At 53.9% G+C, this 57,469-nt stretch carries 49 protein-coding genes, 1 tRNA gene and 7 pseudogenes (2 of these 57 only partly in view); 30 read left to right on the top strand and 27 right to left on the bottom strand.

The window, feature by feature from the left end:
* The 6 genes and pseudogenes from BLU75_RS15300 to BLU75_RS15275 form a co-directional block, all read left to right on the top strand.
* Positions 1-426, top strand: the 3' portion of a protein-coding gene (locus BLU75_RS15300) for a translation initiation factor 2 (protein ID WP_084378981.1). 48 nt of this gene lie to the left of the window's left edge; the window shows 426 of its 474 coding nt (coding positions 49-474); the start codon falls outside the window, past its left edge; the stop codon is at positions 424-426.
* Positions 427-587: 161 nt separating this feature from the next.
* Positions 588-842, top strand: coding sequence for a YkgJ family cysteine cluster protein (locus BLU75_RS15295; protein ID WP_084378980.1), 255 nt, complete (start codon positions 588-590; stop codon positions 840-842).
* A 42-nt stretch (positions 843-884) separates the two neighbouring features.
* The gene (locus BLU75_RS15290) at positions 885-1,490 is read left to right on the top strand and encodes an START domain-containing protein (RefSeq protein ID WP_084378979.1); all 606 of its coding nucleotides are present in this window, start codon (positions 885-887) and stop codon (positions 1,488-1,490) included.
* Positions 1,491-1,593: 103 nt separating this feature from the next.
* Positions 1,594-1,830 (top strand): hypothetical protein, encoded by a 237-nt coding sequence (locus BLU75_RS15285; RefSeq protein WP_231982568.1) that lies wholly within the window; start codon positions 1,594-1,596, stop codon positions 1,828-1,830.
* Between the two features lie 212 nt (positions 1,831-2,042).
* Positions 2,043-2,384: a ribonuclease E inhibitor RraB gene (locus BLU75_RS15280; protein ID WP_084378977.1), complete on the top strand. Its 342-nt coding sequence runs from the start codon at positions 2,043-2,045 to the stop codon at positions 2,382-2,384.
* A 460-nt stretch (positions 2,385-2,844) separates the two neighbouring features.
* Positions 2,845-3,042 (top strand): annotated as a pseudogene (locus BLU75_RS15275) (circularly permuted type 2 ATP-grasp protein); the annotation flags it as partial.
* A 90-nt stretch (positions 3,043-3,132) separates the two neighbouring features.
* Here BLU75_RS15275 and BLU75_RS15270 read toward each other — a convergent pair.
* A complete protein-coding gene (locus BLU75_RS15270; RefSeq protein WP_084378995.1) occupies positions 3,133-3,936 on the bottom strand; it encodes a c-type cytochrome in 804 nt (267 codons plus the stop codon).
* A gap of 699 nt (positions 3,937-4,635) precedes the next feature.
* Here BLU75_RS15270 and BLU75_RS15265 point away from each other — a divergent pair.
* From BLU75_RS15265 to BLU75_RS15255, 3 genes are all read left to right on the top strand, one after another.
* Positions 4,636-5,841: an acetyl-CoA C-acetyltransferase gene (locus BLU75_RS15265; RefSeq protein ID WP_084378976.1), complete on the top strand. Its 1,206-nt coding sequence runs from the start codon at positions 4,636-4,638 to the stop codon at positions 5,839-5,841.
* Positions 5,842-5,857: 16 nt separating this feature from the next.
* Positions 5,858-8,002: a 3-hydroxyacyl-CoA dehydrogenase NAD-binding domain-containing protein gene (locus BLU75_RS15260; protein WP_084378975.1), complete on the top strand. Its 2,145-nt coding sequence runs from the start codon at positions 5,858-5,860 to the stop codon at positions 8,000-8,002.
* A gap of 94 nt (positions 8,003-8,096) precedes the next feature.
* On the top strand, positions 8,097-8,819 hold the full coding sequence (locus BLU75_RS15255; protein ID WP_084378974.1) for an amidotransferase: 723 nt from the start codon (positions 8,097-8,099) through the stop codon (positions 8,817-8,819).
* Positions 8,820-8,840: 21 nt separating this feature from the next.
* On the opposite strand, the gene BLU75_RS15250 is transcribed toward BLU75_RS15255, so the two are convergent.
* The 3 genes from BLU75_RS15250 to BLU75_RS15240 all read right to left on the bottom strand — a co-directional run bounded on the left by BLU75_RS15250 (position 8,841) and on the right by BLU75_RS15240 (position 11,804).
* Positions 8,841-9,812 carry a magnesium and cobalt transport protein CorA gene (locus tag BLU75_RS15250; RefSeq protein WP_084378973.1) on the bottom strand — a complete coding sequence of 324 codons (972 nt, stop codon included), beginning with the start codon at positions 9,810-9,812 and terminating at the stop codon, positions 8,841-8,843.
* A gap of 132 nt (positions 9,813-9,944) precedes the next feature.
* Positions 9,945-10,667, bottom strand: coding sequence for a lysophospholipid acyltransferase family protein (locus tag BLU75_RS15245; protein WP_084378972.1), 723 nt, complete (start codon positions 10,665-10,667; stop codon positions 9,945-9,947).
* A gap of 447 nt (positions 10,668-11,114) precedes the next feature.
* The gene (locus BLU75_RS15240; protein ID WP_084378971.1) at positions 11,115-11,804 is read right to left on the bottom strand and encodes a crotonase/enoyl-CoA hydratase family protein; all 690 of its coding nucleotides are present in this window, start codon (positions 11,802-11,804) and stop codon (positions 11,115-11,117) included.
* A gap of 334 nt (positions 11,805-12,138) precedes the next feature.
* Between BLU75_RS15240 and BLU75_RS15235 the strand changes: the two genes are divergently transcribed.
* Positions 12,139-12,228: transfer RNA gene (locus BLU75_RS15235), tRNA-Ser, on the top strand.
* Positions 12,229-12,487: 259 nt separating this feature from the next.
* Here BLU75_RS15235 and BLU75_RS15230 read toward each other — a convergent pair.
* Entirely contained in the window at positions 12,488-13,159 is a 672-nt protein-coding gene (locus BLU75_RS15230; protein WP_084378970.1) for a hypothetical protein, read from the bottom strand.
* Between the two features lie 161 nt (positions 13,160-13,320).
* On the opposite strand from BLU75_RS15230, the gene BLU75_RS15225 reads away from it, so the two are divergent.
* The 3 genes from BLU75_RS15225 to BLU75_RS15215 all read left to right on the top strand — a co-directional run bounded on the left by BLU75_RS15225 (position 13,321) and on the right by BLU75_RS15215 (position 16,133).
* Positions 13,321-14,718, top strand: coding sequence for a hypothetical protein (locus tag BLU75_RS15225; RefSeq protein ID WP_084378969.1), 1,398 nt, complete (start codon positions 13,321-13,323; stop codon positions 14,716-14,718).
* Positions 14,719-14,771: 53 nt separating this feature from the next.
* The gene (locus BLU75_RS15220) at positions 14,772-14,960 is read left to right on the top strand and encodes a helix-turn-helix transcriptional regulator (protein WP_084378968.1); all 189 of its coding nucleotides are present in this window, start codon (positions 14,772-14,774) and stop codon (positions 14,958-14,960) included.
* A gap of 498 nt (positions 14,961-15,458) precedes the next feature.
* Positions 15,459-16,133: an inovirus Gp2 family protein gene (locus BLU75_RS15215; RefSeq protein WP_084378967.1), complete on the top strand. Its 675-nt coding sequence runs from the start codon at positions 15,459-15,461 to the stop codon at positions 16,131-16,133.
* Positions 16,134-16,602: 469 nt separating this feature from the next.
* Here the strand turns inward: BLU75_RS15215 and BLU75_RS15210 are convergent, their stop codons facing one another.
* The 5 genes from BLU75_RS15210 to BLU75_RS15190 all read right to left on the bottom strand — a co-directional run bounded on the left by BLU75_RS15210 (position 16,603) and on the right by BLU75_RS15190 (position 22,604).
* On the bottom strand, positions 16,603-17,319 hold the full coding sequence (locus tag BLU75_RS15210; protein WP_084378966.1) for a fimbrial biogenesis chaperone: 717 nt from the start codon (positions 17,317-17,319) through the stop codon (positions 16,603-16,605).
* Entirely contained in the window at positions 17,309-18,652 is a 1,344-nt protein-coding gene (locus BLU75_RS15205) for a fimbrial protein (RefSeq protein WP_084378965.1), read from the bottom strand. Before BLU75_RS15205 ends, BLU75_RS15210 begins: the two co-directional genes overlap by 11 nt.
* Entirely contained in the window at positions 18,649-21,240 is a 2,592-nt protein-coding gene (locus BLU75_RS15200; protein WP_084378964.1) for a fimbria/pilus outer membrane usher protein, read from the bottom strand. Before BLU75_RS15200 ends, BLU75_RS15205 begins: the two co-directional genes overlap by 4 nt.
* A complete protein-coding gene (locus BLU75_RS15195; RefSeq protein ID WP_231982677.1) occupies positions 21,224-21,928 on the bottom strand; it encodes a fimbrial biogenesis chaperone in 705 nt (234 codons plus the stop codon). The genes BLU75_RS15200 and BLU75_RS15195 overlap by 17 nt, the downstream gene beginning before the upstream one ends.
* Positions 21,929-22,058: 130 nt before the next feature.
* Positions 22,059-22,604 (bottom strand): fimbrial protein, encoded by a 546-nt coding sequence (locus BLU75_RS15190; protein ID WP_084378962.1) that lies wholly within the window; start codon positions 22,602-22,604, stop codon positions 22,059-22,061.
* A gap of 176 nt (positions 22,605-22,780) precedes the next feature.
* Here BLU75_RS15190 and BLU75_RS15185 point away from each other — a divergent pair.
* From BLU75_RS15185 to BLU75_RS15120, 13 genes and pseudogenes are all read left to right on the top strand, one after another.
* Positions 22,781-22,979, top strand: a pseudogene (locus BLU75_RS15185) (IS3 family transposase); the annotation flags it as partial.
* Positions 22,980-23,069: 90 nt separating this feature from the next.
* On the top strand, positions 23,070-25,898 hold the full coding sequence (locus BLU75_RS15180) for an ATP-binding protein (protein WP_084378961.1): 2,829 nt from the start codon (positions 23,070-23,072) through the stop codon (positions 25,896-25,898).
* Entirely contained in the window at positions 25,895-27,094 is a 1,200-nt protein-coding gene (pvrR, locus tag BLU75_RS15175) for a response regulator cyclic di-GMP phosphodiesterase PvrR (protein WP_084378960.1), read from the top strand. The genes BLU75_RS15180 and pvrR overlap by 4 nt, the downstream gene beginning before the upstream one ends.
* A gap of 125 nt (positions 27,095-27,219) precedes the next feature.
* Positions 27,220-30,141: an ATP-binding protein gene (locus tag BLU75_RS15170; protein WP_084378994.1), complete on the top strand. Its 2,922-nt coding sequence runs from the start codon at positions 27,220-27,222 to the stop codon at positions 30,139-30,141.
* Entirely contained in the window at positions 30,141-30,782 is a 642-nt protein-coding gene (locus BLU75_RS15165) for a response regulator (protein WP_084378959.1), read from the top strand. The genes BLU75_RS15170 and BLU75_RS15165 overlap by 1 nt, the downstream gene beginning before the upstream one ends.
* An 815-nt stretch (positions 30,783-31,597) precedes the next feature.
* The gene (locus BLU75_RS15155; RefSeq protein WP_130909421.1) at positions 31,598-31,993 is read left to right on the top strand and encodes a hypothetical protein; all 396 of its coding nucleotides are present in this window, start codon (positions 31,598-31,600) and stop codon (positions 31,991-31,993) included.
* A gap of 685 nt (positions 31,994-32,678) precedes the next feature.
* Positions 32,679-33,188 (top strand): annotated as a pseudogene (locus tag BLU75_RS28335) (fimbrial protein).
* A 22-nt stretch (positions 33,189-33,210) separates the two neighbouring features.
* Positions 33,211-33,696, top strand: a complete 486-nt coding sequence (locus BLU75_RS15145) for a fimbrial biogenesis chaperone (RefSeq protein WP_084378957.1) — start codon at positions 33,211-33,213, stop codon at positions 33,694-33,696.
* Between the two features lie 241 nt (positions 33,697-33,937).
* Entirely contained in the window at positions 33,938-34,459 is a 522-nt protein-coding gene (locus tag BLU75_RS15140) for a fimbrial protein (RefSeq protein WP_090221494.1), read from the top strand.
* A 47-nt stretch (positions 34,460-34,506) separates the two neighbouring features.
* Entirely contained in the window at positions 34,507-35,250 is a 744-nt protein-coding gene (locus BLU75_RS15135) for a fimbrial biogenesis chaperone (RefSeq protein WP_084378955.1), read from the top strand.
* 118 nt (positions 35,251-35,368) lie between these two features.
* Positions 35,369-37,927: a fimbria/pilus outer membrane usher protein gene (locus BLU75_RS15130; protein ID WP_084378954.1), complete on the top strand. Its 2,559-nt coding sequence runs from the start codon at positions 35,369-35,371 to the stop codon at positions 37,925-37,927.
* Between the two features lie 59 nt (positions 37,928-37,986).
* A complete protein-coding gene (locus tag BLU75_RS15125) occupies positions 37,987-38,922 on the top strand; it encodes a fimbrial protein (RefSeq protein ID WP_157720777.1) in 936 nt (311 codons plus the stop codon).
* Between the two features lie 305 nt (positions 38,923-39,227).
* Positions 39,228-39,569, top strand: a complete 342-nt coding sequence (locus BLU75_RS15120) for a hypothetical protein (protein WP_084378952.1) — start codon at positions 39,228-39,230, stop codon at positions 39,567-39,569.
* A 619-nt stretch (positions 39,570-40,188) separates the two neighbouring features.
* On the opposite strand, the gene BLU75_RS28330 is transcribed toward BLU75_RS15120, so the two are convergent.
* Entirely contained in the window at positions 40,189-40,329 is a 141-nt protein-coding gene (locus BLU75_RS28330) for a hypothetical protein (RefSeq protein WP_408634496.1), read from the bottom strand.
* 1,119 nt (positions 40,330-41,448) lie between these two features.
* Complete coding sequence (locus tag BLU75_RS15105) at positions 41,449-41,730, bottom strand: hypothetical protein (protein ID WP_084378950.1); 282 nt, start codon at positions 41,728-41,730, stop codon at positions 41,449-41,451.
* 820 nt (positions 41,731-42,550) lie between these two features.
* Between BLU75_RS15105 and BLU75_RS15100 the strand changes: the two genes are divergently transcribed.
* Positions 42,551-44,032 (top strand): hypothetical protein, encoded by a 1,482-nt coding sequence (locus BLU75_RS15100; protein WP_084378949.1) that lies wholly within the window; start codon positions 42,551-42,553, stop codon positions 44,030-44,032.
* A 52-nt stretch (positions 44,033-44,084) separates the two neighbouring features.
* Here the strand turns inward: BLU75_RS15100 and BLU75_RS27505 are convergent, their stop codons facing one another.
* Positions 44,085-44,483: a hypothetical protein gene (locus BLU75_RS27505; protein ID WP_084378948.1), complete on the bottom strand. Its 399-nt coding sequence runs from the start codon at positions 44,481-44,483 to the stop codon at positions 44,085-44,087.
* Between the two features lie 478 nt (positions 44,484-44,961).
* Here BLU75_RS27505 and BLU75_RS27905 point away from each other — a divergent pair.
* Positions 44,962-45,134: pseudogene (locus tag BLU75_RS27905) on the top strand (transposase domain-containing protein); the annotation flags it as partial.
* 539 nt (positions 45,135-45,673) lie between these two features.
* On the opposite strand, the gene BLU75_RS27305 reads toward BLU75_RS27905, so the two are convergent.
* The 5 genes from BLU75_RS27305 to BLU75_RS15075 all read right to left on the bottom strand — a co-directional run bounded on the left by BLU75_RS27305 (position 45,674) and on the right by BLU75_RS15075 (position 50,082).
* Positions 45,674-45,982: a hypothetical protein gene (locus BLU75_RS27305; protein ID WP_130909370.1), complete on the bottom strand. Its 309-nt coding sequence runs from the start codon at positions 45,980-45,982 to the stop codon at positions 45,674-45,676.
* A gap of 249 nt (positions 45,983-46,231) precedes the next feature.
* Positions 46,232-46,573: a DUF4354 family protein gene (locus tag BLU75_RS15090; protein WP_130909371.1), complete on the bottom strand. Its 342-nt coding sequence runs from the start codon at positions 46,571-46,573 to the stop codon at positions 46,232-46,234.
* A gap of 1,555 nt (positions 46,574-48,128) precedes the next feature.
* Positions 48,129-48,947: a hypothetical protein gene (locus tag BLU75_RS15085; protein WP_231982567.1), complete on the bottom strand. Its 819-nt coding sequence runs from the start codon at positions 48,945-48,947 to the stop codon at positions 48,129-48,131.
* Positions 48,948-49,022: 75 nt separating this feature from the next.
* On the bottom strand, positions 49,023-49,652 hold the full coding sequence (gene pmrG, locus BLU75_RS15080) for a lipopolysaccharide core heptose(II)-phosphate phosphatase PmrG (RefSeq protein ID WP_084378945.1): 630 nt from the start codon (positions 49,650-49,652) through the stop codon (positions 49,023-49,025).
* A 70-nt stretch (positions 49,653-49,722) separates the two neighbouring features.
* On the bottom strand, positions 49,723-50,082 hold the full coding sequence (locus BLU75_RS15075; RefSeq protein ID WP_084378944.1) for a hypothetical protein: 360 nt from the start codon (positions 50,080-50,082) through the stop codon (positions 49,723-49,725).
* A 126-nt stretch (positions 50,083-50,208) separates the two neighbouring features.
* Between BLU75_RS15075 and BLU75_RS15070 the strand changes: the two genes are divergently transcribed.
* Entirely contained in the window at positions 50,209-50,454 is a 246-nt protein-coding gene (locus BLU75_RS15070; RefSeq protein WP_084378943.1) for a helix-turn-helix domain-containing protein, read from the top strand.
* Between the two features lie 51 nt (positions 50,455-50,505).
* On the opposite strand, the gene BLU75_RS15065 is transcribed toward BLU75_RS15070, so the two are convergent.
* The 9 genes and pseudogenes from BLU75_RS15065 to BLU75_RS15030 form a co-directional block, all read right to left on the bottom strand.
* On the bottom strand, positions 50,506-51,228 hold the full coding sequence (locus tag BLU75_RS15065) for a DUF5983 family protein (RefSeq protein ID WP_084378942.1): 723 nt from the start codon (positions 51,226-51,228) through the stop codon (positions 50,506-50,508).
* A 136-nt stretch (positions 51,229-51,364) separates the two neighbouring features.
* The gene (locus BLU75_RS15060; RefSeq protein WP_084378941.1) at positions 51,365-51,553 is read right to left on the bottom strand and encodes a hypothetical protein; all 189 of its coding nucleotides are present in this window, start codon (positions 51,551-51,553) and stop codon (positions 51,365-51,367) included.
* Between the two features lie 79 nt (positions 51,554-51,632).
* On the bottom strand, positions 51,633-52,601 hold the full coding sequence (locus tag BLU75_RS15055) for a DUF932 domain-containing protein (protein WP_084378940.1): 969 nt from the start codon (positions 52,599-52,601) through the stop codon (positions 51,633-51,635).
* Positions 52,602-52,694: 93 nt separating this feature from the next.
* Positions 52,695-52,967, bottom strand: coding sequence for a hypothetical protein (locus BLU75_RS15050; RefSeq protein ID WP_172832077.1), 273 nt, complete (start codon positions 52,965-52,967; stop codon positions 52,695-52,697).
* 186 nt (positions 52,968-53,153) lie between these two features.
* Positions 53,154-54,398 (bottom strand): tyrosine-type recombinase/integrase, encoded by a 1,245-nt coding sequence (locus BLU75_RS15045; RefSeq protein ID WP_084378938.1) that lies wholly within the window; start codon positions 54,396-54,398, stop codon positions 53,154-53,156.
* Between the two features lie 382 nt (positions 54,399-54,780).
* Positions 54,781-55,298: pseudogene (locus tag BLU75_RS28455) on the bottom strand (IS110 family transposase); the annotation flags it as partial.
* Positions 55,288-55,442 (bottom strand): annotated as a pseudogene (locus BLU75_RS28320) (transposase); the annotation flags it as partial. The pseudogenes BLU75_RS28455 and BLU75_RS28320, both read right to left, overlap by 11 nt.
* 112 nt (positions 55,443-55,554) lie before the next feature.
* The gene (locus BLU75_RS15035; protein ID WP_084378937.1) at positions 55,555-56,847 is read right to left on the bottom strand and encodes a PQQ-dependent sugar dehydrogenase; all 1,293 of its coding nucleotides are present in this window, start codon (positions 56,845-56,847) and stop codon (positions 55,555-55,557) included.
* The gene (locus BLU75_RS15030; RefSeq protein ID WP_084378936.1) at positions 56,844-57,272 is read right to left on the bottom strand and encodes a DUF2231 domain-containing protein; all 429 of its coding nucleotides are present in this window, start codon (positions 57,270-57,272) and stop codon (positions 56,844-56,846) included. Before BLU75_RS15030 ends, BLU75_RS15035 begins: the two co-directional genes overlap by 4 nt.
* 163 nt (positions 57,273-57,435) lie before the next feature.
* On the opposite strand from BLU75_RS15030, the pseudogene BLU75_RS15025 reads away from it, so the two are divergent.
* Positions 57,436-57,469: pseudogene (locus BLU75_RS15025) on the top strand (lipase family protein); its annotated part runs 670 nt beyond the window's last position; the annotation flags it as partial.

Below are 57,469 nucleotides of genomic sequence, written 5' to 3'. Positions count from 1 at the left end.
TGCAATGTCGCCCCTGCGGCGCAGCTGTTGCTGGCGGCGAATGCCGAGCAACAGTCGGCACCCGCGAAAAAAACGGTTCAGGCAAAAAAGAAAACGCCGGTAAGAAAGAAAGCAGCAGTGAAAAAGCGAGCACCCATCGCCAGCAAATCCAAGTCTGCCCGTGAAGTGGCCCGGACCAAGCTTGCACCCGTACAGTTGGACCTCCGCCTGCCTCAGGAAATGGTCAGGCATTTGCAGCCCCTCGGCACGCTGCCGCAACCTAAGAACACGCCGTTGTTGCCGCCGATGTTCAGTGAGAAACCGCTGGATAACAGCGCCTTCGAGATCAATGGGCGTCTGCTCAGCAACGAAATGCAGTTGCAAATGCGCAACGACGAGCGCCGGGACGTCGAGGGCGCGGCGCTGGATTTTCAGTTCAGGAACTAATTTTCACTGCTCAAGTGACGCGAGCCGTCGACCATCTGTCGCAGACTGGTCGGTCACTTTTGTTTTATGCGAAAAACCCCTGTTAGGCCAATTTTAAACAGATGTTTAAGGGCGTACTCTAGCCTGGCCATCAATACTTTGTCGTCGAGGACCTGCCGGTCATGAAATGCCGTGAAGGCTGTGGCGCATGCTGCATTGCCCCCTCCATCAGCTCGCCGTTGCCTGGTATGCCCAATGGCAAACCGGCGGGCGAACGCTGCCTGCATCTGTCTGTCGAACAGCTGTGCCAATTGTTTGGCCGGCCGGAGCGGCCTGCGGTGTGCGGGGCTTTCGCGGCGGATCTCGAGGTCTGTGGCACCAGCCAGGAAGAAGCGATCAAATTGATCGGCTGGTGGGAGCAGATGACGGCGGCTTAGAGGGCTTTAAGGTCAGAACTTCAACAATAAAGGAAGACAACAATGGGTTCGCTGAAACGAATGGCTGTGTTGTGCGGTTTGACTGTTTTGTTTACGGCCGCGGCGCAGGCTGAAGATTGGCAAGTTGCCAAGGATGAAGAGGGTATCAAGGTTTCGTTGAGTGAAGTGGCGGGTTCCAAATACAAGGCTTATCGCGGCGTGACGCTGATCAAGGCGCCATTGGCCAAGATCCAGGCCTTGCAGGAAGACGTCTCCGGTGCTTGCGCCTGGATCCATGAATGCAAAGCCCAGACACTGGTCGATCATAAGGGCGGCGAGAGTTGGACCTACACCCAATTCAATGCACCGTTCCCGGTAACCGATCGTGACTCCTACATACATGTCACGACCACCCAGGGCGCCGATGGCAGCCTGACCCGTCAGTTGAAAGGGGTGCCCAGCTATAAGCCGCCAGCAAAAGGTTATGTACGTGTGTCCCAGGTCGAAGGCTTCTGGAAACTGCTGCCTAAAGGCGCCGACCAGACCGAAGTGATCTATCAGGTTCACACCGAGCCAGGCGGCAGCGTGCCATCCTGGTTGGCCAACAAGTTCGTGGTCGAGGCGCCTTTCAATACGTTGAAAGCCCTTAAGGAACGCGCCGAAAAGTAAGCCCGGCCGATGCGGTGCCTCCAGCCCTGAGTGGAACGATTTCCCACCCCTCGGGGTCAAGATATCGGTAGGCCCATCCATGGGTTTTATCGAGGAGGCACTGATGCAAAAGTGGCAAGTCACCTTCGTTGATGATCATGGCGATCAGTCCGTGGAGCAGTTCACCTGCAAACAACAGCCCAGCCTCGAAGAAGCTGCGCAGATGATTCGCGCCAAGTTGCTGCCGATAGCCGCCAAATTGGACCTCAATGACCTTGAAGGCCGTACCGACGAGCCCACGGTCAAGAACCTGAAAAACCAAAACAGCATTCAAATTCTCGACATCACGCCTGTCTCCTGAACATTCCCTGTACGTCGTTAGTGCGCCTCTGGTGGAGGTGATAGCTTCGCGCTACTCTGCAGGAGAGATCAGCGAATGAATCGCTAAGGTCTGGTCTTGTCAGCTACATGCTTGTTTTCCTGCGGCGATCTCATTGCCGTTATTCCGCGCCGTTCACGTGCGGGTACTGGGAAGCACGGAAAGTCTATCCATCGGTTTTAGGAGGACGTTTCATGAGCACAGCCTATCAAGAAGACATCAGCACCAACGTGTTGCGCCGCATGAAAGAGGGCGGCTTTGATTTCTCACGTTTCCACCCTATCGAGTTCTACGCCATTTTTCCGGATGAGGAACGGGCGCGCAGGGCAGCGGGTCGATTTCGTGGGGAATCACTCAATGCCCAGGTCAGCGCGCGGGATGACGGCGCCTGGTTTCTGGAGTTGAGCAAAGTGATGTTCGCGACCTACGACGGCATAGGAGACTTTGAGCAAGACTTTGAGGCGGTGGTCGAGCCTTTGGGTGGGATCATTGAGGGATGGGGCGTGAAGCAGGAGGTGCGTGGCTTGCCCATGTAATCGTGCAGTGAAAAACACAGCGTATCGGCTGACCTTCGGGTTGGCCGTTTTTGTTTCTGGCCTGGGGAGACGCGCGATACCGATAATTCCAGGTGAAAAATCCCGCATAAAAAAAGGCCACCCGAACAGGGTGGCCCAAAGGGAAGAATGGAGGTAATCAGTACAACGCAACCAAGCTACCGACAGATCAATCAGTTTGGCTGTAGAACGAATTCGATTCAGCGTATGGGGATAATTATCCGCGGTTGCTGGCGCGCAGTAAAATCAACTCTGGCTATACCGGTGATAGACAAAGCCTGCGTCTGTTTGAAGCTTGGAGGACGGCGCTGAAGCGTTTGCTGCACCAGGCGGTGCAACAGTATTGCTGGTTAACGCTAACTGATTGATATCTGGTCATATCCCGCTGGAACGGGCCTTGCTATGGAAGTCAGGGACAGGCCCTTGTGACAAGAAGTACCGTATGACCCGCGCTTATTACGATGAAATGTACGATGAGGCCGGTCAGGTTCGCCCCCATTATCGCGAGTTTGCCCGTTGGTTGGCCCAAACCCCTGCCGAGCTGCTGGCTCAGCGCCGGCGCAAAGCCGATTTGCTGTTTCTCCGCGCCGGTATCACCTTCACCCTGTACGGTGACGAGCAGGACACGGAGCCGGTGATTTTGGTGCAGCAGCAATAGTGAGAAGCACCTCGCAAGCGCAAGGTGAGCCTCTACGTAATACTCGACCGCGGAATCTACGCGCGCACGCTTTCAGGGTTGTTTGCGGCCGGCCATATGCTTCAAGTATCCCAGCAGCCGCTCCAGATCGGCATCTGGCAACACACTGGTCGTGAAGGCTGGCATCTTGGCCTGCGGCCAATGCCTCAGGCTTTGCGGATCGCGAATATACCGCTTGAGGAAATCGCCGCCGAAATATTCGGTCGGACTGTAGGGAATGTTCAGGTCCGGCCCCATCTGAGCATCACCCGCGCCGTTCAGCCGATGGCATGCCAGGCAGTTCTTCTGAAACAGCGCAAACCCCAGGTTGACAGGGTCATCGGCTGCGAGCGTCGGGTCCGGCAATAACGCTGGGAACCGCTCGGCAACGGTCTTCAACTGTTTGATTGTCGATAGCTGGAACGGCCATTGCTCGGGGCTGATATGACCCGCTTGCGGATCGGTCCAGACCAGGTAGAAGGGGCCCGCGCTGTGCTGACCGTTCCCCAGCAGCGGCCACGGGTGGGCCGGATCTTCTACCGCCAGCCAGGCACGGGCGCCGTTTTTCTGCAGCAGCGGCGCGGCCGCCAGCTCGGCGGCAAAGCCATCGAGAGCGACCGCCTGCAGGTGATTTTGCGCCGTGATGCCCGGCAATAATTCCGCCAGAGGAACCGCGCGATACCTCATCTCACGTTTGTAGGAAACATCTTTAGCGATGTGCACGGTTTGCGCGCTCGAGTGTTTCAGCAGCTCGGCTGTTTGCCAGGTTTTCTGGGTGTGGTCCAGCTCGATGGTCAACTGCGCGGCACCGGCCGGCAAGGCCAGAATCAACGCCACGAGCACAATGATCGGTTTCAAGGGGAAGCCCATGTCAAGGGGGGAGGCGGCTTAACCATACCGCAAAGCCACGCAAAAACGGCACGCAAAAAGACAGCGCCTGCGACGGGAGTGCTCTAAGCATATCCCGGCAGGTGCTGCCAAAGGTTGCAAGGCTGATGCGGCATGCGCACCGGCACAGAATGGATGAGTTACCCGATGATCTTGGTCAGATTGGGCAAAATCAGAATCAGGGTGGTGGCGAAGAGAATGAGCCCCGCCTGGCGTACTTTCGATTGTTTGAACATGGCTGACTGCCTTTTGTTGTTATTCCTGAGCGTCAAATGCGCCGGTGCGTCTCCATCAAGTAGCCACGTTAGAGAGAATACATGGCACTTTTCTTACAGCTGCTCCAGCAAGAACCGGCACCAGCCTCTTACGGCTCTTACAAACTCAACCTTAGAGTCCTTGTGCTTCGTGGCTTAGATCCCTTTCATATCAACCAAGATTGAAATCCTCTTAAAACGGAATGAGGCACATAGCCATCCATGCGGCAGCCCCTTCGCTAGACAGCTAAAACGTTTAATCAGCGGTTTACGATAGGACCCTACCGTTCGTCTGAGCGTGGTCGTCAAGGGCAATGAGCGCTTCGGTCATTGAATCTGGCTTTCGGGCGCTTAAGGTAAGAGCACGGTCGGCTCTCCTCTTGAGGGCTCCATTGCACAGTGGTTCGAGGACGTCATGACTCAAGCTTTGATCTTTGATGCGATACGCACGCCCAGGGGCAAAGGCAAGGCCGATGGTGCCTTGCATAGCGTCAAACCGGTGAATCTGGTGGCTGGCTTGCTGAACGCGCTGCAACAGCGCAGTGGCCTGGACACCCGGCAGGTGGATGACATTGTGCTTGGCTGCGTCACGCCAGTCGGGGACCAGGGCGCCGATATCGCCAAGACAGCTGCGTTGGTGGCCAATTGGGACGTCAGCGTCGCCGGTGTGCAAATCAACCGCTTCTGCGCCTCGGGCCTGGAGGCGGTCAATCTCGGGGCAATGAAAGTACGCTCCGGTTTTGAAGAGCTGGTGGTGGTCGGTGGCGTCGAGTCCATGTCTCGTGTTCCCATGGGCAGCGACGGCGGCGCCTGGGTGCTGGACCCGCAAACCAATATGCATAGTCACTTCACGCCCCAAGGCATAGGCGCCGACCTGATCGCCACCCTCGAAGGTTTCACTCGTGAGGATGTTGACGCCTTTGCCCTGCACTCACAGCAGAAAGCGGCGAGGGCAAGATCGGACGGTTCCTTCAATAAATCGCTGATCCCGGTGCAGGATCAGAACGCTATCGTGTTGCTGGCTCAAGACGAGTTCATTCGTGGCGATTCCACCCTCGAAGGCCTGGGCAAGCTCAAGCCCAGCTTCGAAATGATCGGCCAGATGGGCTTTGATGCGACGGCGTTACGGGTCTACAGCCATGTCGAGCGCATCCACCATGTCCATACACCGGGCAACAGTTCCGGGATTGTCGATGGTGCGGCACTCATGTTGATTGGCTCCGAGGCCAAGGGCCGAGAGCTGGGCCTGCAGCCACGGGCGCGGATCGTCGCCACGGCGGTGACCAGCACCGATCCGACCATCATGCTCACCGGTCCGGCACCCGCCACCCGCAAAGCCCTGGCGAAGGCCGGTTTGCGGGTCGAGGACATCGATTTGTTCGAAGTCAACGAAGCCTTTGCCTCGGTGGTGCTCAAGTTCATCAAGGACATGGGCATCGACGCTGCCAGGGTCAACGTCAACGGTGGCTCGATAGCGCTTGGCCATCCCCTGGGGGCAACGGGTTGCGCGATCCTTGGCACACTGCTCGACGAGCTGGAGGCCCGCCGCCAGCGTTACGGCCTGGCCACCTTGTGCGTGGGCGGTGGCATGGGCATCGCTACGATTATCGAACGCCTCTGAGCCTAAGGAATTTGTCATGAACGACGCCATTCGTTACGAAAAAGACCAGGACCAGATTGTGGTGCTGACCCTCGACATGCCCGGCCAGAGCGCCAACACCATGAACGCGGTGTACCGCGACGCGATGGCGGCCACCATCGCCCGCCTGGAGGCGGAAAACGACTCGATTGCCGGGGTTATCATCACGTCGGCGAAAAAGACCTTCTTCGCCGGTGGCGACCTGAATGAACTGATCAGCGTCGACAAACCTCACGCCAAGGCCTTCTACGACATGGTTCTGGGTCTGAAGGCGCAGTTGCGCAGCCTGGAAACTCTCGGCAAACCGGTGGTGGCGGCGATCAATGGCGCGGCCCTGGGCGGAGGTTGGGAAATATGCCTGGCGTGTCAGCACCGGGTGGCACTGGACCATGCATCCGTCCAGATCGGCTTGCCGGAAGTCACTCTTGGCCTGTTGCCGGGCGGCGGCGGAGTGGTGCGGATGGTGCGTCTGCTGGGCCTGGAGAAGGCCTTGCCCTACTTGCTCGAAGGTAAGAAAGTCTCGGCGCAGAAGGCCTTGCAAGCGGGCTTGGTCGACGAATTGGCGGGGGATCGCGATGAGCTGCTGGCCAAGTCCCGGGCCTGGATCCTGGCCAATCCAGCGGCCCAGCAACCCTGGGATGTCAAAGGCTATCAGATCCCTGGCGGCACGCCGTCGAACCCTAAAGTGGCACAGATGCTCGCCATCGCACCGTCAATCCTGCGAGCGAAAACCCACGGCTGTTTTCCGGCCCCGGAGAAAATCCTGTGTGCCGCGGTGGAAGGCGCACAGGTGGGTTTCGACACCGCGCAGCTGATCGAAACCCGCTACTTCACCGAACTGACCACCGGCCAGGTCGCGAAGAACATGATCGGCACCTTCTGGTTCCAGCTCAATGAAATCAATGTGGGGGGGTCACGTCCCCAAGGTGTTGCGCCGTATGTGACCCGCAAGGTGGGCATCCTCGGTGCCGGGATGATGGGCGCGGGGATTGCCTACGCCAGTGCGTCGGCGGGCATCGATGTGGTGCTCAAGGACATCACGTTGGCGGCGGCGGAGAAGGGCAAGGTGCATTCGGCGATGTTACTGGAGAAGAAGGTCGGTCGTGGGCAATTGACTGCCGAACAGCGGGACAACATCCTGGCGCGGATTCATCCGACAGACGCCGACGCTGAGCTGGCCGGTTGCGATTTGATTATCGAGGCGGTGTTTGAAGACCGTGAACTCAAGGCCCGGGTCTCGGCGGCCGCGCAACGCGCAGTGGGCGTTGATGCGGTGATCGCCTCCAATACCTCGACCTTGCCCATCAGCGGCCTGGCCACGGCTGTGCCTGACCCGGGCAAATTCATCGGCCTGCATTTCTTCAGTCCGGTGGACAAAATGCCGCTGGTGGAAATCATCAAGGGCGCCCGCACCAGTGACGAAACCCTAGCTCGAGGTTTCGATTTCGTACTGCAAATCAAGAAAACCCCGATTGTGGTGAATGACAGTCGAGGTTTCTTCACCTCACGGGTGTTTGGCACGTTCACCCATGAAGGCATCGCGATGCTGGGCGAAGGCGTGGCCGCACCTTTGATCGAGACCGAGGCGCGCAAGGCGGGTATGCCTGTCGGTCCGCTGGCGGTGTCCGACGAAGTGTCGCTCAGCTTGATGAGTCATATCCGTCAACAGACGGCCAAGGATCTGCAGGCGGAGGGTAAGCCATCGCCCGAGCATCCGGCATTTGCGGTGATCGAGCTGTTGCTCAATGAATACAAGCGCCCGGGCAAGGCCGCAGGTGGCGGTTTCTACGAGTACCCAGTCGGTGCGCAGAAACATTTGTGGCCGCAGCTCAAAAGTCGATTTGAAAAACCCGATCAACGCATTTCGCCGCAGGATGTACGCGACCGTTTGTTGTTTATTCAGGCCATTGAGACAGTGCGCTGCGTGGAGGAGGGAGTATTGATGTCCACCGCCGATGCCAATGTCGGGTCGATTTTCGGTATCGGTTTCGCGGCGTGGAGCGGCGGGGCGCTACAATTTATCAATCAATACGGCCTGAACGACTTTGTTGCCCGGGCGCGCTATCTGGCCGAGCAGTACGGTGCGCGATTCACCCCACCGGCCTTGTTGTTGGAGAAAGCTGCGCAGAACACGACCTTCTGACGTTTTTGGACATGTGCGGGGCTTGCCTTGTAGGGGTATTTCAAGGCAGGCTCTGGGGTGTTCATTATTCCCATCGCCGTGTCAGGTATTTTTTATGTCGCTACGCGTCTGCATTCTGGAAACCGATATCCTGCGTCCCGGACTGATCGATCAGTACCAGGGTTACGGGCAGATGTTCAAGCAGCTGTTCTCCAAGCAGCCGATTGCAGCCGAGTTCGTCGTCTACAACGTGGTGCAGGGCGAATATCCGTCAGACGACGAAGTGTTCGACGCGTATCTGGTGACGGGCAGCAAGGCCGATTCCTTCGGCACCGATCCGTGGATCCAGACCCTCAAGACCTTTCTGCTGCAGCGCTACGAGCGCGGCGATAAATTGCTTGGCATCTGCTTCGGTCACCAGTTGTTGGCACTGCTGCTGGGCGGCAAGGCCGAGCGCGCAAGCAAGGGCTGGGGCATCGGCACCCATGACTACAAGCTCAATGCCAAAGCGCCTTGGATGAGTCCGGTGGTGGAAGAGCTGACGCTGTTGATCAGCCACCAGGACCAGGTCACCCGTTTGCCGGTAAATGCCACGGTGATTGCTTCCAGTGATTTTTGTCCGTTTGCTGCGTACCACATCGAAGACCAGGTGCTGTGCTTCCAGGGCCATCCGGAATTTATCCACGATTATTCCCGTGAGCTGCTGGAGATTCTTCAGACAAACCTGGGCGAAAAGGTTTACACCAACGGTGTCGCCAGCCTGGAGCGTGAACACCACGGCGCCACCGTGGCGGAGTGGATGATGCGTTTTGTGGCGAATAAGCCTGAGCAGGCCTGATCCGCCCCGACGGGGGTCGACTTATAGCCACCCCGAACGCTTGAAGCTGACCCACAGTCCCGTACATCCCACGGCAATGAACCCCAGCACCGCAAAATAACCGTAATGCCATTGCAGCTCAGGCATGTTCTGGAAGTTCATCCCGTAGATCCCGGCCACCGCCGTGGGAAACGCCAGGATTGCTGCCCAGGCCGCAAACTTGCGCTGCACCACGCTCTGGCGTGAGGCTTCCAGCAGTACGCCAATCTCGATGGTCTGGCTGGCGATGTCGCGCAGGGTGGAGAGGTCTTCCATCTGACGCGTGACATGGATCTCCACATCGCGAAAGTACGGGCGCATCTTTTTATCGATAAACGGAAACTTCAGTTTCTGCAACTCTTCGCTGATCTCTACCATCGGTGCCACATGACGCCGCAACCGCAGCACGTCGCGTCGCAGGCTGTGAAGGTGGTGGACGTCCCGTTCATTAAGGGAATTGCACAGCACATTGCGCTCCAGTGCGTCGATCTCGGCATGAATCGCCTCGCTCACCGGCTGGTAGTTCTCGGTGACGAAATCCAGCAGTGCATAGAGCACGAAGTCTTCGCCGTGCTCCAGCAACAGTGGCCGCGCCTCACAACGCTGGCGGACATAGCCGTAGGAAGCCGAGTGACCGTTGCGCGCCGTGATGACGTAGCCATTGCCGGCGAAGATATGGGTCTCGATAAACTCCAGCTTGCCTTCCTCTCGAACCGGTGAATAGGTCACGATAAATAACGCGTCACCAAACGTTTCGAGCTTCGGTCTGCTGTGTTTTTCCAGAGCATCTTCGATGGCCAGTTCATGCAGGTTGAACTGGCGTTGGAGGTCGGACAGTTCCTCGGCATCCGGTTCTTCAAGGCCGATCCACACAAAATGGCCAGGTTTGGCCGCCCAGGCGGCGCCTTCCTCGAGGGTGATATCAGTGATTTTTTTCCCGGCGCTGTAAACGGCTGCGGCAACAACTCTACCCATAATGCTGATCGCTTCTTTTTTGAATGACGGATAAACCTGGCAGGTTGCTTAGCTTGCTCTGGATTATCAGAGTCAGCAATGTCCACGAGGGTTCACCGACAATAAAAAGCCCGCGCTGTGCGCGGGTTTCGATCAAAGGGTTTGCAGTTGCCGATCCATATCCTCAATGCACACGACCATCTGCTCGCGGCAGGTTTCCATCAACCGAGGCATGTCATCCAGCGTCAATCCGGCCGTAGGAATCGCCGGCAGTGAACGAATCAGAATGTCGCCGCTGTTCCAGCGATTGAGCTTCATTTGCTTCACATAAGTGCTGACGCAGACCGGCACAATCGGTACCCCGGCGGCGATCGCCATCTGGAACGCGCCTTTCTTGAAGGGCAGCAAGGTATCACCCAAATTGCGCGTACCTTCCGGGAACACCCAGATCGACGTGTCTTCGTGCTGCAACGTGTGAGTGGTGGTCAACATCGAACGCCGGGCTTTCTGCGCATTGCCGCGATCGATCAGTACATTACCCGCCAACCAGAACAACTGCCCGAACAGCGGCACCCATCTCAGACTCTTCTTGCCGATACAGACCGTGCGGTAAGGCACCACGGTGCCAAACACGAACAAATCATAATTGGACTGATGATTGGCAATGATCACGCAGCTGTTGGGTTTGTCCCGCAACGAGTCCACGTGTGGCTTCACCCGCAAGCGCAGTATCCACATGGCGGGCAGGGCGTAGAGCCGTGCGCAGAGACGGCTATTGTCCGGGTTGAACGGTCGGCAGATTCCAAGCAGCACGCCGAGTCCGCCCGCCACTAGAAAATGCAGACTCATCAATAACATGCGTAAACAGTAGAGCATCGACACAGACCATCGGGACAAAAGGTGGCGCAGTGTACGGATGTGCACTGTTTTCGGCAATTACCCCGGTAGAGGTAGGAGATGGCCGATGTTTAAGCGCATGTTTCAACATATACCGATAAATGCGATCTAGCGGGGATGTAAGAGGTTCGGGCGGGAGGGTAGGAAAAAGCTCGACATCAGCGTCTAGAGTGGCCGATTGCTCGTTTGGCGAAGCGACAAGCCCTAATGCCGTTCAGTTAAGCCAATATCGATCATTGTAGGAGCGAGCTTGCTCGCGAAAAACCTCAACGATAACGCGTTTTTCCTGGATAAACGCGGCGCCTATGAGTTCTTCGCGAGCAAGGGCTAGGCGCCCCCCTCGCTCCTGCAAAAGCCTTAACGGAACGGCATTAGGACAAGCCCGCTCGCCACAGGAGGCGTGCAGCTACTCACGGTGAGGCTACATCAGCCCAAGTGTTCCTGGTCCTGGATGATCGCGTTATCCAACAGCTCCAACAGTGCTTTACGCACCTTCAATTTAGTGTGCTTGTGGGCGCTCATATTGATCTTCTTCAACTGTCGCGCCGCTTCCAAAGCAGCTGCCTGCAGTTCCTCCGGCGCCACCAGCTTGTCGAGGAAGCCCGCGTTCACCGCGTCTTGCGGGTTAAACATCTCGGCATTGATCACTGAACGATGAAACGCCGACTTACGCAGGCGATCCCGCGCCAGTTCGATCCCTGCGTGGTGCATGGTCATGCCAATCATCACTTCATTCAGGCCAATGCTGAACGGCCCGTCGACGCCGATTCGGTAATCCCCCGACAACAACAGGAAAGCGCCCTTGGCCACTGCGTGGCCAGGGCACGCAACGATCACTGGGAACGGGTGCGATAATAAGCGCCGCGCCAGCGTGGAGCCGGAAGTCACCAGGCTGACAGCTTCTTTCGGGCCCGCCGTCATCACCTTCAAATCATAACCGCCCGACAAAATCCCCGGCTGACCGGTAATGATCACCACCGCGCGATCTTTCTCGGCCTGATCCAGCGCTTCATTAAACGCACTGACCACCGCAGGGGAAATGGCATTGACCTTGCCGTTGTTCAAGGTCAGGGTCGCGATACCGTCTTCGAGGTGGTAGGCAATCAACTCACTCATGACGCGATTCCTTGTAATCCGTGTAATAGAAGTGCAGGCAACAGACGTTACCCAGCATGCCCGTCCTGGTAAAGCGCCATGACTGACTGCTCAGTCAGGCTTTTGCCCTTGCATCCTGCTCGGAACAGGCCATGGCGGGGCAAAGCAGCCGCAATAGACGCGTAGCACCGGGCCTTGAGAATGGCAGAATCGCCGTACTTCCTGGCGCGCCAGAAGCGCTGCGTCCGTGATAGCGGTCTAAGCGCATGAAAATTCTGAAAAAAACCTTTGCCATCAGAAAAGCTTTCGACTACATTAGCGCGCCTCGACAGACTGAATCAGTTTGACGAGATACGGTGAAGTGTCCGAGTGGCTTAAGGAGCACGCCTGGAAAGTGTGTATACAAGAAATTGTATCGAGAGTTCGAATCTCTCCTTCACCGCCATATTCTACTGAAAAGCCCCGTTTTTACGGGGCTTTTTTGTGTTTGGTTGTTTTGTTCCCCCATTTGTTCCCCCATGTGGATTTTCCAGTAATGTCCGGGTCTTGGGGGCTCACAGCTAGCCCTTCTTTCTACTCTCCAGCTTAACCATATTCGTCTGCCAACCTCTGCAAGTCGAAGGGAGGCATCGGCATGCCGATCCTTCGATGTGAGAATAAGCCCGGTGCATGCGCTCACCGGCTCCGATGCTGGTGATGGCTGCTTAATTTTCGTTGGGCAACGCATAGCTCAAGGCAATGATGGCGTTCATCGTCTTCACTTTCTTTAGGCGCTTTTCCACCTCTTGCCTGATCTTTTCCTGGTCGCCATTAAACGGTGGGTGTTCGCTCTCCATGGCTAGCTCCCACATGACGAGCTGCTCTGTGGCGCGCTCCAGGTGCTTCATCGTTTGTTCTAGCTGAGCGTTGGCTGCTTCCAAAGCGAGTTCTGAGCGTTTGCGTTCCAGCGTCAGACTGGTCTTGAAGCTCTTCTCGCGCTCGGTGTGTTTTCTGGCGGCCCACTCAGCGTCGTCAATGAGCGTGGTGATGACTGCTGTCTCCGTGACCCAATTGGCCTTGGACAGGCGAGAGAGATTCGCTCTAGTCGAGTTTGGGAGCGAAAAGGTGCACGGCTTTCTGCTGTTGCTGGCTGAGCGATATCGGTGTTGTCTCAGCGCATTTTTCAAGCGTGTTACAAACTTTAAACCCTCGGTTGTCTGCTCAAAGTCGGCGATATCCACTACTACTTGGTCGTAACCCTCCACCTTTCGGCGAGCAAAACGCTCTGTGTTGCCGCGCATTCTCGCGTCGGCATGCCTGCTGATGTACTGCTGCACCCATCGCCATTCGTCACCACTTCTGCGTAACCATTTCAGTTCATTCCTATCTTTGATCATTGCTTCAGTCCACCAGCGTTGTGCGGTTTTTGCGGGTGCGCGTTTTTCGAGTGTATCAGTTATGGTAATGTTACTGTCGCGTTATGAGTAACGTTATTGTACAAATACAATATTTTATATAGGGTATAAAAACTGTTAATTAATGATGTGTGTTCCAGCCTATGAAGCTTCTTTCTCAGCTATTTACTGCGTCGCTCGAAGGTGCGGGTCCAGAAATTCGGTTTGTTTTTGAGCTGCTCGCGGCTGACGCTGCACGCACGGCGGGCGATGCTGAGGGCTACAGAGCTGAGGCGCTTGCTAAGCAGTTTCGGTTGTCTCAAAAGCTGGTAAGCGACGCCTTGGGGGATTTAGTGCGTTTAGGTCTGGTAGTGCGAGAGCGCTCACTGTCGGAGGGTAAAGGTCGACCTGCGATCACCTACGCGCTCTCTCCGATGGTGGTGCAGACGCTGAAGGCCAGCGGACCGGTGTATGGGATCCACACCGAATTGCTCGAATGCCTATTGTCTGGCGCACCCATCGAGACGGAAGTGCCCGGCCTTCAGTCGCGCCCTGCAAAACAGCGGATAACTGTGACCAAGGCGGGGAGGCCGGCCCCACCGGGGGCGAGCAAACAGCTGAGTGTGTGCAATCGGTTGTTGTTCGCCACATTGCTGGCGCGTGCGGATCACTGTGGTGTGGTCAGCGGGGCCGGAGGGCCGGAGTTGCGGAAATTGACGGGCTTCGACGAGGCCAGTTTGAAGCACCGCCTGCGGCGCTTGATGGACCTGGGGTTGATCCGTCGTTGTGTGCCAGGGGTCTCAAGCTCGATTTTCGCCAGGGCTAGAGTCAGCAGTACCTATTTTTTGAATCTGAACCCCGGCTTCGGGTGCCCTAGTCACTGCACGGTCATGGTGCATCTGGCGTGGGACGGGGAGGCCAAGCGATTTTCCCACACCGATAATCTGCGGGATGACGTCGTCGCGTATTCAAGTGGTAGGAGCGATTGGGAGTTATCGACGCCGCTGTGCGTTATTCGCTTTCTGGTGGGGCAGCGATCACGTGTTTACCCCGTCCTCCAGAGCATGCTGTATCGATATGCCTCCTTTTTACTGTCCCGACACTGGTCTGCTCTTTTTCCGGGTGCTTACCTATGGGACGACGAGCTCTACGCAATGATCAGATCTGATTTTCGCCAGCCTGTCATGAAAGTGGCCGGTCAAGACACTACAACTGATCCAGATGGTCGGGAGGCCGAATGGGTGGAGATCATCGAGCATTTCTACAGGCTGACCCATGAGATCGCCCATGAGTTTCGCAGTCGCTTCGGTCAGGCCGGTTCTCTGCCGCTGGATGGGGTTCAGATGAGCGTACTCCCCGTAGCCGACGACCTTGGCTATAAGGCCATCACTCTGGTGGTCAATTCGCCCCCGGCTAGCGCAAAGACGTTTGTCTGGCTAGAGGAGGAGCTGCGTGGCGTGGTCAAGCTTCGAACTCCGACCACGGAGTCTGAAGTTTACTTACAAAATCGCTATGACTTTGGGTTGCTCATGCCGCCCAAGTGCAGGGCTGGGAAGCCATAAGTCATTTTTTACCGAACCTCCCCATCCTCTGAACGAACAGAGGAGCCCCGTTCATGAGGATCATCCGCCTGAAAGACGTCATCGATTCGACCGGCCTGGGTCGGTCAACCATCTATAAGTACATCGCCGAAGGTGCCTTCCCGAAGCCAGTCTCTCTGGGAGAACGCAGCGTTGGCTGGGTTGAGGGAGAGGTGCACGACTGGATTCTGGCCAGGATCGAGGAGCGCGATCTGGCTGAATGAGTTGTGGCACGGAGGGGCAGGCCACCCAGTATAAACGCCATGATCGGATCAGCTCCGATCATGGCGTTTATGCTGGGTGGCAGTTGGAAGTTCCCCTGTGGGGCTGGTAACGATCCCTGTTCAATTCGTCGTGCTGCGTGAGCCGAGGTCCTGTGCTGATCTGATTGGCAACCGGGATGATGATATTTTCCCAGAGTAGACCGTCCCTTGAAAGCATCTGAAAACGCTTGTGCGTGTGGGCGATTCTATTCCGTCAGCCCTGTGAGTGCCGGATGGATGGTCCTCGGGAAACAGTACTACGCTTATAGCCTCTATAACCATTACGCCTATAGTGTCTATATCTCTACTGCCACAGGTTCTTGTAACTCGATCATCCAAACGATCTGCATCCATCAATCTACAGGTACTAGCCTACTGAGAACGGGCGGCCTGGTATCTCCCCAGTTAAAAACAACACAACCGGCTTCAGGTATGACCTAACAATCAGGACATACCGCAATGACCCATTCATTCAAACCCAAACGCATCCCTGGTAACACGAACCTGCGCTATTGGCACGAAGATACCTACGATGGCTACCCGCTCATGATTGAAAAAGGACCCTTCGTTGAGCAGTACTTGGAAAAGCTGTACCAGACTCTGCAATACGCCCTGTCTGATTACGCTCGTGTATTTGCTTTCAGATTTGACTTGAGACTGCCCTGTGGGAAGCCGCTGCCTGATGACGCGATGACCAATCAGGTAATACAGCGCTTTAAGGCGTCACTGGAAGCGCAGATCAGTCATGATCGTGAGCGGGCACGGATGCGCAATGGATCATCACATGACACGTGCGTGAGGCTCTTCTGGGTGAGAGAGGTGGGTCAGGCTGGAAGGCCCCATTACCACTGCATAGTGTTTATCAACCGTGATGCTTACCGCTCGCTGGGCCATATCAAGTCTGAGGGAGTGAATATGTACAAACGGCTCGAGTTGGCCTGGGCAAGCGCGCTTCGTCTACCGATGTCCGGCGTGCAAGGGACAGTGCATATCCCCAAGGAGTCCACATTTCACTTAACTCGGCATGGATATCTTGAGCTCGATGAGTTCTTTCGCCGGTCGAGCTACCTGTGTAAGTCCGCCACGAAGGTCTTTGGTGATGGTCAGCATGGATGTGGAGGGAGTCGGTGCTAAGGGGCGTTGATATGTAAGCGGCTGGCTTGGGTTCAATTGCAGCCGCTGGTCGATGCGTTGCGCGAAGTGGTACTCGGGCAGCAGGTTAAGGGCTAGAAGGTAAGCTGGATGTTGGGTGCGGATTTACCGCCGCCGACTTGTACAGAGAAATTCACTCCTGTGCGTTCACGAGCCTCATGGACAGTGCGTTGTTCGACGCGCATCTGGATTTCTGCGTCAGTAATGACATCCCACTCGGGGCGATTCAATTTGATTGACGGCATGTGCAGTATTTTTTACAAACCATCTGTGGTTTTTCAAACAGTCCATGTTTGCCACGTACTGCATGGTTTAACTGCGCGATTAATACGGCACTGATTAAGCATGAAAATTGGTTGATTGAGCGTCGGTGCTGGTTCTTCGTTTGCAAGGGTGGGGGTGGGGTAGATGACCGTGCGATAATGTTGCAAGAATATGTTTTTCTGAGAAGTCATAGCATCAATACTTCGCCTGTCTGAAAATTTCCGTCGTCATCCACCCACATGAACTGCACTTTGTCTCCGACTTCTACCACTCGGCCGGTTTGAATTACCTGTTTTGTGAACGGCGCCAAGAGGTCAACGTTCAGTGGCATAGTGGTACTACCATGATGAACTTCAGCCCCAGCCAACGTTATGAAGTAAGGCGTCGGGTTTTCGATTTCAACTGCTGTACCATCGGCATTAAATTTAAGGCGACGGGGAGCTTCCTCGGCCCCTTCGGCCAGTGCTCGAGGACGATATATCACTTTCATTTGCGTGCGCATCGTGATTGTCAATCGCGTGTTATCCACAGGCACTGGTTCAATGGGCTTTGGTGGGATTTCGTAAAGATTCAACCAATACAGCGACTCCTGCTTACTCGGCAAAACCTCACCCGTGTAGAGTAAACGCAGGCTGCGCTGCTGCCCCGGCTCCAGTCGGAATATGGGGGGTAATGGCATGATCGGAGCTGAGGCATTTTCAGGGGTAGACTCTAGCGCACCATCATCGACCCACGCCTGCAGGATGACCGGGTAATCATTTCGGTTGATCAGCGCAAGGGATGCTTCTCGATGATCTCCCTGGAAGATGACCCGTGTACGCTCCGCGGTTACGCCAGCAACGGCGTGACCACAGGTAACGGCTATTAGCGTCACAAGAATGATGCTTAGTCTGCTACTGGACACGTATCACCACTTGCGCAGTCGCTTCAATTCGTCCCGCAGTTACAGTGGGACGAACGCCTAGAGTCAGTTTTTCCAAACGGGCTTTGAACGTCTCTCTGAACCAACCATTGCCGTTAACTATGGTTAGCAAATTGGTCGCGCTGCCTATCACCGGATACCAACCGTAGACCCCAGGGCTGCTGCCTTGAGCTGAATTCTCATTAACCAGCAGATTGATCGGGGATCCATCACGTAGCAAACGGATACCTACACCACCTGCGATGCCTGGCTGACCGTAATTGTCAGAAACCAGATAGCGTACGCCCCCATTGATCAACCCTAATCTTGCAGCTGCGACGAATGATCCGGATGAGACCTTAAAGCCTAACGCGGTACCATTGACACCGTCGGTAAAATTGGCGTTCATTTGGCACTTGAAATAAACCTCAAAGGGCACTTCCCGGCTGCCACCGGCATTGAGTTCGCTGATGGAAATTGTTGGGAATGTAACATTCGGCGTAGCGGTAATTACGGCGCAAGTAGGGTACCTCTTGAGAGTCACTTTGCCGTAGAGGCCCACGGCGCCTGGCCAGTTTCCTGGCCATCCAGCATAGTTACCATAGTGAGTCTGACCTACAGTGGGATAGGCTAAACCCGGTCCTTTGATTGCAATGTATCCGTTGGGCTGGGAATAGGAATATAGCTGCGAAGCAGTGTTGGTGGAGTAGTAGTTGTAAGTGGGATCCTTCGGTGCACTGAATAACTCAGCGCGCACCGCACTGAGATTCTTCGCCTTGACCAACTGGAACCCTCGCGAATCAACGTCTAGTCCACTTAAAAGACGTTCCTTCCAAACATCGGTGAAATACTGACCTGTCGCCACGTGAGTAAGGCGCAAAAGGACATTTGGCCATGCTGTACGGTACGCAGAATGGAGCCCGATGGAGCTTCCAACGCTGTCCCCCCCTTGGTACCAACCGCTGTAGACATTGTCTGCATTCGTTGAGAACATTTCATAGACAGCATCTTGCTGACTACACCGATAGAACACACGTTCAGGATCGTAACCGGCGTTTGACCCATACTGAGTAAACGGCGCTACCGAGCTCGCAATCAGAGATGGGTAAGGCTCAAACTCCGGATCACTGACGTTGATGACGCTAGGTAGTCCTAGCGAACCGTTTGAGACGTCGCCTGCACCGGCCCAAGCACCCGCGGTGCCTTCTCCCGGACGAATTTGTGCAGTGGCGGAAGTTGTAGTACTGCCGACCGCGGTGACTTTGTAACAGACCGCTCCGGCCAAAGGTGTATTTAAAAGGATTACTAGGGATATCAGTCGCTTTATGAACGTCATTGCCTTTCCTGATTAGTCATGCAAACACCTACCAAGTGAATCAACGCCTGGTTGGCGCCAGCCGGACTTTCACTGAGGTCATACGGTAATTGACAGCTTTCTTCTGGGCGATCGCCCCATTTCACGCGAAGCTGCCCTTTCTCATCACTTGCGCGAGCGTAGACGTTGCCGCCTTGACCCACCATGCCGAGGTTGACCCCATGCTCGTTGACAACGTCGGCGCCTAGAGGTAGTGACGACCCATCAGCTAATTTGGCGCGGATCAATAACGCATGCCCGGTAAGGGTTTTGAAAGTGACGAGGACGGCTGCCCCCGAGTAGGGTGCCACCTTCCGCTCGGTCTCCAACAGCTCTGCATCCTCGCCTATGCCTCTAGGGTCCAGACCTACAGAGTTATAACGATAAGGTGAAAGCGAAGGCATCACTGCGTAGCCGTTTCTGTCTACGCGTGCGCCCTGGCCACCCCGTATTGCTGAACCGCTCGCTCCCTTGGCTTGTACCAATGCAAACGTATCGCCTACATATGGGCCAAGGGTCACGCCACCACCGTGAAGAACCGCCGCCCCCCGCATGCCGCCGTTGAACTGTTGGTAATTTGAACTCTCCGAGTACCCACCGTTGAAGGTGCCTACAGAAGTCTGATTCTGCAGGGTACCGCTCCAATCCATACCTCTGCGGTCGCTATCACGTCCGGCGGCAAGCGCGTAGCTAAGTGTACGGCCTTCACCAAAAGTGCCGCTTAGCCCGGTCTGAAAGCTGCTTCCTTTTGTGTCCCCGGAGCGACGTGCCACCATAGAGCTCAGGCTCGACGAGTTGTTAGAGCCTCCTAACGGCATCGAAATGCTGAAAGTTAGGCTGTTGTTTTGGCTACGACCTTGCTGTAGATAACCGTCCTCCGGCATCCCCAAATCTCGGCTATCAGTGTTGTTACGGTACCAAGTCGTGCGTTGACGTGAGTAAGCCAGGTTGTAGCTAAGTCGCCCCCATGAATTTGAATAACCAAACTGCGCTTGAATATCGCGACTTTTGCCGTCGTAGTAGTCACTTTTTGAACCCGATAGGTAAACGCTACCGTAGCTGCCCAATGCTTGGTTTACCATTAAGGTCAGTTGGTTGCGTTGCTTGAAGCTGCTCGAATCCCAGCTTTCACCTCGCACGTTCGCGTTACGCGTTCCAACGGCATCGCTCAGATCTCGGTATCCCTCAGTGGAGTATCGATAGCCAGCAAGAGTTAACGTTGTATTGGTCGGCTGGAAAGTGCGACTGTAATTCAGCCCCAGACGCCAACCCTTTGTACGCTGGTTATTCTCGATCGTTGCACTTGAAAAGATGCTGTTAACCCCAAAAGCCCCAAAAGGCGTGGCTAGTACACCGCCACCCAGCAATGCAACATAATCCTGAGCCACGCGAGAGCCTAAGTTAGCGGATAAAGCGTTAGTCAATCCGCGCTGATATGTCAGCTCTAAAAACTTCTCCGTCCCACTGCCGTTTAGCATTAATTCGCCGAAGGTGGCACTGTAGCGCGATAGGCCTGGACGGATGGAATCAGGTACAGCTGCATAGGGTACAGTGAAGCGCGATACACTTCCGTCAGCTTCGACAACTTGTACATCGAGGTCACCGTTGTAGGCCGTTCCGTAGAGGTCGTCGATCATGAACGGGCCCGGGGGAACGCTGACTTCATGAATCTTTCGCCCATCCTGACTGATAATGATCCGCGCGTTGCTGTTCGCCGTGCCACGTACCTGGGGCGCATACTGGCGCTGCGAGTCGGGTAACATGCGGTCATCGGTGGCCAGTCGAGCTCCACGGTAGCCTACACTGCCAAATAGATTGCCCTCGGTGTACGTTTCCCCGATGGTCAACTCGCTACCCCACTCAGGCACGGCCCGCTGTACATAAGTTCGGATACTGTTCCATTGGCCTGGACTGCTACCCTTACTAGCCGAATAGCTATAGCTAGACTGATGCCGAAAGCGCCACAGCCCAACGTTGGCGCCACTGTGGAGCCCTAAATAACCGAAGTTTGAATTGCCGCCCCCCGACGCTTGATAGCTGGAGCGATAAACGTTGGCGTCATAATTCAGAAAAGCCATGCTATTGCCCGGATCCCACTCTTGTGGGCTGATGTATCCGCGCGGCTTAATATCAAGCAAAACCTGAGGGGCGGTGAGCTCCAACCGCAAGCGCGCAGTATCCAGCTTGAAGGAAGCGCCAGGTAAACGGTCGCTCAAGCCTATACAGTCGACCGTCGCGGCGGAGCCTTGTTCACGAGTGCCCCGCGCACTCAAACTTTGACGAAAAAAACTCTCGCTGAAACAAGGCTCCACTGAATCCCCACGCGATCGGAACATCACTTGGCTTCGATTCACAAAGTCATTATTCAGGTACAGATCGACCATGTAACTGCCAGGGTCAATTTGATTGACACGATTGAACCGCTCAATTTTGCCTCCCGCCAGACCAGAGCCAAGTAGCAAATTGTCGTCAAAACTGTAGCTGGCTTCACCATGGGCGAGCCTGGCTATGATGAATACGATGTTACCGAGCGTGACAGGGAAGAGACGATAGCTAACGCAACACTTCATGACTGATTTCTATCCGTGCGCCGTAATCGTTAATCAATTGGGCGCGTAACATATGCGCACCGCCTCCAAGCACCACGGCTTTTTCAGGGCGCCATTCAACCTGACTATAGGGAGCCACCATGCCAGCCTGGAGACGCAGTTCGCGAGCACCAGCGCTGATCGTCGCAGCGCTAAAGGACGCGTAGAAACCGGTGGGGTTATCCACCCGGACACGCCAATCACCATCTGCACTGACAAGACTGAAGCGCAGCTTTTCGGATAACTGATCTGAACTTCCTGGGATATCGGCCGGGCGATAGAACAACTTCAAGCGATTGCGCAACATCAGTAACATCTGATTGCTGTTTGAGTTAGTCAAATTGCGCGGAGGTATTTGAAGTATGTTGAGATGAAATAGCGATTCGCGATCCTTTGGCAGACCCGTGCCTGTGTAGATTATCCGCAGCGTCTGGCCGCTACCGGGAGCTAAGCGTGAGACAGTCGGGTTTATTACGAAAGGCCCTTTCGCCGTGTCGGGCGTAGATGCGGGTTCATCAACATCAACCCAAGCCTGAACGACATTCGGAAAAGTATCTTGGTTGGTCAACTGCACCGTTTTATCCCTATCCTGCCCGCCATATATAACCCGGGTGCCGGTAATTACGACACTCGCCTGTACGAAGGCCGAGAAAACAAATCCTAAAAACATGGAAAGTATTAGTGCTATCACCGAAAGCGAGCACACTGGGTGCGTTTTCATAATTGCCGCTCCTTTAGTGTGCCCGCGCGGCGCGAGCAAGTTCAGCAAGGCTCGATAGATGGGTCAATATGCTAGAGGGTTATTCGTAGCGCACGGTGTACATCAAGGAGCCAAGAACCGGCCCTGGCGTGACGCTGGCAGCCTCAGAAACATATTGCACGGCGTAATCATAGGTGGCCGAGGTCTGACCACTAGCCAGGACGATATCGCCCGCTTTTACCGTAGAGTTGCCGGTTAATTGGACCGGCGTACCGCCCGGGGCATCAAGCAACTGCAAGGCAACACCGCCAGCTCCACCGCTAGCCGTATTCGTTAAGTTGCCAGCGGCCGTGGGATTGGTAGCCTGAAACTCCGCAGTGAATTTATCCTGGCCCGTACTCGGCGCCGCACATCCGGTCAGACGCAGCGTGAAACTTGTCTCTCCAGTGGCTTTACCCACCCCCCCATTTAGCTCACTGACCGGGACGCTCTTGAGGATTACTGTCGGATCGGTGCTTCCGTCCACTACTGCTGAACAGGTCTGGTCGGTAACCTCGCCACTAAAGTTGATGGTGTTGGCGGCATAGGCAAAACCTGGCGCAATAGTAACTAGAGCTGAAGCAATAAAAAACTTACGCAGGAACATAGGTGTTCTTCCCGTTTGACATGAATAGTAGACGTCAAATCTACGTTATGTCACAGCATTCGTTAATAAGACGACTCTTAAAAGTATCTGAGCGCACGTAGCATTCGGCCGGCCTTCAGGTCGGTAATGCTCAACTATTTTGACTGTAAGCGGTCCATAACTCCGGCCATCCGGAGCCGAGTATGAGCCGCCGAGGAAATTGTTGGGACAATGCCGTGGCGAGACTTTTTCAGTAGCCTGAAAAAAGAACATATCCGCAATAGGATCTATAAAGCATGGATCATGATCCATGCCGACTTGTTCGATTATATTGAAGCGTTTTACAGCCGAACGCGTCGTCATAGTCTCCTTCGCGGCGTCAGCCCAGAGCAGTAGGAAAGCGCTTTTCTAAACGTGTTAACTGGCTAGTAACTTTTAAGATCCGTCTTATTCAACCAATGTCTTGCGTTCTTTACTCTTGCAGTGATGAAACTCAAACATTTCCTGCAACCCCTCGATTCGTCCTTTTCGACGCCCAAGGCTGCCCGCAAGCTGCTGCACCTGTTCGCGCTGGCGCTGGTGCTGGGCGTGTATGCCGGTGCCTACAGTTACCTGCGCGCGGCGTTTAGCGAGGAGATCTCGTTGCGACGCAGTTATATGAATGAGGCGATTTCCGATGCGCAGTGTTTTTTTGTCAGCCGCCAGACGCTGCTTAAAACCCTTGGCCTGTCGACGGTGCGCCACACCTCGCCACCGGTCGGCAACCTCAATCAGGTGCCTAACGAAGAAGTGCATATCACCCTCGGCGAGGTGGGCAATATCTGGAGCCTGTGGCTGACCAAGCGCACGCTCGACTACCTGGAGGCCAACCAGGTCAACCTGATCTACGTAGCCCAGAGCGCCCAGCCGGCGGTGGAGCGCTTGTACACCGTGAGGACTGCGCCGGCGGCCGTGCCGACGTCGGTATTGCACCGGCTGATGGCGGTGGACACGGGCAATGTCTCGGTCAGCGATGAACTGTGGCTGACCGAACAGAACCGCCTGGATTCGCCGCTGTATATTTTCACCCTGCTCGATGAGCGTAGTCCTACGTCGGGTTGGCTTGGCCTGGAAGTGGACGGGCCGGACCTGATCGATGCCTTGCAGCACGAAAAAGCTGGCGACTTCATGCTGCTCGACAGCGCCGGTCAGTTGATTTTCAGCAGCGCGCCGCATCAGCCGGCCGCCGCGCAGGCGCTGCGCCAGTATCACTCCACGGCCAGTTTCGGCTGGGAGGGCAGCCGCTGGTTGCCTGACCGCCTGGCCATCCGCAAGCACCTGGGGTATTCCCAGTGGCAGATCGTCTACAGCCTGGAGCTGCGCTCGCTGTTGCCCAGCCTGGCGCTGCCGTTGCTGGTGTGCCTGCTGTTGTGTGCGCTGGCCAGCGTGTTGATGCTGCGGTTGGTGCGGCGCATCGATCAGCGCCTGATTATTCCGGCCGCGCTGCGTATCGAAGCGCTGGTGGAAAGCGAGGCGTTCAGCAGCGCGGTCATCCGTATCGCGCCGGTCGCCCTGTGCGTGTTGCGCCGCAGTGACGGCGCGGTGGTGCTGGAAAACCCCTTGTCGCGCCAGTGGCTGGGCAACGGGCGTGAGCGCGAGCAGCTCTGCCACGACTGGATTCGCCGGGCGTTTGATGACGCCGAACAAAGCAGCACCGACGAGCTGCAAACGGCCGACGGTCGCCACCTGTTCCTGAGTTTCGCGCCCACCCGTTATCAGCGTGAGGAGGTGCTGATCTGCGCGTTCAGCGACATCAGCGAGCGCAAGCAGGTGGAGCTGGCGCTGCAGCAGGCGCGCACCTTGGCGGACGCAGCCAATGAGGCCAAGACGCTGTTTCTGGCGACCATGAGCCATGAAATCCGCACCCCACTGTATGGCGTGCTCGGCACCCTGGAATTGCTGACCCGCACCGACCTCAGCAGTCAGCAGCGCGGCTACCTGAAAGCCATCGAGGGCTCGTCGGCCAACCTGCTGCAGCTGATCTGCGATGTGCTGGATGTGTCAAAGATCGAGGCGGGGCAGCTTTCCCTGGAGCTCACTGTGTTTTCGCCGCTGGACCTGGTGCAGGAGGTGGTTCAAGGCTACGCCGGCGCTGCGCAGAGCAAGGGCCTACAGCTGTTCGCGTGCCTCGACCCGCAATTGCCCGACCGTGTGCGCGGCGATGTCACGCGTATCCGCCAGATCCTCAATAACCTGCTCAACAATGCGCTGAAGTTCACCGAGAGCGGGCGGATCGTATTGCGCTTGCGCCTGGAGAGCCGCGAAGGCGAGCGCGCGATGTTGCAGTGGCAAGTGGTCGACACCGGCAAGGGCATTGCGGCGCAAGACCAGCAGTACTTGTTTGAACCGTTTTTCCAGGCCAGCGGCAATGCCAATGTGGTAGCGGGCACCGGGCTCGGGCTGTCGATCTGCAAGCGCCTGGTGCATTTGATGAACGGCACGCTGCGCGTTGTCAGCGAGCCGGGCCTGGGCAGCAGTTTTACCTTCACCTTGCCGTTGGAGCAGGTGACGGCCTACGAGGATGAGCATGAGCCATGGGCGCTGCCGCTGCTGGGCGAGCGCGTCTACGTGGTGTCGCCGGTGCGTGAGCTGGCCGAAAGCATTGGCGGTTGGCTGCGGCGTTGGGGTGCGCGGGCGCAATTGGGCCTGCCCGAATCGGTCGAGGCCGACCCTGGCGCGGTGCTGGTGGAGCTTTACCCCGGCCCCATAGAGACCGGCCAACGGCTGCGCTGGTGCGGGCCACGGGTGACGGCGGCCGCCGATGAGCATGGTGTTTACCAGGGCCCTGGCGCGTGCTGGCAGATCGGCCTGAACAACCTGCATGCGCTTAACCGCGCGGTCAGCCGCGCCCAGGGCGTCGAGGAACAGCTATTGCAGGTCCCCAGCGAAGCACCGGCCAAGCTCAACCTGAACCTGCGCCTGCTGGTGGCTGAAGACAACCTGATCAACCAGCTGATCCTGCGCGATCAACTCGAAGAACTCGGCTGCAGTGTGGTGCTGGCGGGCGATGGCATCGAAGCGTTGTCGCTGTGGGGCGAAACCGCGTTCGACATGATCCTCACCGACGTCAACATGCCACGCATGAACGGTTACGAGCTCACCGAGCAACTGCGTCGCCTCGGGTGCGCGCTGCCGATCATCGGCGCCACCGCCAACGCGATGCTCGACGAAGCCGAGCGCTGCCTCAACGCGGGCATGGACCATTGCCTGGTCAAGCCTTTCACCCTGCGTGCCCTGTATCAATGCCTACAGGGCTACCAAAGGAGCGTGCTGTGAGTGCCTACCGCGTGCTCATCGTGGAGGACCATCCCTTTCAGCATGAGTACTTGATCAACGTGTTCCAGGCCGCCGGCGGCTTTGACGTCGACGTGGTCTGGGATGGCGCCAGCGCCTTGCAGCGCCTGGCTCGCCAGCGCTATGACCTGTTGCTCAGCGACCTGATGATGCCGGGGATGGACGGCGTGCAGTTGATCCAGCAACTGGCGCGCCTCCAGGCCCCGCCGGCCCTGGCGCTGATGAGCGTGGCGTCACGGCGCATGCTGGTCGGCGCGGGGCAGGTGGCGGGCAACCTGGGCCTGACCGTGGCCGGTTTGATCTCCAAGCCAGTGCGTGAGCCGCAAGTGCGCACCCTGCGCGATTGCCTCGACAAACTCGCCGAACAGGTCCGCGCGCCGTGCTGCCATCGCGGTCTCAGCCTGGCGCGGGAGAACCTAGTGCGGGCCTTGGGCAACGGCGAAATCCAGGCCTGGTTCCAACCAAAAAAATCCCTGCATGACGGGCGCATCGTCGGCGCCGAAGCCCTGGCGCGCTGGGTGCACCCGGTTGAAGGGCTGTTGCTGCCGAGAGAGTTCCTCGGCGAAATCGAGCGCCTCGGCCTGGAAACCCGGCTGCTGACCTGCATCCTCGCCCAGACCCTGACCGCCCAGGCCCAGTGGGCGCAGCTCGGTTATCGGCTGCCGGTGTCGATCAATCTGCCCACCCACTTGCTCGACGAATGCGACCTGGTCGACCGCCTGCTGGCCCAGGTGCAGCAGGGCGATGCCGAGCCGCGACAAATTACCTTCGAGCTGATGGAAAGCTCCACCACACAGTTGCCCAGCAACTACTACGCTGGAGCATGCCGCCTGCGCATGATGGGCTTTGGCCTGGCACAGGACGATTTCGGCAAGGGTTTCAGCTCCTATTTCAATCTGGTCTCCACGCCGTTCAACGAAGTGAAGATCGACCGTTCGCTGGTGCATGGCTGCGCCGAGAACGAGAGCCTGGCCTCGGCGTTGCAGAGCATCGTCGAGCTGGGCCGAAAGCTGGGGCTGACCACCATTGCCGAGGGCGCCGAGACCCAGGCGGATTTGGCGGTGTTGCGGCGTATACGCTGCGACCAGGTGCAAGGCTTCCTGATCTCTCAGGGCGTGACGGCAGATAAATTCAGTGCGTTGCTGATCGAAGATGGCCCTGCGCCAGCACTTATCTGAGTCGCCGGGGTCACACAGTCAAGAAGCCCGAAGGAAGGGTCGCCCGGTGCGCCGGGCGTTATTGGCCAATGCCGGGAGCGTTGCATAGGCCCCACATCCTGATTCAGGCTTTTTTGGTACTGACGATGAAACATGCAAGTCTGCGTCTGGACAAACTGGCGCAAAGCTCTCAACGCTTGAACAAAGCCCTGTTGCTGCTCACCGGGCTGGCCCTGTTGCTGTCCAGTAGTTGCTATTGGGTGGTGTCGCGGTTGCTGGATGCGGAGCAGGAAAAGGTCGCGTTCCACTTCGCCCGCGTGGTGGAAATCATCCATGAGCACGAGGCGTTCCTGCGCAATGTGGCCACCGGCTACAGCCGCAGCCATGCGCCCCCGCTGCCTTCCGTGCAATCCACCGAAGTGGTGGAGTTGCAGCGTGACGCCGGGCAAGTGGTGTTGCAGGCCAAGGGTTTTGCCTTGTCGTTGCCGTTCACCTTGTCCCACGCGGCCGGGTTTACGGCGGATGACACGCGCCGGGCGCTGGCGTTTGGCGTGCAGTTGAGCGACTACTACGGCAGTTATTGGGCCAGCTCGTTTTATGCTTCGCCGCAGCTGTTCGTGTTTACCCCCAACGACGAGGCCAGCCTGGCCGTGCCCGGTATCGGCGGCCTGCGCCAGCACCAGCCATTGTTGCGTGAGCAGTACCGTGGGGTGGTGAGCCGCTTGCACCAGTTGCAGCAGAGCCAAAGCCTGCTGCTTACCGACAGCCGTGTGCGCTGGATGCGTGCGCCGTTGCAGTTGTATAAGAACAGCCGCAGCGTGGTGGCGATGATCGGCCTCGATGCGCCCGCCGCCCTCCTGCCTGCCAATCAACCGCAGGGAATGCTCAGCTTGGCGGCGGTGGTGGATACCTCGCAGGTCGATGAGTTCGAGCGGGTGCTGCAATTGTCGGTGTACAACCAGTTCACCCTGATTTCGCCGCAGGGCGATGTGCTGCTCGGCAGCCTGGGCGATGAACAGATGGCGCCGCTGGGCCTGAGCTTCAACAGCCAGGGCTTGCGCTTCAAGATGCTCAGCGAAGGCGGCGAACATTGGACCGGCTTGTACGCGATCAGCTATCAGGATTTCCTGCGCTACGCCAAGTGGCCGCTGCTGGGCCTGGGCCTGACGTTCCTCGCCGCGGTATTGCTAGGCTGGTGGATCAACCATTGGTACAAGACCCGTATCGTTAGCCCGGCCCAGCGCGCACAGGAGCGTTTGTTCGAGAGTGAAGCCTTCAACCGCATCATGCTGCACAACGCCCCGGCGGGCCTGTGCGTGGTGCGGCGTAGCGACTGCCAGTTGCTGCTGGAAAACCAGCGTGCCCTGCAATTGGGTGGCACCGCGCAACTGGTCGAGGTACTCAGGACCAACGACGGCCCGGACACACCCGGCGAGATGTGCCTGGCGGTGCAGGGGCGTTACCTGCAGGTCGTGGTGGTCGCCGCGCGCTACGAGGGCGAGGACGTATTCCTCTGCGGCTGCAACGACATCACCCTGCACGTGGATGAAACTCTGCAGCTGGACCTGGCCCGCCAGCAAGCCACTGCGGCCAACGAGGCCAAGACCGTGTTCCTGGCGACCATGAGCCACGAGATCCGCACGCCCTTGTATGGTGTGCTGGGCAATCTGGAGTTGATGGCCTTGACCGACATGAGCGAGCGCCAGCGCCAGTACCTGGAAATTATCCAGGGCTCCTCCACTGTGCTGTTCCAACTGATCAGCAACGTACTGGACGTGTCGAAGATCGAGTCCGGGCAAATGGCCGTGGAAGCTGCGCCGTTCGGTCCGCACCAATTGGTCGAAGAATCGGTGCTGGGCTTCACCGCCACGGCGCGCAACAAAGGCCTGCAGATCGATGCAGAAATCGATCCGCAAGCGCCGCTGCAACTGCTCGGCGATGCAGGGCGCATCCGCCAGATCCTGCATAACCTGTTGGGCAATGCGATCAAGTTCACCGAGTCCGGGCGCGTGCGTCTGCGCCTGACCGTGCAAGAGCTGCTCGAGGACCAGGTGGCGCTGCAATGGCAGGTCACCGACACCGGCGTGGGCATTCCGGAGAAGGCCCTGGACCAATTGTTCAAACCCTTCTATCAAGTGGCGGGCGGCCAGGACGGTAACGGCGCGGGCCTGGGCTTGTCGATCTGTTCGCGCCTGAGCGAATTGATGGGCGGCACCATGCGTGTGGTCAGTGAGCCGGGCCTGGGCAGCAGTTTCTCGTTGTTTATCACCTTGCCGATCGTCAGCAGCAGCGAGTCGGTGGCCAGCTCGGTACTCGCGGAACCATGCCTGGATGCGCCATGCCTGAACGTGCGCGTGCTGGTGGCCGAAGACAACCCGGTCAGCCAGGCGGTCCTGCAGGAGCAACTTGAAGCCCTGGGCGCCAAGGCCACGGTGGCGCGAGATGGCAAGCATGCGTTGCAGATCTGGGGTTCGCAGCCGTTCGACCTGGTTATCACCGACATCAACATGCCGCGCCTCAACGGCTACGACCTGGCCCGCGCCCTGCGCGAGCAAGGCGTGCAGGTGCCGATCATCGGCGTCACCGCCAACGCCCTGCGTGAAGAGGGCGAGCGCTGCCTGGCGGTGGGTATGAATGCCTGGGTGGTCAAGCCGCTTAGCATGAACATGCTGCGCCAGGCCTTGATGTCGCACTGTCGCCGCGCGACGGCCCTGGCCGTGCCGACGCCAGACCACGATCACGACCGCGAAGGCTGGATCGAGCTGTCCCCGGCCATGCGTCAGCTGATGGGCGACACCTTGCTGGTCGATGTGCAACAGATCGAGCAGGGCCTGGTCGCCGGCGATTCCACCCTCGTTTGCCAGCGCCTGCACAGCCTCAACGGAGCGTTGGCCAGTGTGCACGCGCTAGCTCTATCCAGTGCGTGTCAGACATGGGAAAACTCGTTGTACAACCGGTTGCTTGACCGTAATACCACCAGCGAGATCCGGGTTTTGTGCGCACGGCTTTCTAAGGTGGCTCAATGTTTGTTGGCCGAGTCGAGAAATCATTATAAAGAGGATGAGTGATGCGGAAAATAAGCGTTGTGATTGCTGATGATCACGCAATTGTAGTTTTCGGGGTGCGAGAGATTGTACGGCGTGATTCTCGCTATCAACTGGTTGGCGAGGCTGTCAATTCCAGTGAACTGGTCGCGCAACTGAGCATTCATCGGCCACAAGTGTTGATCACCGATTTCAATATGCCTGGCGACGACAACTATGGCGACGGCTTCAAGCTTGTTGAGTACATCCTGCGCCACTTTCCCGAAACAAAGGTGCTTGTGCTAACCATGGTGTCCAACAACCTTATTCTCACTCGCTTGCAAGAACTGGGCGTGGCGGGGGTAATACAGAAGAGCCACCTGCATGGAGAGGTTGAAAGAGCATTGAGTGCATTTATTTCCGATGGCACCTTTCATGCTGACGCGGCCAAACCGTTGCTATACAACGCATCCAGTGTGCAAGAGCGCTTTCAAAATCTTTCGCCGCGTGAGATGGAAGTGCTTCGTTTATTCGTGACAGGCATGACTGTCAGCGACATTGCGCGGCAGGTGAGCCGCAGCAACAAGACCGTGAGCGCGCAGAAAGTCGCCGCCATGCGCAAGCTGGGCGTGGACAGTGACCAAGCGCTGCTGACCTATTGCATCGAGGCCCGGCAGTTTCAGTAATCAGCTGTACGTCACCTGCTTCAACAGAGTGGCGCTCAGCGTGCCGAGTTCGACCATTTGCGCCTCGATGTTGATATCTAGCGCTTTGCCAGAACGGGAGCAGGGCGAGCACGAAATACGCGTTCAAACGCATGATAGGGGACCTCTGGAAGCCCGTAGTCGATGTGTTCAGTGGCAGCTTTTTGCCGATACGCGCGTCGGCGATCTGGATCGCGAAGCTGCAGTTGCCCAGGCTGATGGTGACGTTTTTCTCTTTGGCGGTGGAGCCGACGGTTGGTGCGAAGTCAGCGATGCGTACCGCTTCCAGGGTAATGGACTTGTATACGTCTCCGACGGTGGTGGCGCGAACTGACGGAACCGGCGAATTTGATCTGCACGTCCGCTGCCTGTCAGCACGCGAGGATGAGCTGGCTCCGTTTGTAAAACACTATAGTGCATCTGTGAGAGATGAATGATTGGGTGCCACGCTCATTAGGCAAGCCAGCGCACTTTGTATTCCACTTTTTGAAAATACCTATAAGACGAATCTTAAAAAAAAGATATTTAGTGCAAAAATTAATACCTTGACGATAGAGCGTCGCTCAGTAACCGACCGCACCATAACAAAATGGCTAAGCCGGGAAGAAGCGATATACGTAGTGCTTCGAGTAGGGCCTCGATCTCGAAAGGGGGTAGGTGAAGAGAGGTGGCCTCATCTACCACCTGACGCCGAACATCCAGTGTTTATTTAGCTTAAGATCTGCCTTGTTCCACTCTGATCAGTTGGCGTTTAAACTAGATTAATAAAATTTCTTGAGGGTAGAGAGTCAGCCGAAATGCCTAATAGTAACGGAAAAATTATAGTTTTGTGTTGTCATTCGGGCGTGCTATTAAATTACAGTGTGCTACTCGGCAGGTTGCAGCGCTATAACGTAAGTTTATGCTCGAGTGTTGATGAGGTCATGTGCTCGCTCAAAAAAGTAGGCGGGGCTGATTTTTTGATTTTTGATGAATTTAAGTTTAGTAAGGATAATAGGATGGATGTGTTTAGAATGAATGCCGAAGGCAAAATAAAAAGATTCCTATTTATAGAGAGTCTTTTTCCTGGCGCACGCGCCTCAGTGAATGGTTGGGCGAAATCTAATAATATTCCACTGCAACACATCATAAAAAATCCCATATCAATGCCTGAGTTGAAGGCCTGCCTGGATCTAATCAGTCATAAGGAATAGGTCTGAATTAGTCTCCCTCCGGCTAAGAATTAACTCCAGAATTTTTTTGTTGGTGAAGATTCTTCACTCTGAGCGTTTCGCCAAGGAAGTCAATCTCTGCTGGCGGACCATTACCACTTTAAGCGGCGGTCGAGCTCCGTCTGAGCCGTTCGGTTGATGTTGCTGTCTACAGCCTTGTTGCTCGAAAACTGTGTGTCGTGGGGCTCTCTAGTTTTCATAACCCATTAGAAGGGCCAGGTTGCGGATGTTGGCGGAAAACGTTGGAGTGTTTTCATAAGGGCTCCACTGTCTATAAGGATAAGGCCTCCGTGAAACCCTGTGCGGTTCACCGGCTCTCCGTTTTGAGCATTGCCATCGCTAGTGCCCGCGCCGCCGGGAGCAAGTGCTCGATACTCGATGCGTTATGAGTGTGTACAACTTCTGCGACCCGCTGAAACTCAATGACATCTAAAGATGCGCAACACGGTTTACGTTAAGAATTGTCTTGTCCCGCCGAATGGGTTGAGTTGCTAGGATTGAAATGTGCGCGGAGCAAGTTTTGGTTGTGTGCTTATGTTATTAAATGTCGCACATGGCGAGAAGGCTTTGTGTTAGCCCTCTTTCTTTAGGTTTAAAAATTTCGTCAATTGAAAAAGGAAGTCAACTGAGAATTTTAACTCTAAAAAAGTACGTTGTTCTCAGTTCGCTGGTATTGTCCAAGGCGCCTGCTATGTCTCATGCTGTCGATGGTGTCGTCAATTTCTCGGGGAGTATTACCGACGTTATCTGAGATATCAACGACAAGGGGCCGGGTGAAGATAACGTGACGAATGTATACCTGGGGAAGGTGGCGCCCAGTGAGTTTAAGAGCATAGGTACACCTTCTAATTTTGTCCCCTTCAAGCTACAGCTCTCCGGTGTTTCATGTAAAAACGATAGCAAGGTGTCCATCGCTTTTGATCAGGTGAGTAACGTTGATCCGGTAACCTTAAACTAATTGGAACTTTAGCGGCCTCCGGTGTGCAGATCCAGATATTCAACGATGTATCGGGAGTACAAAGATTTCATTGGCTCAAGCTGAGATTGCACCTCAAGTTGCCACTATTGAAAATAATAAAGCGACCTTGGCTTACAAGGCGTCTTATGTGTCCACGGCTGATGATGTGACCCGGGCTCCGGTATTTCCTTTGTTCGTTACACTCTTTCCTACCAATAGAAAATTGAATAAGGGGTAGGTGATGACGCCGATAACGCGTTATTTCGCTCTCGTCATCGGCGTTATACTCATGGGTATTCTGCCCGGTATTGCCCAAGCTGCAATCGTGGTGCAGGGTGCTCGGGTAGTTTTTTCGGAAAAAAGCCATGAGGTCGCCGTCAGAATCAATAATACTAGTGCTGCCCCGGTGTTGCTTCAAAGTTGGGTGGATGATGGGCAGGCGACGGTTTCGCCAGAAGATCTACACGTGCCATTTATCGTTGCGCCAGCGGTCAGTCGTGTCGATCCATCTAGTGCAGCAGTTCTTCGCATCAGTGTAATGCAGCCTCAACTACCGAACGATCGCGAGTCGTTGTTCTGGCTTAATGTACTGGAGACACCTCCTCGCAGTCCCGGTGATGAAACGGTGCTGCAGTTTTTTTCCGCACGCGTATCACGCTGTTTTATCGACCCCTGTCACTGCATGCAAATGCAGCCGATCCCGGTGAAAGGCTCACCTGGAAGCTAATTCGTAAAGGTGGGATAAGGATCCTGGGTATTCGGTGATGGAGGTGACTAATCCATCGCCTTATTACGTGTCCTTTGGGGAAGTCGGTGTGCGTACCTTGGGTCCAAAGACGCCCATCGCGGTTCACTTTAAGAATCGTCTTATTCAGCTAAATGGATTGAGTTGCTAGGATTGATATCACAAAGGAGTAGGCAACAGCAGGAAGCGAGCCTTTTAATAATCGAGTTAAGAGAAATTGTTAATGAAAAAAATTCTTGTCGCCCTCGCTGCCAGTGCAGCCGTAGTAAGCACTTTCAGTGTCTCTGCTGCTGACGGCACCATCAATTTCACTGGTTCGATCAGCAACCAGACCTGTACCATTGAAGGCAGCACTGGCACCACCGCCAAAACCGTGGCCATGGAGCGTGTAGCTGCTTCGTCTATGGCTGCCGTAGGCCAGGCTGCCGGCCGCAAAGATTTCACCCTGGCGCTCACTGGGTGTACAGGCTCCAGCGCACTGGTGCGTTTTGAACAAGGCGCCACGGTTGACGCGGCCACCGGTAACTTGATCAACCAGACTGCTGATGGTTCTAACGTTCAGATCCAAATCCTGAATGAAAACTTGGTTCCGATCAACTTGCAGACCAACGCAAACTCTCTGTCGACTGCTATCACTGATGAAGCGGCCAGCATGAAATTCTACGCTCAGTACATTGCTGCGACGGCCGCTGCTACAGCCGGTCAGGTAACTTCGAGCGTGCAGTTCTCGATGGACTACAACTGATCGTTAACGCTCGCAGCCTGGCTGCGAGCGCTTTCAGGGCCAATATTATGAAAACCTGTCTTGTTTGTCGTGCCGCAATGGTGCTTGGCGGTTTGCTTCTGCTCAGTGCGATAAACACTGCTTCGGCCAATGTGGTAATTGCCGGTACTCGCGTGGTGTATCCCGCCAATGAGCGCGAAATCACCATCAAGTTGGATAACGCTGGCAATGAACCCGCGCTGGTACAGGCGTGGGTCGACAGTGGTAATGCGGACTCACGAGCCGATCAGGCCAATGCCCCTTTTCTGTTGATGCCGCCTGTGGCGCGCATTTCTCCTCAACGTTCGCAAACACTGCGGATGACCTACACCCGTGATCCGTTGCCGCAGGATGTGGAGTCTGTGTTCTGGCTAAACGTATTGGACGTCCCACCGCTGCCCAAAAGTGCCGATAACAACTTTATGCAGGTGGCGTTCCGATCGCGCATCAAGGTGTTCTTCCGGCCGGAAGGCTTGAAGGGTTATGCCGAGGACACCCCTGAGGCAGTGATCTGGAAGCTGGTCCCGAATGGCGAAGGTTTTGCTTTGCGTGGCACTAACCCGACGGTATTCAGCGCTTCGTACAACAAAACCGAACTATTGATTGGCGGCAAAACCTACAGCAGCAAAGGTGGAATGATTCCGGCCAGAGGCGTCTTCGAATTCCCGTTGGAAGGTCTGCAAGCTCGCCCGCAGGGCAGCGCCACTGTTCGTTACGAATGGGTCAACGACTACGGCTCGGCCAAGTCGGTTGAGACCAAGCTGGGCAATTAACACTCGCCGCAGTACCCCGCGCATTCCCTCACGCACTTAACCCAATTAAGAGCCAGCCTCTGCGGCTGCGCTGTGATTGCTTGCTGTCATGTAGCAGGCCAGCTCAGGACGCTTACTGATGTTTGAACTCAGCCTTCTGCGTACGTGGATCAAGGCGCAGCGCCCCCGTTCCTGCATGTTGCTTATGGCCACGCTAACCCCCTGCGTGGTGCTGGCAGATGACGACGAACAAGTCGACTTCAACCCTAGCTTCATGACTGATAGCCAGGGCCGGTTGATGGACGTTTCTGCTTTCAAAAACGGCAACCCGCTTACCCCCGGGACCTACCGCACCGACATTTACCTCAACGGTAAATGGCAGGGGCGTGAGCCATTGATCATCACCAAGGAGCGTGCTGGCGCTGCGGCGCATTTTTGCTTCAAGCTCGACGACCTCAAGCGGTGGGGCTTGAACCTCGACTCGCTGCCCAACCAAGAGATGTTGGCTTCGCTGCTGAACGATATCGGTTGCGTCGAGCTGTCACGCCTGGCGCCAGATATCCACGTCGATGTGGACATGAGTGAATTGCGCGCAGATTTGACCATCTCCCAGGCTTACCTTAAGCGGATTTCACGCGGTTACGTGGACCCCCAGAACTGGGACAGCGGCGTGAACGCAGCCTTTGTGAACTACAACTCCAACCTGTACCAGAGCGAGGCCCAGGGTGTAGCCAGTACTCAGTCTTATGTGGGATTGAACACAGGCATCAACGTGGACGAGTGGCGCTTGCGTCATAACGGTTCCTACAGTTACAACCGTTCCGCCCGCAGCGCTTCGCAGAGTGGCTACACGTCCAACAGCAGCTACGTGCAACGTGACCTCACCGGGTTGAAGTCACAGATGACCCTTGGCCAGTACTACACCCCCGGCGAGCTGTTCGACAGCGTGCCGTTCAGTGGGGTGCAGGTCAGCAGCGATGATCGCATGCTGCCCGACTCCATGCGCGGTTTTGCTCCGCCTGTGCGTGGTGTGGCCGACACCAACGCCAAGGTCACCATCCGCCAGGGCGAGAGTATTCTCTACGAAACCACCGTGGCGCCGGGCCCTTTCGTGATTGATGACCTGTACAGCACCGGCTACTCGGGCGATCTGTCGGTGACCGTCACTGAGGCCGATGGGCGTGTTCGCTCATTCGTGGTGCCTTTCGCCTCCGTGGCGCAATTACTGCGCCCAGGCACGTCGCGCTTCAGCCTGACCGCCGGTAAGTACCGCGATGAGTTTTTGAGTAAAACGCCGGACTTCATTCAGGGCACGTATCAGCTCGGTGTGTCAGATAAGTGGAGCGCCTACACCGGCAGCATCATCGCCGAACGCTACATGGCTGTGCAGGGCGGTGCAGCCTGGAGTACGCCGTGGGGGGCAATGGCACTGGACGTGACGGAGTCCCAAGCCAGCGATTTGGCGAAGACCCAAGCAAACACCAATACAACCATGCGCGGTCGCAGCTATCGGCTGACCTACAGCAAACTGCTGGACGCGACCCAGACCAACTTCACTGTGGCCGCCTACCGCTTTTCCAGCGAGGGCTACCTGAATTTCAGCGACTACGCCCAACTGCAAAGCGGCGATAGCGCTTCAGGGTACCGTCAGCGCAGTCGTTTTCAGATCAACGTCAATCAGCCCTTGGGCAGCGGTCGCGGCAGTGTTTACTTCACCGGCTCGGCACAGAACTATTGGAACACCGAACAGCGTAGCAACGTGACATATCAGGCGGGGTACAACAATGGTTATAACTGGGGCTCATTCAACCTCAGTGCCAGCCGTACCCGCGACTATCAAGGCGCGTTTGACACTCAATATCTGGTCGGTTTCAACATTCCGTTCGGCCGCACCCGCTCCAATTACGTCAGCACCACTATGCGCTATGCCGACAATGGCAACAGCAATACCCAAGTCAACCTGGGCGGCAGCGCGGGCGATGACAACCGGTTGAACTACAACGTTTACGGCTCGGCAGACAAAAACGCGGGAGCCTCTACCACGAGTGCAGGCTCTACCGTGCAGTACCGTACGAATAAAGCCCAACTCAGTGCTGGCGTTGACACAGGCAAAAACTACAAACAGGCCAACGTGGGTGTCAGCGGCAGCCTGGTGGCCCATGGGGGCGGGGTGACGTTCGGTTCAGAGCAAGGTGAAACCATGGCACTGATCGAAGCCAAAGGCGCCGCCGGGGCACGGGTCAATAACAGCTCGACTGCCGTGATCGACAGCAGTGGTTATGCATTGGTACCGGGATTGGTGCCTTATCACCAGAACGACATGTCTATCGATCCCAAAAACATCGATGACTCGGTTGAGCTCGAAAGCACCTCGCAAATGATCGCACCGCGTTACGGGGCCATTGCGCGGGTGCAATACGCGACTGTCTCCGGCACGCCAGTGCTGCTGCACGTCACCCGTGACGACGGCAAAAGCCTGCCGATGGGGGCCCAGGTTGAAGACGGTCAGGGCAACTACCTGACCATGGTGGGCCAGGGTGGACGGCTGTTCATTCGTACTGATAAGAACCAGGGTGAGTTAGTGATCCGTTGGGGTAACAAGAAGCTTGAGAGCTGTCGTGTCGATTATGTTCTGCCCGCCGTGAATCCTAAACAGCCAGGCTACATGCAGATGGACAGCTCATGTACAGTGCAATGAAAGCTGTAGTGATCGGCATTCCAACATTAGCGTGCTATAGCGTTAAAAAGAGAGGGGTCATGAAAGTATTGATGTCTAAATCGAAGTTGTGGTTCTATGCTACAGTATTTGGAGTTTTTGCCTTAAGCTCAAGTGCTTTGAAGGCTGAATGCACAATCTCCAAAGAGCCTGTTACATTCATTGTCAATGTACCATCCACCCTGAATATCCCTAGAGATACACCGATCGGAACCGAGGTATATCGCTCGCCCCTTATAGCCCTGCCTGGCTCGCCATCATTTACATGTGGTAATTATGATTACAGTTTTAGTGGTTATAACAGTGTCGGTGGGACGCCCGCTAGCGGCCCATCGCCTTTAGGTACATCAGGGCTGGCTTGGCAGATGGTAGCTAACGGTTTTCTTCAATCGCCATATCCCAAGAGTACTGCATATACCGGAACTTTTAATATTAAAAATGCGGGTATTAGAATATACAAGATTGGAGAAGTTGACTTTACTGCTTTGGATTCGGGAACTTTGGGGGCCTTTTTGATTGGTGGGAAGCCATTGTTTTATCTTGCAACGTCCAATGCTATTACTCCTGCTGTATCTAGCTGCACAACCCCCTCAATAAATGTTCCTCTTGGAAAGCAATATAGCAGTAAATTCAAAGGTGTTGGTTCCACCATCGGTGAAAAAACTTTTAGTATTCAGCTCAATAATTGCCCTGCAGGTATTAATAGCATCAGTTATCGACTTGATCCGGTCAATACCGCGTTAGACGCCCGAAACGGAATCCTTGCACTTGATCCCGGTGGCGCTACAGGCGTAGGTATCAAAGTTACGGATAGTAACGGCGCGCCCGTAGGCCTAGGGCAGACCTTTAATTTTCTAAAAAATGTAAGTGCTGGTAACTATAACATTCCTCTGAAAGCGGCCTACTATAAAACCTCCGACACGGTGGTGGGTGGTGCTGCCAATGCGTCTATGCAATTTACCATTACATATCAATGAAGTAAGATTAAAGGGCTCAATGTTTTCGTATAAATATTTAGATGACCTACTATAGTCGGTTACGGGGTCGCACAATTAGGTTTTTCAACAGAGCGCAGTTATTAATTTCTTGATTTTTAGCGTATAGCATCCGGTTGTTGACGTAAAAGTCTTCTCGAGCGCTGTCCTGACTACAAGTAAGTCGCTGATGAATCCGGTTCGCAGAAGAGTATATGGGCATGTGTTAAGCTCTGCTAGACTAAAGAATGTACCCCCCAAGGGAAACCCGAAACACGATTTATGAACAGTAAAACGAGAGGCGAAATATGCAGTTTAGAAAACACCATCAAATACTGATCGCTTTTAGCGTTCTTCTCTTAACAGCATGTGACACGAAGAAGGACCAGATTTATCAGTTCGCCCGTTGCGTTATGGCAACAGAGACCGTGGCCGGCGGCTCCCCTGGTGAAGTGGGGATCAAAACCGGGCAGGCGGTCGCTCAATATCAGAAGGACCATGGCCTAGATATGAACTACGAAGAAATTAAGGGTCTCGCAGAAAAAGCACGATTAGAAATAACAGGTAGCCCGGAGTTGCCAGCGCCTGCTCAGGTTGATCGAGCAAAGAAAATCATGATCTCGGATCAGTGCAAAAATGCTAGCTCCTGATTGGAGTAATGCCTGTTGAGAGTCACGTTTGGAAAATATAAAAGCGCCGGCGCATATTTCTGGGTTTTTCCTATCGCTTCCAGGCGTATTCACCAAGGAATCAGGCCAATGCTCACGTTGAAACTCCACATGGAAGATTTGGAATGACTCGAATTATTGAAATCCTGATGTACACTCTAAAGCCAGGATCGGGATAGGACTTTCATCAAATAGTGCAGAATGTAAGTGTTTCGCTTCACCTGGAAGCTGGCATAGATGTCGTTTCTTATGGCAGCTCATCACATGATTGTGACAGATATCACCTGATTCGCTCCTATGAAAGCGAGAGCCATCGCCAAGTATCTCAAGATGCTTTTTACGCAAGCGCTGCTTGGAAACACGGCCCGAGAAAAGACATTTTCAGTCGGATTGAAATCAGTACAACGACAGTTATGGCGCTCGCTCAAGACGTAATTGATGCTATCAGAGCTTCCGTTGATCTATCAAAAGCCGAGCTCGATCCGCATAGCTGACATCGACAAAGGCAAACCGCGTAGCCTTAACGCGGGAATCAGGAAGATTTGTTGGCCGTTCGGTTACATACGGTCGAGGGGGGGGGCGCCTAGATCGCAGGCCTACATCACGGCTTCGCCCGGGCTGACCACAGAGAAGCTGCTGTTTTGATACGGCTGCGCAACAGCAATAACTGGTTGGCATAGATGTCGTGGCACCGAGCAACGATAGAAACACTTTGCCCTGGCACAAGACTCTCGCGAATCATGGCTAGCTTTTTCTTCTGGCTCCAGTGGCGCGGTAGCTCGTAGCCCAAAAGCTCTCCAAGGGGGGCTCTTGGATCACCTGAAAATTTGCAAACTTAGTGAAAAAGGAATCTTGCAAGAGAATCCCAAGGAGAAGTGATTACTGATGCTGGTACGATCAGTTAAGTAAGATTTAAGGGCGCTTGATTTCTAATTCTACTCTACCAGCAATAGCCCATAAATCACCAATTGCCCTATCGGTTTCAGTATTATTAACCATAATCACGTTGCTGGTTAATTCGGATGGCTTTCGTATGGGAAGGCAGTGGGTGTTGATGACGTTGATTCTTCTTGTGTTCTGGTTTCTATTTTTCGGTTTTTTACTAAAAAAATGATTTGCTGAAGGTTGGGAGGCAGTGTTTTAACCAAAATGCGCTAGCATTCGTTTAGATGTGTATTTGCTTTTTGTTTAGTTGGTGTGCTGTCGCCAGTGTGGTGCATTTTTCTTAGTGTGTGTCCGCGTGTTTATAATGTAATCGCTAGTGAGTTTTTGAGTTTGATGCGTCCGATTTTGCCATCTTGTGTTTCACGCTTCAGCAGACTTATCAATAATATTGGAGTTGACGTGTGAAAAGAACATCAGAACTTATTATTATCTGCACAAGGCAGTAGCCACGGTTTCTTACAGAGCGAAATAAATGTTCCTCTGTGTTGAATTTTCTGAATTTTTTTGTAGGCGGCTGAGGAACATCTCAATGCCAGTATAAGTCTCAGGGTTTCTGTCGATAGATTTTATTAAATCCTCTTTGCTTGTAACGCGCTCTTGGTTTTGGTGTATTTTAGTTATTAGGATTAACTCGGTTCGAGTTAAATTGATCTTGTGGTGGTTTGTTTTTAAGCTTGGGTCTTTTGGCGATAGTATCCATATTTCTTTTTTGGCGATGTGATGCTTTTCTTTCATTAGAAACTTTGCACTTGTAAAGATGAAGTGGTTTTTTTGAAGTATTTAATTTCGTAGAGCATTCATAAGTGCCCATCCGAAACTAGAGGATGATAGTAGTGCCCTAATAGCGCTTCTAAGTTCATATTCATTTTTGCAAGGATAATCCTTCTCTGCAAAGTTTAGTATGCAGGGGAAACCCTCAATGCTTTTTTTTTAGAGATGCTAGTTGTGCGTATGTTTCAATCCCAAACTTATGGCATAGTTGCAGGGAGCAGCTCGTGTATGTATGGTGTTTTAAATGTTTAGGGCTATCTTTATCTTTACCTTGCTGATGTGTTTCTCTAATTAATATTTTGATGTTTTTCGAGATTTTTTGAAGATCTACGTTTAATTCATCGAAAAGCTTACTGATGATTTCGATGTCTTTGCTTTCATTTTTTGCTTTACTGATTCCGATATTGATTGATTCTAGGAAAGTCATAGATGGTTTCACTTCGTGGGAGCCATTGATTTGGTTTGCTGGTAGAGAGAGAGGTTCTATGTCAGCTGTTCATTGTTGAGTGAATATTTTCTTCGCTACGCCTTTTTTGTTTTATGCCGACTGTAGTCTTTTTTTGTTATGTATGTAAATAAGACAAATCTTAAATTTCAGACTGGTGCTTGTTTGATGTCTCTTCTCTTGTGTTTCGATTTCACAATCGAGTGTCTTTAATGTAAAGTTTCAACTGAGCTTGATCCCGGCACACGGTCCTACTCCGTAACGATGTATGGACTGCTAAAAGTCAGATTTGTAGGGAGTATGAAATTTCTCAATAAAAAAGTCTTTTTATCTTGATCCAGTTGTCATGGTGAATGCTCCGCTAATTGGGCGTGTCTTGCGACTGTCTGGAATGAATCGAGGGACTTCCGAATTTGTTCTAATCGGGCCGCGTATATCATCGTGACAGATGGGTAATTATAACGGCCGTAACCATATTCGGATGCAAGAGATTTGATGATGAACCCAAGGCTGTCACAGCTGCAGCCCGTAAGATTCTGCCGCTGTTCTAAAGTCCCATGCGCTTTTCTGGGATGACTATCAAGATTCGGGAGCCGATTACTACGAGGAAACAATATCGGAAGCGAGTGGTGAAAGAGGGGCGCCCGCGGCTAAAGTCGGCTTCAAGCTGCATGGTGTGATTATTAACTATGAAGTTCTGCCAGCAATCGCATCCCCACGTAGCTTTATTAGCCCGTCACCCACCGTGTGCGCATTTGGTTAATATACTGTCAATGCACCTGAATACTTGGAGATCTATCAAATGTTTCTCATAAATAAAAATCTAACCTTTGCAGCTTTATTCCCAGTTCTGATGGTACCAGCCCTCTGTTGCTTTGGTGCGATGGCATGTGCTGAGAATGGATACACAGTTCGGCAACCACAGGGTAAGCCTTCTGTACTGGAAATGACTTACGTGCTCCCGCCTAGCGATGGGGCTTCATTTCGAAAGCTCAGCGCCCGTGGTGTATCTTGGGGCCTTAAAGAACAGGTTGAATTACCGCATTGCGACAGCGGTGAAGAACCGCTCGCGAAAGATGAAGATGGTAATTGGATCGTACCGCCGGCGTGCCAGCGTGTGATATGGACGATCAGCCCGCCTATGATGCCGGATGGTACATACGAGGTCTCCGCTCAGACAAGTACGTCAATGAATCAAGGAAAATGGATTTTGCTGTCCGAACCGACTTCATTACTGCGCATTATCGAACCTAATTCTCAAAGTAACATTCTGCGGCCGGCCAGTGCCAGCACGAAATTGCTCGGTGCTACGCCCATGAAAACCGGAGGGTGGCGAATCCCGGGCGGAAACAACGCTCCAGAGTTTTTCGTTGTGGGCGCACCTGAAGTCGAGCATCAGCGTATTGGCGACTTTACTGTTCACTACGTGGCTGACAACTGGCAGCGCGTGCACGGATTGGGACTGCTATCTTTGCATTCGCAAGTTTTGCATTACCTCACTAGCGTTATATTCGCCGATAAATTGGTACCGGAAAAAGATCGATCGTTATTAGTTGTGTGGATCGGTGTAGACGCGTACAAGGGGGGCGCAGGTGGTGCCGCAGGGAGTAGGAGCTTTCTGGCAAATTACCTCATGAACGATGAAGAGAATGCGTCTGAGCATTTAGCCACTACCCTCATGATTCTCGCGCACGAACAATTTCATCAACTGGCGGATGCCCTGCGAGGAAATAGGCCCAGTATGCCCACTTGGATAAATGAGAGCATCGCCCATTACTACGGGTTACGGGCGATGCAACATGCCATTCCCAACGATATAGCGGGTGAAAAGCTGGCCCGGTACTTTATTGACCCAAGCAGGCCAGTTAAGTACAGGTTTATCGGGGATAAGGTTGATGAGCATCAGTTGACGGCGCTTGCTTATCGTCAGGGAGCTACGTTCTGGGCTGAGTTAGACCGTGCATTGAATGCCGCCTCGGGTGGAACCACGTCTCTGCAAAAATACCTACCTGACTTGTTGCAAATGGACTTTCCCGAGGAAGGCTCGCTCCCGCCAGAATTTCTCGCTAAATTAAACCAATGGGAAGACGACCGCATCGAACAGCTAATTGAAAAGTATGTGAGTGTCGCCGACAATAAAAATACAAACTTAATTTCCCGGCGATCAGGGCGTGGGCATTTGCTAATGGATGGAGGCCTTACGAAGCCGACGAGCTTTGCATGGTGGGGATCAAAACCTACAATTGAAAACCACTCCGAAGGTAGAACGGCTTGGGGGGGCTGACCACACTTACGGTTACGAGGGGAGGAGGTTAAGAGGCGATGATGGCGAAGGCCTAGCTAGAAAGGTACGCTCTAAGGTCATATTCTAGAGCCGACCAAAAACTGCTGATCACCCCCGTGTTCTCCTGTTTGTAAATCGCCTGGCCGTGCCAATAGGCGCGGCCACGTGGTAGTTGGTCGAGCACTCCCGACAACATCGTCAGGTAGACCTCATTGAGGAAGTATTTGCCAACCAGATAGTGAGTATCTGACGGCATCTCCCAGATAAGCATCCGCCTGATTGAACGCCACCGCGCCAATATCGCTTTGCGCCGATGTGTGAAGCCGTAGCGCAATCTGGGGTAGTTCGCTATGATCGCATATCTCGGCAGAAAGTGACCAACGATGGCAAGGCGGTTCCCAGTCAGGTCAGGCGCCAACACCTTGCTGGTGCCACTGCGCGTCACCAGCATCGACTGGGCGTATACATAGGCGTCAGTATTGACAGTTCCTGCTGGGTCCGATCGAAGCTGTTAACCTCGACCCGCAATTCCAGCTCTCCGTCCCTGAGCGGATGCATCGCCTCGGCTCGGGATTCATAACGGCTAGATTCGATTTTTTCTTTCAGATGTAATCGTATTTCCTGAGTTTCAGGGCAATGGCGTGGGCAAGAGCTTTATGCGTGTGTTCATCGACGAACTTATCACTTAGGGGGGGGGGCGGAGATCGAGCTGAGAGTTTCGCCGGGTAATCGGTAGCGTATATATTATTGCGCTGAAAATTGGTTTGGAAAGATCCGTCAGGGATCCACAACCCGCTTTTGAAAGTGCTTGCCTAATCACTACGGTGCGCTCCCAATTTCTTTCAAACTTTCGCCCCTTATTATGTATCCCGGAGCCAAAGCCGAAAGAGCCTGCCGTTACCCTATACCTTTAAGCTTGTGGACTATAAGGCGCCACAGCCGGTGTTAAAATATACAGCTTAGTCGGCACCGTCAAGGTCAACGGTCAAGAGCCCTATGCGCGGCGGCACCATGCATTAGGACTGCTACCATTGGCGCGACGTAAGTTGAAGATTACGAAGCGTTGCTGCCGTGGAACTGCACGCGTCAGCCGCATCCCTAAACTCGCCGCTCACCTTTGGCTAGATAGCGCTTGTGGAGCGCTTACAATCGATCTTGGGTCGGGAAGAAGTTGCCTGCGAGCCGCTGATCACCGCCATGGTGGTTCTCCCGCGCGGCTCGGTTAATGAATTGCTGTCACCGCCGGCAGGAGGGAGACCTGAGAGTGGGTACTTACGTTAATTCTATACTGGGGCGATTTAGCTCGGATACAAAACTCTCTTCGCCTCAAGCATTATAGACTTTGCTGAGTTAATAGAGGGTCTGCTTTAATTCTCTAATCGAGGTTTAGGTGGTGGTATTGCTATTAAGTAAGAAGTCTGTAATGGTTTTAATGGTGGTTATGTTGAAGCTTTAAGTTAAAATAAATTTAAGCCCTTCTGCAGTTAAGGGTGATCATTGTTTTTTGATCTGAAAATTTATCTGCTGTAACTTTGGTAGGTTGGTGGGCTCTTATTAATCCTATATGTAATGCAGTCACTTACGGTTAGAGTGCGTCATGTTGGTTTGACTGCATGCATGCGGGACAGTGAGGGTATTGAATCAATGTCTAAAAATGCCAACACCATTGGAATCAGACTTTTCAGCCTCTACGCGTTTCGCTGAGTTTGGCAGTGACGAAGATTTAGGGCTGGGCTTGCGTATAGCGTCTGAGGAAGCGATCGGATGCAGAGGCAGACGTTTGGTCACATCTAGATGTGAAGCGGGCACTCCGTTTATTCCTTTTTTAAACGTTTTGGTCGGTGCAGAATCATTCAGATAGAAAAAATCACAAATATCCATCAGTAATGGATAAGTGTTGGTTTTTGTTTTTAATTGGATATGAAAAGGAATTTCTAAAAAAAGATGCATTGAAAACGTGTATCTAATAGGCTACGCGATCTCCATGGCTAATCCAATGGTGCCTTCTGAGCAATCAAGCGTGTTTGGCTCTCGCTCAATTGCTTTTAGTGCGAGCGTCTATAGTTTGTTGCTGCCACTGTGCTTGGATGTTGATGATTTTAGAGTATTGCCAATACTTATCTGCCAGAAGGCTATTTTGGATTAGTGCTCTGTGACTCTATTGTCCGACTGTGGGATTGCAATAAAGTTAAGATTGGATTATATGATGCTCAAATTCTTAGTGGCTTCGGTTTCTATAGTTATAAATGACGCAGTATAAATTTCTTCATTTTTCGAAATGAAAAATACCTCACCTGTAGATTCCATGTAGGGATCTATAGTGGAGAAAAGCTTCGCGCTAAACTCATACATTTCATAACGATCTAGGTTTTTTCCTAAAAGAACGAATTGAGTATCTCCTTCAAAAGAAACAGAAAGATCGCCTTTGTTTAATATGGAAACATTGAATTTCCGTGCATTATAGAACTCACCTCTGATTGTAAAGGTTGAATTTTCTTGAGCAGTAGCCATTAATACTAAATTGGCATATGATTTTTTCATTTTCTCGGCGCCTTTTTGTTTGCTATACACGTATTATATCATTCTGTCAGGAAAAATAAAAGTATCAATAAAGTAGATGCTTATTGATTTTCCTAGTATGAATTCTGTTTTTTCTTTCTTTGTTTATCTATCTTTTATAGTGAAACAATCAATTGGTGTGATGTGAGTGATGGGTGTGATAGCTTTTCTGGTTGGATCAATCGTTGATTATAATATTTATGCGGCGACTTAAGGCGTTCGAAAGACCATGCGTACTTCCGCCTAGTAATCGATTTGTTAGATGCGCTTTATGTTGAATAGGAGGTTGAAGATTGGTTGAGTGTGATTTTATACTTAATTAAGTTCTAGATCTAGACTGGCATCCCTGTGCAGATGTAGGCATTGTATGTGGTAGGGGAGGGTTGCCATCTGACCTAAACTGACCCAAGTGTTCAACTGCATCTGCTCACTTTTTGGATAGCTGAACAAAGGTAGATTGGGATGGAAATCTTTGGTAAAGTCCGGCGGATGTACTTCCGCGACGGGCTTTGCTGTATCAGATAGCTGAGCGTACCGGGCTTTCGATAAGCACCACCCGATATTGGGCCAGAACTTCGGAAACCATTCAGCAGCGTACCAACTTTTTTGCGCAACTTTCAACTAGCTTACCCCTTCTATAAAGACGACAGAGCGGGCGCTCAAGTCCGATTACTCCGGCCAAATCATAACCGCAGGAGCGGCAAAGTATTTTTTTGAGAAGATCAAGGCCAGGAGTTATGACGGCGATTACAGGCAGCTCACGGCGTCCGTCCACACTGGGCTGGACCACTTGGGGAAAAGGGCTGACCAGCACGAAACCAATGATTACGACCACGTCTTACCAAAGCCTCAATGGCCTCATTTCGCAATTTATCCTTCTAATCTTTTCTCTGCTTGCAAAGATGTAGCGCAACTTGAAAGCTTGCCAGGGTGGCTAGGGGGAGGCAGGTGCTGAGGTTTGAATGGCGCTTATCACCCGATGCTGAGGCCCGACGCACTATAGCGTTGTGATAACTGCAGTTATATGTCAAAACAATTAAACAATCTGCGCCAGGTAAAGATAAATATTACAGATTCGACAATCTCTCGCAGATCCGGAAAAATTATCGCGATACTGAATTTGGACTGTAGATGGACCAACTCAACTAACGGCATTTTAGACACGGCATTTCGATGCTTGTTGCAAGGTCAGCGCAACATAAAGCTGTGGTGGCAGCTGGACGCTGAGGCGATTCGATTACTAATTGAGCGATGATATCGCTTTGAAGCGAGGACAACTGGGCAAACAAGTGCGCTGCATGCCTCTTTTTGCCGTATTGGCGTGCATGCGTAGCGATCTTCTCGTGATGGCATAATGAACTTTAAGGCCGAGCAGGGATCATTCTCGAGATGAGATATCTTTCGTTGGGCTCTCTTGATCAGATATTTCGTGTTGCAGTTTTAGCAAAGAGTTGCAAACGTGCGTATGAACTACAACTGCTCCAGTCTCTAATATTTACCAGTGGAAAATAGCCATGGATTGAAATTTGCCTTAATGTTAGTTGATTCCAATCGGTTTATCATTTTTATCATAGCAAATTGGATACTCGCAGTGTCCTCCTGCATTGAGCACTTCTAGTTCGTAGGCAGCTGGCAGGTATTGCTTAAGCTCCGCCCTGGGCACTTTTTTGCCATTGATGGTGCATTCATCGTCTGCGCGCGGGTTGCACCAGGCTTCCTTTACGTCGATGTTTTTTGTTGGTTTTGTCATGGGTGTCTTTTCGGTCTGTGGTTCGTCATCCACTGATGAATCATTCATTGCATGCGCATCCAATGAGTAGGCGGCAATAGCGTCTTTTGCACTCGTTTTGCTGATGCCGTGATCGAGCAAGAAGTCCTGAAGCGTCGTACGGGCTTGAGAGTAAGTAACCTCTTTCCCCTTCTTGTTTGGCCCACCATCCATGCGATAGGCAATCGGATAACCATCCTCGCTTTCATAGATGTAGTAGTAAATGGACAGAATAAAGCTGAGGTCTTGACCGTACATGCCATAGATACCTGACCCATTGGACGCACGACAGGTGCCGCGCACGCATCTACCGCTGATGTGATTGCTGAAGGTAACGTTGCGCTGCTGTTGTGTATTCCACTGAGTAATATTTCTCGGACGGGTATACCAAGTGCAGCGGTAAAATTTCGGCCCATACTGATTTTTGGCCTCCGCACAGGGGATTGCATAAGGTAAATCGTTCATCGTTTGTTCATTGGGTAGCATCGGTGAGTACATGTGGCCGTAGTCGACTTCTGCTTGGGCGTTCAATGAAAATGCAAGCGCCAGACAGCCTGCCGCTTTGAGTGCAAATGATTTTATGTTCAATGTATTAAGCTCGGTGGTGTTCGGGATGATAACACTGGACTCAGTTGTAGGTTTTTTTGTAACAGGATTTGAGGTTTAAATCTGCGGTGGGTGTTTAGGGAAATCGTCAGGATTTAATTTGCCGACAATCTGTATTTCATTTTTGCTTGTTGTTTTTGCAAATAGTAGGCTCCCATATTCAGGGCTCCATGAATGCTTGTGTCCGCTGGTTCTTATTAAATCCTTCATGCAGGTGTTGTGGGTCACTACTATTAGGTTTCTGTTGGCGGTCTTGTGTTTGAGCAGTTTGTCAATGATGTCACTTCCACAAATAGCCTCTCTGTCGGATAGCAGGCTTGCTTTGCCTAGCATAACGTCGGATGTTTGAACTGTTCTAGTCATTGGGCTGGTGAAAATGTCAGTGTTGTCTAATTTGAAATATGTTTTTAAACGAATGCCTGCTTCTTTTGCCCTCTCGCTTCCGGATACTGTGATTCCATTATCTGGGCCTAAACACGGGTTGCTTGATCGATCACAGCGCTCTTCGTGCCGGATCAACAAAATAATATTTCCACTTTTCCAGTCTTCAGAAAGTCCTGAGTCGGTTAGTTTTTTATTTGAGTCTAGGTTTTCTACGGCGTTTCTCGTAAAGGCCTCGTAAACAAAGAGTATCGCTCCTATAAAGCCAACGATTAGTATTGCTTTTGATAGGCTGGTATTTATCATTTGCAGCGTCCATTGCGTGTGGTTTTATTAAGCGTTTAGGATGTGCGCAAGAGTGCAGAGTGATGGCGTGCTATTTTTTGTATATGACTTTCAGTTTTTTATTGACGTAGTCTTTTATGATTTCGTAGTCGGGGTTGTAGGTCGCTAGAGTGTGGCCAGCGCTAGCGACAGTAGCCGCAGCGGCTAAGGCAACCCCAACAGGCAGAGAAGCAACTCCAATGACAGTGCCCAATATACCGCCTTGAGCGATAGCACCTTTCATATCGACTTTTACTCGGCACTTTAAATCTAGGCTCTCTATCTGTCTTTCGATAATGGCTACGCTTTTAGTGAATTGGCCGCGTAATCCTATAACTTCAAAGGATTTTTTGGCCTTTAAAAAAGTTTCAATTTGAGATTCGTTTAACCCATTTACTGTTGATATAGACATATTTTCAGATTCTCTGTTTCAGGAGTAGGAATACCTTTTGCTAGCCCTGCCAAATGGCGTAGAAATGCTAGAAAAGGGTCGTAAATGCCGTGGTCGTGAAGGCATCATAGCGCGACGATTTTCGTCATGGCAAGAATCTCTGCAAACCACGATAAAGACGGTGACCTGGTAGCGCTTGGTGCGGTAGTACGTGCGCGGCGACTAGGACATATGCTGTCGCAAGAAGCCTTGGCAGATGCTGCTGGGATTGATCGTTCCCACATGGGGAAAATTGAGCGGGGGGAGAGAAATGTTACTTTTTTGAACATTCTTCGAATTGCGACTGCGCTGCGATGCAAGCCGTCAGATTTGCTTTTCGAGGCAGGCTTGTGATTTTGTCCATAGGTTTGCGGACATAAAAACGCCTGTTGAGCCGGGGGCTGCTCAGGTTTCCGGTGTGACTAATGGCAGGCCTTCTAAAGGTGCAGCATCAGGATCGAAGATCAAGAAGCGGATATCGGCCTGGGCGGCCAGATGCAGGAGCTCGATCACTTCGACTGGCAGCCCTCCCTTGATCTGTTCTTGGCGTAGCTGAGTGGGCGTCGTGCTGTGGCTCTGCAAGTTCTGGTCCGTCCAGGGCGTGCTGATCAGCTTGCAGCAAACGCCCTGATAGCGTGGTAGATGAAAGAACTCCACCAGCAGCCCCGACAGCCTGTGGGAGTTGTCCAGGCTGACCATCCAATGGATCTCGTCCAGTGCTTTCTCAGAGAGGTGAGCACTGCTGATCTCCCAGCAGCGGCTGTAATGCCCTGTCAGAAAGGACAGGCGCCGTACGATGTGCTGTGCGGATTTAAGTGAGTACTGGTCGCCGATGAGGTGGGATTGTCCGTGTTCATCCGAGTAGATCGTGTAGAGGACGTTATGCACCAGGGCGGCATTGGGATGCTGATTTAGCAGCGTGTCATCGACGGGCTGACTGTGTGTGATGAGGGCGAACTCGTCATTAAACGCGCAGGGAAAGCAGCGTAGGGCCTCGTCAGGTAGATGAGCCTGGGAGGGATGCAGCCGGCGATGATAGGGTTGGCAATCACCCTCGTAGGTGATCTGTAGCACCCGCTCGATCGATAGCGCGCTGTACCCACGAAAAAAGGGGTTGGTTTGTGACAAGGCATTCTCCTATGGCAGGTTCTTCAGCGATTTAGAAACGTATGCGAGGAGCGTCAGGCGTTCCTTGCGCAATGAGTGATGAGTAGTAGGGAACAGACGTGAACGGGAGCCCAGGTGAGCTCCCGTTTATGCCCGCTCAGGTACGGGCAGTGATCCGGATACCGACTTGCTTAAGGAGGGCGCCGAACAGAGTGATCGCCAGGATTACGATCAATAGCGCTGGCCAGAAACGCAGCATGAGTACCAGTAGCGCTACCGTGAACGCGCAACTGGCCAGCACACCAACAAACACGAAAAATAAGCCAATGAAACGCAACAGGGTCATGGATGTTTTCCTCAGAAAAGAGAAATGCCTGATCACCAACGATGCTGATCAGGCGCGACGGGTTGAAAGTTGTCAGCAGTCAGGCGACCAGTTTTAGGGCTGTGCTCAGGGCGCGTTGTTTTATCTGCGCCCCTTGCCCGAACCAGGCTGAGTCCATGCGGTACTCACTGCTGCGCGCTCGCCGTTCGTGGTCGACATACTCGGTCACGGCGTTTAAAAGGCCCCACGCGGTGCCGCGCGCGGACTCCAGGTCAGATCCGCGGCCTTTACCTTCATACAGGCTTTGTACCTTCTCCATTGCTCGCTTGTTGGGTAGTACAGCGGGGATCGGGTCATGGGCGTGGGTGTCGCACAACACGTCCATAAAGAAGCTCATGGCCTCAGGCCACTGGATCTTACGTTCGCTGAGCGTGCGCATCCGGTACATAAATTCGTCCCATTGCGAGACGGCGATGCCCAACTGCTTCTTGACGGTCTGTGGATTAAACCGCGTGCTGTGTGGAACCTTGATGGCGTGGGCGGCACCGTTCAGGGAGATGGTCAGTGTGTTATTGCAGACCACGCGAACGGTAGTGGGTGTCGCGGTCGTTGCTAACGTGCCGTCGCAGGAAGTGGCCAGTAGCAGATAGCCGTTTACTTGATCATTGCCTTTCAGCTCAGCCGATTGTCCGGTACGCGCCAGTGCCCAGAACTTCTTACCACCCTTCAATACGCCAGCGGTTTCCAGCTCGTAGCCAGACACCTCCGTCAGATCTCGGTAAAACTCCAAGACTTCGCGAGGCTGGACCACCTGATAGCGGTTAGAGACCACTGACAGAGGTGCTTTGGTGTCGGAGCGGTACAACACCTTCTGTTCGGGGAACGAGTGAATGCTGCCTAGATGGCCGATAGCGTCGGCTTTGAAATTCACGGGGCTTTCTTGAATCTGCCAATCCATCCCAGCTTCGCGCTGCCATATTTCAAGAGGTTGTTTTGGTGAAAGGGCGGAGCCGAGGCCATGCCATGGTGTTTGCCCGACGTAGGCCATTTGATCGATGTGATGAGCCATGATTACGATTCCTTAGGGTGCAAGCCGGCATAAGGCTGCGCACCGCGCAACACTGTCCGGACGGAGATGAAAAGAGGGGGAGGAGTAGGAGGGTTAAACCGGTAGATTGAAGCGATGCCCACAGATCAGGCAGAGGTTGTGGGCGAGTACATGGCGATCTAGCGATTCACCCAATTGGGCGCCGAGCGCACAGCCGCCGACAGCGCCGGCCAGGCCTCCGAGGATTGCGCCTGATACCGAACCGAAGGTTATGCCGACAGGTCCGGCGATAGCGCCGATGAGCGCACCCGCCTGACTGCCAGCAAGTGCGGCGCTGGCGCCACGAGCAGCGCCGCCTATGGTGCCAATGGCCGCGCCAATTTTCATAGCCCGATGGAGCGAGGCGATTTTGGGAGAGTTACAGCGAGGACACTGCAATGACATGGTTTGAAACTCTATGGTAGGGATGTCATTACGGTGATGTAGGACTGAATTATTTTTCAATTGAATCGAACGGCCTTGCGCCGCCTATCTCCTCCTATGAGGGGTCAGAAATTACTCCGCAGTGGCTGATCAATTCACCTTGAGGGTTATATAGTCGGCCCAATCAGCCATCAGTACACGGCGCTTTTCCAGCAAATCGCTGCGCCAGTAGGCTGCCTCGGCACCGTTTGCGACAACGTGAGCCAAAGCCATCTCGCAAACTTCGCGTGCATGGGGTGTACATTCAGCAGCCCAATCCCTGAATGTGCTGCGAAACCCGTGAGCAGTAATGACTTTGTCATTGCTATCGCGCCAACCCTTGCCTCCATTCTCCAGGTCCCTTTGATCCATGCGACGTAACGTCATTAACATGGCCATATTGCTAATGGGGCGCCCTTTACGAGCCCCTGGAAACAGCAACGAGCTACCTTTGATTCGGGGGAGAGCTTCGAGCAGTGCGATTAGCGCATCCGATAGTGGAACGGTATGAATTTTTCCCGCTTTCATTCGTACCGCTGGAATCGTCCATAGTTTGGTTTTCAAATCAACCTCACTCCAGTCGGCTTCAAGAACCTCGCTGGTTCGGCACGCAGTGAGGATCGTCATTTTGAGTGCGCAGGCGGATTGTCCTTCGACACTATCTAGTGCCGGTATGAAACGAGCCAACTCCGAGTAAGGCAATGCCGGGTGGTTTTGGGTACGTTTAGCCTTGGAACTCGGTGGTAACAGCTTGTCTAGGTGTCCACGCCAGCGTGCTGGGTTTTCACCGTCTCGCAGACCACGCGCTTTGGCGGCATCGAGCACTAGTTCGATTCTGTTGCGAACCCGGCTAGCTGTTTCGGCTTTGCTGCCCCAGATGGGTTTTAGAATTTCGAGGATGTGCTCGGTGGTGATCTGGTTGGTGGCGATGTCACCGATGACGGGAGCGGCGTAAGTAGCCAGTGTGTTCGTCCATTGCTGGGCGTGTTTGACGTTTTTCCAGCCAGCACGATGAGCCTCTATGTAATCGGCTGACACGTCCCGGAACGTGATGGCTTTGTTTTTACGTTGCAGCTCAGCGGTCACCTGTGCCGCTCGTTCATCGTCACGAGCCTGTAAGGGGTCAATACCATCGCGCAGTAAGCGGCGCTTATCACTACTGTTTTGCCGAGCTTCCTTAAGACCGATTGCGGGATAGGTGCCTAGCCCCATCTCCCTCCGCTTTCCGGAGAGCTGAAAGCGCAGTACCCAATACTTCTTCCCGTTGGGCTTGATCAGGAGGCGTAGGCCATCCCCGTCTTCGTAGGTGCCTGGGGTCGTCAGATTTTCAATTTGCTTAGCGGTTAGCTTTCCCATGGGAATATCCTTTATTTGTTCTGTCCCCCCATTTGTTCCCCCACAAAGGCTAGGAAGGTGACGAATGTTGGTGGGTGTCTTGAGACGATGGTAGGCTTAAAAGTACCGGGATATAAAGGGCTGTAGGGTTTGTTGAGTCTCTGGTGGATTTTAATTGGGCGGACTCCTTCACCGCCACATTTATACGTTAGAGCCCTGATTATTCAGGGCTTTTTCGTATCTGCGTTTCTTAAAAAAATCCCAGCCCATACTTTGGCCCCGACCCTGGATGGCTCAGTGCTTTGCGACCAATTGCTGATTTTTTCGACCGTTTCTAAGCGGTGTAGTCCAGCAGCGCCCATCGATCTGGCGCGCATCGTTGTAACCGGGTCGCTTGATGGGGTTGCTCGCCGGCCACAATGGCACGGATTATTCGCATTCCGGTCACTCCGGTGACATCCGCCACGACCTAGTGCAGTTGCAGGCTCATATGTGTAAGGGCTTTTTTGCATGTGCTGAATATGCGCGACCGCATAGTCAAGATGACGCTCTCGCAGCCTTAAATAGCGTCGTAAGGCCGAGATCTCCCGGTCTGGTCGAAAGCTAGCTCGAAGCTAACCGCAAGAATGAAGCCGTTGTATCCACTGTGCATCATTCACATCGGTTTTGCGTCCCGGCACCGCGCCGGCATCTCGGGCATTGGCCAGTACGACCATGAAGACCATGGGCTTCCAATATTTCATAAACCGAGATCCAGTAAACGCCTGTCGATTCCATCGCGACCGTCGTTATTCCGAGGGTTGTCAGCCAGGTTGCCATGCGCTCAAGGTCGGCGGTGAAAGCTTTGAAGGTTTGAACGGCCTCTTTGGCGAGGTCTGCGGGAACGGCAACAACATGAAAGCGCGAGCCAAGATTTATCAGGGGGGGCGGCGCTCACCAATTTGTAAAGGCTGTGAGTAGAGACGCCGAGGCGTGCGGCAATTTCCGCGACGAGAATAGCCTCGTTCAATAACCTGTCTGACGGCTTCCGCCTTGACTTGCGGGGGTAAATCGCTGAGTGCTCATAGACTTCCTCCTATACATAAAGCATAGGCCGGGAATATCTACCTTTCCGGGGGCGGCCGGTTCCGTTGTCAGGTTGATGCACGGGGCGGATTGCCCGCCCGTGCCTCCTGCTTCACTGATTACGCGTTACCCGCCACACCGTGTTTGCGAGGTCGTCCGCGATGAGAAGCGCACCGCGTGGGTCGACGGTTACACCGACCGGCCGCCCGCGAGTTTTGCCGTCTTCGCCACGGAAGCCGGTCGCGAAGTCGACCGCCTCACCGGCCGGACGCCCGTTGCTGAACGGCACGAAGATCACCTTGTAGCCAACCGGATCAGGGCGGTTCCAGCTACCGTGCTCACCAACGAAGACACCCTCGGCAAACTTCGCACCCATGGCCGGGACGGAGAAGTCGACGCCAAGCGCCGCCACGTGCGCGCCCAGACTGTAATCCGGCTTGATTGCAGCGGCCACCTTCTCTGGTTTCTGCGGCTGCGCGCGCGAATCGACGTTTTGCCCCCAATAGCTATAGGGCCAGCCGTAGAACCCACCTTCGCGAACCGAGGTCAGGTAGTCTGGCACTAGGTCTGGCCCCAGCTCGTCGCGCTCGTTGACCACCGCCCACAACTGCCCGGAATCAGGCTGAATCGCCAACGCTGTCGGATTACGCAGACCGGTTGCGTACGGCTTGTAGGCGCCTGTCTGGACGTCGACCTGCCAGACCTGAGCCCGATCAACCTCAGCGTCCATGCCGCGCTCGGTGATGTTGCTGTTGGAACCGATGGCAACATATAGCTGACGGCCATCGGGGCTGATGGCCAGCGCCTTGGTCCAGTGGTGGTTTATCTGCGAAGGCAAGTCGAGGATTTTGGTTGGTGCGGCGCTGGCCTGGGTTTGGCCGTCTTCATACGCGAAGCGCACCAGCGCATCCTGGTTGGCCACGTACAGATTGCCATCCGCGTAGGCCAGGCCGTAAGGCGCGTTGAGGTTTTCGGCAAACACCGTCTGCAGCTCGTAGCTGCCGTCACCGTCGGCATCGCGCAGCAAGGTCAGGCGGTTGCCACCTTTGACCTTGGTGTTGCCCTGCGCCTTGATGTAACCGGCGATCACATCTTTGGGTTTGAGCTTGGCGGCGCTGCCACCACGGCCTTCCGCCACGAGAATGTCGCCATTGGGTAGCACTAGGATCTGACGCGGAATCCCCAGATCGGTGGCAATCGCCGTGATGCTGAAGCCCTGCGGCACAGTTGGCTTCCGGTCACCCCACTCTGCCGGCTCGGCAATCTTCATAGTGGGCACGAGACCGCGATGCTGTTCCGGCAGTTTAGGATCCGGGCCGAGAGATAGATCGCCGTTTCTTTCGCTGTCGCAGGCACTCAACAGCAATGCCAGGCTAATGGTCGTCAATGCGCTGGAATACTTCACTTCACATCTCCCGAACGCAGATTGGTAAGGCCTACCCACGCTGCAACGATAGCCAGCAAGGTGACGATGACTGACAGAACCAAGCCTGTGGGCATGATTGCAAAGGCATCTTTGGCATGCTCAAAGGCATTGATTAGGCCTAGCACCCAGCTCACTAACAACAGCAGCAAATACACCAGAGGCCGGCCACCCTTGTGCTTAGCCTGGAACAGATTGGCCAGTGCGAACAGTAGAGCAACCCCGAAGAACACCAAGCCGCCGGCGATCAGCCAGGAGGCGAAATTGCTCCACTGAATCTGAAAGGTCCTGAAATAGGCGATGTCACTCAGCAAGGCGCCGAGGAATAGAGGAATAGCTCCAGCAAGAAAAATCGCGTGGAGGGGACTTGGCGTACATCGGTAGGTGGAGGGAGTGGTAACGGTCACGGCAGGTTCCTCATGGCTCAGTGACCCTACACTGTAGCATCAGTGCTGATGCAAAGAGCCATCAGACTCGCGCGGACTGTGCATATCTGTGGGCGCCGATGCTGAATTGACCCAGTTACCGAGATGCCACTGATTCAGTCTGATTCCTCGTGAACCATTTCCTGTGCCGTACTCCAAGCGCCTGGAGGTAGTGCCCT

It is taken from the genome of Pseudomonas mucidolens (assembly GCF_900106045.1).
Taxonomy (GTDB): domain Bacteria; phylum Pseudomonadota; class Gammaproteobacteria; order Pseudomonadales; family Pseudomonadaceae; genus Aquipseudomonas; species Aquipseudomonas mucidolens.
The sequence above is the reverse complement of the archived record's forward strand: the minus strand, read 5'-3'. Positions and strand labels throughout refer to the sequence as shown.

Bases quoted from the DNA above. Each gene is read 5' to 3' on its own strand.
- BLU75_RS15135 (WP_084378955.1), top strand. From the start codon at position 34,507: ATGAAAACCTGTCTTGTTTGTCGTGCCGCAATGGTGCTTGGCGGTTTG.
- BLU75_RS15125 (WP_157720777.1), top strand. From the start codon at position 37,987: ATGAAAGTATTGATGTCTAAATCGAAGTTGTGGTTCTATGCTACAGTA.
- BLU75_RS15140 (WP_090221494.1), top strand. From the start codon at position 33,938: ATGAAAAAAATTCTTGTCGCCCTCGCTGCCAGTGCAGCCGTAGTAAGC.
- BLU75_RS15215 (WP_084378967.1), top strand. From the start codon at position 15,459: ATGACCCATTCATTCAAACCCAAACGCATCCCTGGTAACACGAACCTG.
- pmrG (WP_084378945.1), bottom strand. From the start codon at position 49,652: ATGATAAATACCAGCCTATCAAAAGCAATACTAATCGTTGGCTTTATA.
- BLU75_RS15280 (WP_084378977.1), top strand. From the start codon at position 2,043: ATGAGCACAGCCTATCAAGAAGACATCAGCACCAACGTGTTGCGCCGC.
- BLU75_RS15200 (WP_084378964.1), bottom strand. From the start codon at position 21,240: ATGAAGTGTTGCGTTAGCTATCGTCTCTTCCCTGTCACGCTCGGTAAC.
- BLU75_RS15105 (WP_084378950.1), bottom strand. From the start codon at position 41,730: ATGACTTTCCTAGAATCAATCAATATCGGAATCAGTAAAGCAAAAAAT.
- BLU75_RS15090 (WP_130909371.1), bottom strand. From the start codon at position 46,573: ATGAAAAAATCATATGCCAATTTAGTATTAATGGCTACTGCTCAAGAA.
- BLU75_RS15290 (WP_084378979.1), top strand. From the start codon at position 885: ATGGGTTCGCTGAAACGAATGGCTGTGTTGTGCGGTTTGACTGTTTTG.
- BLU75_RS15060 (WP_084378941.1), bottom strand. From the start codon at position 51,553: ATGACCCTGTTGCGTTTCATTGGCTTATTTTTCGTGTTTGTTGGTGTG.
- BLU75_RS15285 (WP_231982568.1), top strand. From the start codon at position 1,594: ATGCAAAAGTGGCAAGTCACCTTCGTTGATGATCATGGCGATCAGTCC.
- BLU75_RS15205 (WP_084378965.1), bottom strand. From the start codon at position 18,652: ATGACGTTCATAAAGCGACTGATATCCCTAGTAATCCTTTTAAATACA.
- BLU75_RS15250 (WP_084378973.1), bottom strand. From the start codon at position 9,812: ATGGGTAGAGTTGTTGCCGCAGCCGTTTACAGCGCCGGGAAAAAAATC.
- BLU75_RS15295 (WP_084378980.1), top strand. From the start codon at position 588: ATGAAATGCCGTGAAGGCTGTGGCGCATGCTGCATTGCCCCCTCCATC.
- BLU75_RS15230 (WP_084378970.1), bottom strand. From the start codon at position 13,159: ATGATCAAAGATAGGAATGAACTGAAATGGTTACGCAGAAGTGGTGAC.
- BLU75_RS15255 (WP_084378974.1), top strand. From the start codon at position 8,097: ATGTCGCTACGCGTCTGCATTCTGGAAACCGATATCCTGCGTCCCGGA.
- BLU75_RS15155 (WP_130909421.1), top strand. From the start codon at position 31,598: ATGCCTAATAGTAACGGAAAAATTATAGTTTTGTGTTGTCATTCGGGC.
- BLU75_RS15075 (WP_084378944.1), bottom strand. From the start codon at position 50,082: ATGTCTATATCAACAGTAAATGGGTTAAACGAATCTCAAATTGAAACT.
- BLU75_RS15190 (WP_084378962.1), bottom strand. From the start codon at position 22,604: ATGTTCCTGCGTAAGTTTTTTATTGCTTCAGCTCTAGTTACTATTGCG.
- BLU75_RS15145 (WP_084378957.1), top strand. From the start codon at position 33,211: ATGACGCCGATAACGCGTTATTTCGCTCTCGTCATCGGCGTTATACTC.
- BLU75_RS27505 (WP_084378948.1), bottom strand. From the start codon at position 44,483: ATGCTGGTGACGCGCAGTGGCACCAGCAAGGTGTTGGCGCCTGACCTG.
- BLU75_RS28330 (WP_408634496.1), bottom strand. From the start codon at position 40,329: ATGATTCGCGAGAGTCTTGTGCCAGGGCAAAGTGTTTCTATCGTTGCT.
- BLU75_RS15260 (WP_084378975.1), top strand. From the start codon at position 5,858: ATGAACGACGCCATTCGTTACGAAAAAGACCAGGACCAGATTGTGGTG.
- BLU75_RS27305 (WP_130909370.1), bottom strand. From the start codon at position 45,982: ATGCATCTTTTTTTAGAAATTCCTTTTCATATCCAATTAAAAACAAAA.
- BLU75_RS15245 (WP_084378972.1), bottom strand. From the start codon at position 10,667: ATGCTCTACTGTTTACGCATGTTATTGATGAGTCTGCATTTTCTAGTG.
- BLU75_RS15165 (WP_084378959.1), top strand. From the start codon at position 30,141: ATGCGGAAAATAAGCGTTGTGATTGCTGATGATCACGCAATTGTAGTT.
- BLU75_RS15240 (WP_084378971.1), bottom strand. From the start codon at position 11,804: ATGAGTGAGTTGATTGCCTACCACCTCGAAGACGGTATCGCGACCCTG.
- BLU75_RS15195 (WP_231982677.1), bottom strand. From the start codon at position 21,928: ATGTTTTTAGGATTTGTTTTCTCGGCCTTCGTACAGGCGAGTGTCGTA.
- BLU75_RS15225 (WP_084378969.1), top strand. From the start codon at position 13,321: ATGAAGCTTCTTTCTCAGCTATTTACTGCGTCGCTCGAAGGTGCGGGT.
- BLU75_RS15130 (WP_084378954.1), top strand. From the start codon at position 35,369: ATGTTTGAACTCAGCCTTCTGCGTACGTGGATCAAGGCGCAGCGCCCC.
- BLU75_RS15265 (WP_084378976.1), top strand. From the start codon at position 4,636: ATGACTCAAGCTTTGATCTTTGATGCGATACGCACGCCCAGGGGCAAA.
- BLU75_RS15045 (WP_084378938.1), bottom strand. From the start codon at position 54,398: ATGGGAAAGCTAACCGCTAAGCAAATTGAAAATCTGACGACCCCAGGC.
- BLU75_RS15220 (WP_084378968.1), top strand. From the start codon at position 14,772: ATGAGGATCATCCGCCTGAAAGACGTCATCGATTCGACCGGCCTGGGT.
- BLU75_RS15100 (WP_084378949.1), top strand. From the start codon at position 42,551: ATGTTTCTCATAAATAAAAATCTAACCTTTGCAGCTTTATTCCCAGTT.
- BLU75_RS15170 (WP_084378994.1), top strand. From the start codon at position 27,220: ATGAAACATGCAAGTCTGCGTCTGGACAAACTGGCGCAAAGCTCTCAA.
- BLU75_RS15050 (WP_172832077.1), bottom strand. From the start codon at position 52,967: ATGAAAATTGGCGCGGCCATTGGCACCATAGGCGGCGCTGCTCGTGGC.
- BLU75_RS15180 (WP_084378961.1), top strand. From the start codon at position 23,070: ATGAAACTCAAACATTTCCTGCAACCCCTCGATTCGTCCTTTTCGACG.
- BLU75_RS15120 (WP_084378952.1), top strand. From the start codon at position 39,228: ATGCAGTTTAGAAAACACCATCAAATACTGATCGCTTTTAGCGTTCTT.
- BLU75_RS15070 (WP_084378943.1), top strand. From the start codon at position 50,209: ATGGCAAGAATCTCTGCAAACCACGATAAAGACGGTGACCTGGTAGCG.
- BLU75_RS15055 (WP_084378940.1), bottom strand. From the start codon at position 52,601: ATGGCTCATCACATCGATCAAATGGCCTACGTCGGGCAAACACCATGG.